The organism is Streptomyces ureilyticus, assembly GCF_011045025.1.
GTDB classification, from domain to species: Bacteria; Actinomycetota; Actinomycetes; order Streptomycetales; family Streptomycetaceae; genus Streptomyces; species Streptomyces ureilyticus.
The window spans coordinates 1-44,976 of sequence record NZ_JAAKZX010000064.1 but is presented as its reverse complement, the minus strand read 5'-3'; the positions used below and the strand labels follow the sequence as shown (position 1 = coordinate 44,976).

Sequence of the window (44,976 nt, the reverse complement as noted above, 5' to 3'; positions counted from 1 at the left end):
CCGCAGTGAACGTGTACGCGGTGAAGATGGTGCCGCCCAATAGCAGCCACGTCCAGAAAGTACCGAGCACGCGGTCGGAGAGCGCCCAGCGGTCGAGCGAGGTAGGGGCGGCGGGGGCGAAAAACCCTCCCCGGCGTCACCCGGCCAGGGCTACGCCAGCCCTCGGCGGGCAACCGCCGGCGGCCGGTGGCCGGCGATCGACGCGACCATGTCCAGGATCTGGCGGGTCTCCGCGACCTCGTGGACGCGGTACACCCGCGCTCCGAGCCACGCCGAGACCGCCGTCGTGGCGAGGGTCCCGAGGACCCGTTCCTTGACCGGCTTGTTCAAGGTCTCGCCGACGAAGTCCTTGTTGGAGAGGGAGACCAGCACGGGCCAGCCCGTGGCGACCATCTCACCGAGCCGCCGCGTGGCCTCCAGGCTGTGCCGAGTGTTCTTGCCGAAGTCGTGCCCGGGATCAATGAGCACGGACTCCCGCGGCACCCCGAGCGAGACCGCCCGCTCGGCCAGCCCGACGGTGACCCGCAAGATGTCGGCCATGACATCCGCGTACGCGACCCGATGCGGCCGCGTACGAGGCCGCGCACCCCCCGCGTGCGTACACACCAGCCCTACCCCGAACCGCCCGGCGACCTCCGCGAGCCGCGGATCGACCCCGCCCCACGCGTCGTTGAGCAGATCCGCGCCCGCCTCGCAGACCGCCTCACCGACCTCGTGCCGCCAGGTGTCGACGCTGATGATCACGTCGGGGAACCGACGCCGCACCTCGGCGACGAAACCCACCGTGCGTCGAGCCTCCTCCTCGGCGCTCACCTCCTCCCCGGGACCGGCCTTGACCCCACCGATGTCGATGATGGCAGCACCCTCTGACACGGCCTCTTCCACGCGCGCGAGCGCCGGTTCGTCGCGGAAGGTGGCCCCCTGGTCGTAGAAGGAGTCGGGGGTCCGGTTCACGATCGCCATGATCACCGGCTCCTGCGCGTCGAACTCGCGCCCGCCCAGCCTGAGCATCCCCTGTGACCTCTCCCCAGTCGTCCTCGCTGTTCGGCCACCCTCATCGGCCGCCTGCGACCCTAACTGTCAGAGTCGCATGGCACGATCGGAGCCTGACAGTTTCCGCGTCGACGCGTACCGCGTCGGCAACAGCCGGTGGCAGCCGGTGACAGAGCGTGGGGGACCGCAGCGATGTTCATGTTCTTGTTCCTGGTCGTCGCCCTCGTCGTGGTCGTCGGCGCGGTGACCCTCTCCGTGGTGGGCGGCGGCGACAGCACCGCCCTGCCCGAGGCTCCGCCCGAGCGCCTTGTGGACCCCCTGCCCCTGGACCGCCCGGTGCATCGCGGTGACGTGGAGCTGCTGCGCTTCCCGGTGTCCGTCCGCGGCTACCGCATGGCGGACGTCGACGACGCCCTCGGCCGCCTCGCCGCCGAACTGGCCGAGCGCGATGCCCGGATCGCCGACCTGGAGTCCGCGCTGGCCGGAGCGAGGGCGGCCCGGGACACCTCCCTGGAGCAGCACCCGGAGGACGACCACCGGTGAGCGAGGCACTGAAGGGACCCGACGGAGCGCTGCGCTGCCCCTGGGCCCTGTCGACCGACGACTACGTGACGTACCACGACCAGGAGTGGGGCCGCCCGGTCCACGGCGACGACGCGCTGTACGAGCGGCTGTGCCTGGAGGCCTTCCAGTCGGGCCTGTCCTGGATCACGATCCTGCGCCGCCGCGAGGGCTTCCGCGCGGCTTTCTCCGGGTTCAAGATCACCGACGTGGCGGCCTTCACGGACGAGGACAGGGAGCGCCTGCTCGCCGATCCGGGCATCATCCGCAACCGCGCCAAGATCGACGCGACACTCGCCAACGCGCGCGTGCTCGCCGACTGGCCCTCCGGGGAGCTGGACGCGCTGATCTGGTCGTACGCACCGGACCGCGCCTCACGTCCCGCTCCGAAGACCCTCGCCGACGTCCCGGCGGTCACCGACGAGTCGACGGCCCTCTCCAAGGCCCTCAAAAAGCGAGGCATACGCTTCGTGGGCCCGACGACGGCGTACGCCCTGATGCAGGCGTGCGGCTTGGTCGACGATCACCTGGAGGCGTGCGTCGCACGCCTCCAGTAGGCGGTGTCGGCGCAAGTCACCGCCCTACGTACGTCGGCTTCTCCTTGTTGACGAAGGCCTGCACCGCGATCGCGTGGTCCTCCGAGGAGCCCGCCCGCGTCTGCAACTCGTCCTCCTTGTCCAAGGTCTCCGCCAAGGAGTGCGTCAGCCCGTAGGCCACCGACTCCTTCAGCGCCGCGTATGCCACCGTCGGACCCTCGGCCAGCGCCCGCGCCACCTTCTCGGCCTCGGCACGCAGCTCGGCGGGCGGCACGAGCCGGTTCGCGATACCCAGCTCGTACGCCTCCTGGGCTTTGATGCTCCGCGGGAAGAGCAGCAGGTCGGCGGCGCGCCCGGGGCCCACGACCCGCGGCAGGGTCCACGAGATGCCGGAGTCCGCCGTCAGGGCCACCCCCGCGAACGACGAGTTGAAGGCCGCCGTGTCCGCCACGATCCGGTAGTCCGCCGCGAGCGCGAACCCGAAGCCCGCCCCGGCCGCCACCCCGTTCACCGCGGCGACCACGGGCTTCTGCGCCCCGGCAAGGGCTCGCACAATCGGGTTGTAGTGCTCCCGCACCGTGCTCATGGTGTGCCCCGATCCGGTCTCCCGGTCCGCGGCGAGCAGCCCGATGTGCTCCTTGAGGTCCTGCCCGACGCAGAACGCCCGGTCACCGGCGGCGGTCAGCAGCACGGCCCGTACGGCGTCGTCGGATGCCGCGGACTGGACCGCGTCCCGAAGGGCGATCTTGGTCTCGATGTTCAGCGCGTTCATCGCCTCGGGGCGGTTCAGCGTGATCGTCGCGAGTCCGTCGCTCACCTCGTAGAGCACGGTGTCGGCCATGGTGGGTCCCCTCCGGTGTCACGGCTTCGTCGTCGTCTTTGTAGTCGTCTTCACAGGCGTCTTCGTGGTCGTCCGAGGACAGCATGGCGGAGATCATGAGCAGTGGCTGCGTTCAGAGATGTGACCTGCGTCAAAGAATTCCGGCGCCCGAAAGTCGATGCGGTGGCGCAGTATCGCAGTCACATCGCCGAATTGAGTGGTTTTGCTCAAGCGCGTTGCGCAAGCGATGCCGACTGATGTTGGTCATCGGGTCCTGAGATGCGGGATAATGGCCTGGAAGCAATGTGTTCGATGCCGGTGACGCGTGTCCTGGAAGAAGGACGTGTGCCCTCGAAGGGGCCGTCGGCGACGATGAGCTGGTTTCAGGAAGGGGAACGAGCATGGCGGCCATGAAGCCGCGGACGGGTGATGGCCCGCTCGAGGTGACCAAGGAGGGGCGGGGCATCGTCATGCGCGTTCCGCTCGAAGGCGGCGGTCGGCTCGTCGTCGAGCTGACCCCTGACGAGGCCGACGCGCTCGGCGACGCCCTTAAGAAGGTCGTCGGCTGACGCGGGAGCGACAAGAAGGTTTTGAGCCGCCCCGGCGCCGTTTTGGTGCCGGGGCGCTGTCGTTCCAGGTCTACGACACGTAATCAGGTCTACGACACGTGACGGCTCAGCGCTTGACCGCGCACAGCAGGCCGTCGCCGACCGGCAGCAGCGAGGGCAACAGGTCCTGGTTCTCGCGGACCGTGCGCAGCAGCTCGCGCTGGCGCAGTACCTCTGTCGGCTGTGGGCCCGAGTCCACGGTCCGGCCGTTGGAGAAGACGCCCTCGAAACAGACAAGGCCGCCGGGGCGCAGCAGGCGCAACGATTCAGCGAGATAGTCGAGGTATTCCAGGCGATCCCCGTCGCAGAAGACGAGGTCGTATCCGGAGTCCGCGAGGCGGGGCAGAACATCCAGGGCGCGGCCCGGAATGATGCGCGCACGATTACTGGCGAAGCCGGCTGCGCGGAAGGCCTGCCGGGCGAACTGCTGGCGCTCCGGCTCCGTGTCGACGGTGGTCAGTACACCGTCCGGCCGCATGCCGTGCAGCAGATGAATTCCGGAGACTCCGGTTCCGGTTCCGATCTCCGCCACCGCTTTCGCGCCCACGGTGGCGGCGAGCAACCGCAGCGCGGCGCCGGTGCCGGGCGACACCGAGCGCAGCCCTGCCTCCCGGGCCCGGTCCCGGGCCCAGTGCAGCGCGTCGTCCTCGGCGACAAAGGCGTCGGCGAACGCCCAGCTCGTCTGCCGGTTGCCGCTAATGACCCTCTCCCGTCCCCGTGGTTGCCTGGGCGTGACTGTATCCGTTGCCGTCGGGAACCCGCAGATGGGACCGGGCGTTTAAAGGGGTGCGGAACGACGCGGGGGGTAGCCGATGGACAAGGACACCGAGCAAGTGCTGACGCAATCGCGGAAGCGCGTATCAATTTCTCGTAAAACCGCTTATCCGGAGCTAACGGGCGAGGTGGCTATGGTAGGGGCTCCACTGGACACCACCAGAGCCGACAGGGGAGGTGCGGCTGTGCCTGGGGATCGAGGAGGGGTGCTGAGGCGCCTGCTCAGATCCGCGGGTGAGCCGAAATCCGTGACCGACACCGCTGACAAGTACCGCGCTGCCGATTCCGCTCAGACCGCGACCTTCACGTCCGACGCGGACTCGCAGGCGTGGACTCCGCCCACCTGGGAGGAGATCGTCAGCATGCACAGTGGCCGGGTCTACCGGCTCGCTTACCGCCTGACGGGCAACCAGCACGATGCCGAGGACCTGACCCAGGAAGTCTTCGTCCGGGTCTTCCGCTCCCTGTCCACGTACACGCCCGGCACCTTCGAGGGCTGGCTGCACCGCATCACCACCAACCTCTTCCTGGACATGGTGCGCCGCAAGCAGCGCATCCGGTTCGACGCGCTCGGCGACGACGCGGCCGAGCGGCTGCCCAGCCGTGAGCCATCCCCGCAGCAGGTCTTCAACGACACGCACTTCGACGCGGACGTCCAGCAGGCGCTCGACACCCTCGCACCCGAATTCCGCGCCGCGGTCGTCCTGTGCGACATCGAGGGGCTTTCGTACGAGGAGATCGCCGCGACCCTGGGCGTCAAGCTCGGCACGGTCCGCAGCCGGATCCACCGCGGCCGCTCGCAGCTCCGCAAGGCCCTCGCCCACCGGTCGCCCGAGGCCCGCGCCGAGCGCCGTGGCCTGGTCGTCACCGGAGTGCCCGCTCTGGGAGGAGGGGGCGCGACCGCGTGAGTGGATCACGTCCTACGCCGGCAGAGCAGCACCTGGGAGACCGACTCTCCGCCCTGGTGGACGGAGAGCTCGGTCATGAGGCGCGTGAGCGCGTCCTGGCCCACCTCGCGACCTGCGCGAAGTGCAAGGCCGAGGCCGATGAGCAGCGACGACTGAAGAACGTATTCGCGGAAGCGGCTCCACCACCGCCCTCCGAGAGCTTCCTGGCACGCCTCCAGGGGCTGCCCGGGGGAAGTGACGGGGACGGGGGCGGCTCCCGGCTGGGCGGAGGATCCTTCGGGTCGTCCGGCGCCTTCGGTATGCGGCACGATTCGGGTTTCGGCGTGCGGCACGACCCGTTCGAGTATGTGCCGAACGGTCCGCATGCCGCGGTGCTGCCCTCGGAGCAGCGCGGGTTCCGTATCCATGACATCAGCAGGCGTGAGGCCGACCGCTCGGCCTCACGCGGGCTGCGCTTCGCGTTCGTGGCGGCCGGGGCCGTATCGCTGGCCGCGGTCGCGCTCGGCGGGGTGTCGACCGGTGTGCCCGACAGCACGGACGCACGGGCCGGGTCCGGCGCGGGCAGCAATGTGACCCCGGCGCGTACGCCGGGCACGGGCGCGGCGACCACTCCCGAGCAGCGCCGCCGTGGCTTCGCGCCGCTGCTCGCCCAGGGACAGCGTTCCTTCACCGCGGAGCAGGCCGCTCCGACCGCGGTGTCCGCGCCGCTGCTGCCGGGAATGCCCCCGCCTGCCGGGCAGCAGGACGCGCGTCCGCCGCATGCGCTCACCTCGCCGGTGGTGGGCGATGCAGCCGCTATGTCCCCGCTCATACGTCCCCTCGAGACGCACCCGCCGGTCACGCTGACCTCGTGGGCGACGACCTCTCAGTTCGCGACGCCCGGCCTGTCGGCCATCGTGCCGCTGCCCGAGTCGCCCGCCTCCCCCTCGCCTCCCACCGCTCGCTGAACCCGCCCTCTGCGCGGCGGCCGGTGAACCTGGTTGAATCCAGGGATGGGCCGCGCCCACCGGAGGGACCCGGGGCGCGGAGTCGACAATCCGCGGCGCAGCCGACGCGCCGTGCCGCGGGCCAGGCGACACCGACCCCGGACGGGTCGCCGCCGCGGCGCTGCGCGGCCGGTCCGCCCGCGCGGACGTGGCGGAGCTGCGCGAGTTGGCCACCGACGCGGCTGCGGGCCTGATCTCCGAGGACCCCGCCTATTCGACGCTGGCCGCCCGGCTGCTGGCCATCGGCATCGCGGCCGAGGCCGCCTCGCAGGGCGTACGGTCCTTCTCCGAGTCGGTCGCGGCCGGGCACCGCGAGGGCCTGATCGCCGACCGCACCGCCGAGTTCGTACGGATCCACACGGCTCGCCTCGACGCGCTCATCGACCCCGAAGGCGACGACCGCTTCGGCTACTTCGGGCTGCGTACGCTCCACAGCCGGTACCTGCTGCGGCACCCGGTCACCCGGAGCGTCATCGAGACGCCCCAGCACTTCATGCTGCGCGTGGCGAGCGGACTGGCCGAAGACGACAGCGGCCGGTCCGTCGACGAAGTCACCGCGCTTTACCGCCTGATGAGCCGCCTCGACTACCTGCCCTCCTCCCCCACCCTCTTCAACTCCGGTACGCGACACCCCCAGATGTCGTCCTGCTACCTCCTCGACTCCCCGAAGGACGAGCTGGACTCCATCTACGACCGCTACCACCAGGTCGCCCGGCTCTCGAAGCACGCGGGCGGCATCGGCATCGCGTACTCCCGTGTCCGTTCCCGCGGTGCGCTGATCCGCGGCACGAACGGGCACTCCAACGGCATCGTCCCGTTCCTGAAGACCCTCGACGCCTCGGTCGCCGCCGTGAACCAGGGCGGCCGGCGCAAGGGTGCCGCGGCCGTCTACCTGGAGACCTGGCACTCCGACATCGAGGAGTTCCTGGAGCTGCGCGACAACACCGGTGAGGACGCCCGGCGTACGCACAACCTGAACCTCGCGCACTGGATCCCGGACGAGTTCATGCGGCGGGTCGATGAGGACGGCACGTGGTCCCTGTTCTCGCCCTCCGACGTGCCCGAACTGGTCGACCTGTGGGGCGAGGAGTTCGACGCCGCCTATCGCAAGGCGGAGGCGGACGGTCTCGCCAGGAAGACCCTCCCGGCCCGCGAGCTGTACGGCCGCATGATGCGGACCCTCGCCCAGACCGGCAACGGCTGGATGACCTTCAAGGACACCGCCAACCGCACCGCCAACCAGACCGCCCTGCCCGGCCACACGGTCCACTCCTCCAACCTCTGCACGGAGATCCTGGAGGCGACGGACGACGGGGAGACGGCGGTCTGCAATCTGGGGTCCGTGAATCTGGGTTCCTTTGTCGACACATCGACCGGTGATCTCGACTGGGAACGGCTGGACGCCACCGTCCGCACCGCCGTCACCTTCCTCGACCGCGTCGTCGACATCAACTTCTACCCGACCGAGCAGGCAGGCCGGTCGAACGCGAAGTGGCGGCCGGTGGGCCTCGGCGCGATGGGCCTCCAAGACGTCTTCTTCAAGCTGCGCCTGCCCTTCGACTCCCCGGAGGCCAAGGCGCTCTCCACCCGCATCGCCGAGCGCATCATGCTCGCCGCGTACGAGGCCTCCGCCGACCTCGCCGAGCGCAGCGGCCCGCTCCCGGCCTGGGAGAAGACCCGTACGGCCCGGGGCGTACTGCACCCCGACCACTACGACGTCGAACTCACCTGGCCCGAGCGCTGGTCGGCCCTCCGCGAGCGCATCGCCGCCACCGGCCTGCGCAACTCCCTCCTCCTCGCCATCGCCCCCACCGCCACGATCGCCTCCATCGCGGGCGTCTACGAGTGCATCGAGCCGCAGGTCTCCAACCTCTTCAAGCGCGAGACCCTGTCGGGCGAGTTCCTCCAGGTCAACTCGTACCTCGTCAACGAGCTGAAGGCGCTGGGCGTTTGGGACGCCCGCACCCGCGAGGCCCTCCGCGAGGCGAACGGCTCGGTGCAGGACTTCACCTGGATCCCCGAGGACGCCCGACGGCTCTACCGCACGGCGTGGGAGATCCCGCAGCGCGGGCTGATCGACATGGCCGCCGCCCGTACCCCGTTCCTGGACCAGTCCCAGTCCGTGAACCTCTTCCTGGAGACGCCGACCATCGGCAAGCTCTCCTCGATGTACGCGTACGCCTGGAAGTCGGGCCTGAAGACGACGTACTACCTGCGCTCCCGCCCGGCGACCCGCATCGCCCGCGCGGCCGGTTCCTCCACGGCCGCGGCTGCCCCCGTCCCCGTCCCCGTACAGCAGGCCGATCCCGACGCGGTCGCCTGCTCCCTGGAAAACCCCGAGTCCTGCGAGGCCTGCCAGTAATCATGAGTGACAAGAACCTGCTCGACCCGGGCTTCGAGCTGACCCTCCGCCCCATGCGCTACCCCGACTTCTACGAGCGCTACCGGGACGCCATCAAGAACACCTGGACCGTGGAGGAGGTGGACCTCCACTCGGACGTGACAGATCTCGCGAAACTGTCACCCGGCGAGCAGCACCTCATCGGCCGTCTCGTCGCGTTCTTCGCGACCGGCGACTCGATCGTCGCGAACAACCTGGTGCTCACCCTCTACAAGCACATCAACTCCCCCGAGGCGAGGCTCTACTTGAGCCGTCAGCTCTTCGAGGAGGCCGTGCACGTCCAGTTCTATCTGACACTGCTCGACACCTACCTCCCCGACCCGGAGGACCGTGCTGCCGCATTCGACGCGGTGGAGAACATCCCGTCCATCCGCGCGAAGGCGGAGTTCTGCTTCAAGTGGATGGCTGCACTTGATGGAACAGACGGGGTGGAGAAGATCGACCGGCTGGAGAGCAAGGCCGACCGCCGCCGTTTCCTGCTCAATCTCATCTGCTTCGCCGCGTGCATCGAAGGGCTCTTCTTCTACGGTGCCTTCGCGTACGTCTACTGGTTCCGCAGCCGTGGCCTGCTGCATGGACTGGCGACCGGTACCAACTGGGTGTTCCGGGACGAGACGATGCACATGAACTTCGCCTTCGACGTGGTCGACACCGTCCGCAAGGAAGAGCCTGAACTCTTCGACGAGGAGTTGGAACGGCAGATCACCGGCATGATCCGGGAGGCCGTCGAGGCCGAGCTGCAGTTCGCGCGCGACCTGTGCGGTGACGGCCTCCCCGGCATGAACACCGACTCGATGCGCCAGTACTTGGAGTGCGTCGCCGACCAGCGACTCGTACGCCTCGGACTGGCGCCCGTCTACGGCTCCGAAAACCCCTTCTCCTTCATGGAGTTGCAGGGCGTTCAGGAGCTGACCAACTTCTTCGAGCGGCGGCCCTCGGCGTACCAGGTGGCGGTGGAGGGCACCGTCGGCTTCGACGAGGACTTCTGATCCTGGTGACCTCGTTGATCCAGGGCTGAAGCCTGCTCGGCCTCCCTGAGCTGACGGTCGATGCGCCGGTCGCGCATGACACCGATCACGGCAGGGAGGACGAGCAGGACCAGGATTCCGAGGACGGTGACCATTCCGATGAGTGCTTCCATGCGTGTCGTATCCATGGACACCACTGTCGCGCTTATTGCTCCTTACCGGCAGTGGCAGGACTGCCGCACACCCTCGATTTCCTGCCAGGCTTCGGCCATACTGGCAGCATGCTCAAGAACGTGGCCGCGGTCCTGCTCGACGGTGTGCACCCCTTCGAACTCGGCGTCGTCTGCGAGGTGTTCGGCCTCGACCGCAGCGACGAGGGCCTGCCCGTGTACGACTTCGCGGTCGTCTCGGCGGAGGGCCCGTCGCTGCGCACTCATGTCCCCGGCTTCACGGTCTCCACTCCGTACGGGCTCGACCGGCTCGAAGAGGCCGACCTGATCGCCGTACCGGCCGGAAGCGACTTCATGGATCGCGAGTACCCGCCCGAGCTGCTCGACGCCCTGCGCCGGGCTTGCGACCGCGGGGCGCGCGTGCTCAGCGTCTGCTCCGGTGTCTTCGTGCTGGGCGCGGCCGGGTTGCTCGACGGGCGGCGCTGCACGGTGCACTGGCGGCACGCGGACGAGCTCTCTCGCCGCTATCCGCGGTCGACCGTCGAACCCGATGTGCTGTACGTCGACGAGGACCCGGTGATCACCTCGGCCGGCACCGCCGCCGGTATCGACGCCTGTCTGCACATCGTCCGCAAGGAGCAGGGCACGGAGGTGGCGAACAAGATCGCCCGGCGGATGGTGGTGCCGCCGCACCGTGACGGCGGCCAGGCCCAGTTCGTGGAGCGCCCGCTGCCGGTGTCCCGGTGCGACACGGTCGGTGCGGTCCTGGTGTGGATGGAGCGCCACCTCGACGAGGAGATGACCGTCGAGCAGCTCGCCAGCCGTGCGCACATGTCCCCGCGCACTTTCGCGCGCCGTTTCCAGCAGGAGACCGGCACCACGCCGTACCGCTGGCTGCTGCGCCAACGGGTGCTGCTGGCCCAGCAGTTGCTGGAGGCGACGGACGAGACGATGGACGCGATCGCGGGTCGTACGGGGTTCGGGACCGCGGCCGCGCTGCGCCATCAGTTCGTACGGTCGCTGGGGACGACCCCACAGGCGTACCGGCGCACGTTCAGGGGCCCGCGGGACGAGCCCGCCGAGGTCGCCTGAACGTGCGCCCGCCGGTACGCGGGTTCAGCGCGGTACGGCCTTCATCAGCAGCCGCCTCGGCCGCAGCGTGATGCCCAACCGGGTCGAGCGGTCCGCCCCGGGCGCGTACTCCAAGCGCAACCTCGGGATCAACGTCGCCAGTACGATGGCGAGTTGGGCCATCGCGAAGTGGTCGCCCGGGCACTTGTGGTTGCCGACGCTGAACGGAGCCATCGCGTACTTCGGGACGTTTTTGGCGCGTTCCGGATGCCAGCGGTCGGGGTCGAACTCCAGATGGCGCTCGTACGACCTCGGATCGCGCTGGACGGCCAGCGGACTATAGACGACGTCCGCACCGGCCGGAATGCGGTACCCGCCGAGTTCGGTTTCGGTCTGTGCCCGGCGCATCAGAATCCAGACCGCGGGCCGCAGGCGAATCGCCTCGGTGATGACATTGTTCGTGTGGGTCAGCTTCCTGATATCGCCGAACGTGACCGTACGGTCACCCACGACGGATTTGACTTCTTCGCTCACTCGCTCCGCGTGTTCGGGATACTCGGCGAGCAAGTCCAAGATCCACGCCAACGTGGCCCCGGTCGTTTCCGTGCCCGCCACGAGAACCTGGACGGCTTGGTCGTGCACCTCCTGATCACTTATCGGGTCGCCATTCTCGTCCTTCGCCTCGAGCAGAGCCGTCAGCAAACAGTCGGGCCTGTCTACGGCGAGCCGGCGCTCGGCGACGACTTCGTCGGCGAGCCGGTGCATTTCGGCCAGCGCACGGTCGAATTCGCGGTGGGACGGAATCGGCAGCCGGTAGAACGGGCCGAACGAGAGGAACATCCGCCGGAACATGCCCTCGAAGATCGTGGCAAGCGCGGTGTGCACTCGCTCGGCCAGTTGGTCGGTCTCCTCGATCCGCAGCATGCAGCGGGCCATGACGCGGGCGGTGACGCGGAACGCCTCCGCCGTCATGTTGACCTTGTCACCTGGCCGCAGGCGTTCTGCGAGGGCGTGTGCCTCTTCGGCCATGACTTGCTCGTACCGGGGGATCGCATCCTTGCGGAACGACGGCTGGACCGTCTGGCGCTGGCGCCGGTGCAAGGCGCCGTCGGTGGTCGCGACCCCCTTGCCGAGCAGGACGTCCAGGGTGTCCCACAACGGCCCTCCGATCCCGAAGTCGGCGTTGAGCGCCAGGGCTCCGGTGAGCTCCGGGGTGGTGACTGCGTACAGCGCCTTCGGGCCCAGCCTGATCCGTACGACGTCGCCGTGGTCGCGCAGCCGGGTGAGGAACCCCAGCGGGTCGCGCACCATCTTCCAGCTGTGGCCGAGAACGGGGAGCCCGCCCCGGACGAGTGACGGTTCCAGCGGCTCACGCGCCTCAGCGGGCGCGGGTTTCACGGACTCGACAGTCATTTCTCACCTGCCGCTTCATTGTTGACGTAGGGCGGTGTGGAGCGGTCGTCCCAGCTGTCGACCGCGTACCGGCCGGACTCGTGGTGGAACCAGTACACGGAACTGAACCAGTTCCGCATATTGAACAGACACGCCCGTACGGCGGCCGCTAATGCGGCACCGCGCGCGGATCCGTTGTCGAGCCGGTCCGCGTACCGCAATACCTCCTTTTCCACCCGGAGGAATTCGGTGACGGTGCCCTGGACTCGCCGCCGTACTTCCGTGACGGCCTCGGTCAGTGTCAGCCCTTCATGGTGAATGAGGCTGATTCCGAGATTGTGGACCTCATCTCCCGCTATTTCCTTGGGGAGTGAGCACAGATCGTTGTACCAGGCGGCGAAATCCTGGCACAGCAAGGCCGCCCGCCGGTATGCGGGATTCCTCAGTACGGCGCTGGGTAGTTCGTACTCCGCGCTCGGTTCCAGCAGATCGAGCCAGATCCAGTGCGCGAAGGTCAGCCGCCGCAGTGCGAGATAGTCCTCGACTTTGGGGACGATTCCCGACGTACGGTTGTGGAATTCTCGGTCGTACGCCTCGATGACGGCGTGGAAATGCCGGGCGAAGCGGGCGTTCCACCTCCTGCTCAGGAACGAGTACAGCCGCACCATGCTGTCCGCGAACCCCGCGACCACGGGGTCCCGGTGGTGCAGATGGTCCTGGGGGGAGTCGAGGGCCGCGTGCAGCTGGTGTTTGAGGTGCCGCCAGGCCAGCGGCCTTTTGTGGATCACGTCACGGTCGTGCCGGTCGTCCCAGACGAAGAACCACGCGCTGTAGTCCGCGATCGCCTGGAGTACGTCGTCCGGCGCACCGATGTAGTAGCCGGCCATCAGGTCCGTGTAGCACAGCTCATCGGCGTAAGCCGCGACCTTGTCGGGCGACATCAGGCGCTTTTCCAGTAGCCAGGCCCGGGTGTTCTCCTGAAGCCTGGGCCAATACGGATGGAGTTGCCGGGGAAACTGGGCCTCGATCACCGGGAGATTGAGCGCCGGTGGAACCGCGACCCGGGTGTGCGTTGTTGCGGTGCTCTGTGAGAAAGCAGGCACGAACAAACCCCTCTCAGCCGCCTTTTGACATATGCCCCTTTCGCTGCGTTGGGCATGTGTCGTTTGCGCACCCCCGTCCTTCCATGAAGCACCACAACCGACAGTTAGGGAACAGATCTGCTCCCCTCACTACCCCATGGTGCCGAGAACGCCCTCTTGCGTGACTCATTTTGGTTCTATGGTGAACGAAAGAGATCGAACGTCCGACGGACACACGAACGAAGCCTGGCCGGAGAGACTTCCGACCAGGCATGGTTCGCAGGGATGCATGGGACGCGTGGGCCCCAACTGTCGTTTCCTGTCGCGGCCGTTCGGCCATCGTTCAGAAGGCGGCCGGCAGAGGACCGACGGCGGACGCGGAGGGTCAGTCGTTGGCCACGACCGGGTAGCGCGGCTCGTTCTCGGCCATCTGCCGCAGCGCGTCCTTGCGTTCACGCTTGGAGAGCCGGTCGATGTAGAGGTAGCCGTACAGGTGGTCCGTCTCGTGCTGCAGGCAGCGGGCGAAGTAGCCCGTGCCGCGCACCTTGATCGGGTTGCCCTTCTCGTCCTGCCCGGTGACCTCGGCGTAATCGGGGCGGGCGAGCGGCGCGTACGCGGTCGGCACGGACAGGCAGCCTTCGCTGCCGTCGTCGAGTCGGCGCTGGTCGGCGGGCAGCTCCACCAGCTTGGGGTTGCAGACCACGCCGACGTGGCGCTTGCCCTCGTCGTCCCCGCAGTCGTAGACGAAGACCTTCAGGTCGACGCCGATCTGGTTGGCGGCCAGGCCCACGCCCTCGGCGGTGCGCTGGCTGGCGAACATGTCGTCGACCAGCTTGGCCAGTTCGTCGCCGAAGTCGGTGACGTCCTTGCACTCCTTGTGCAGCACGGGGTTCCCGACGACCGTGATGGGCCGCGAGGTGCCGCGCTCGCGGTACGCCGCCTCGCGCTCCTCGCAGTCCTCGGTGTCGATGACGAAGCCGTCGTCGTCCACGGGGAGCACGCCCGCGTGCTGCTGATCGGTGTCCTGCTGCGCCATGACCGACGTTTGCCTTCCTGGGATCCTCAAGAAAAAGTTCGGGTACAGCCTACGGCGATGGCTGAGCGGCTTTCCGCGCCCCGCGAGGCCGCGCAGCCGTCCAGCCCCCGTAAGGCGCGCAGCCGTCTAACAGACCTCTTCCAGATCCCGCCAGTCACGGGTGTCCGGGCTGTCCGCGACCCAGCCGTCGAGCAGACCTCGCACCAGCGAGGCCGGCGCAGCCAACCCGCACTCCCGCTCGGGCATCCACAGCGACCCGTCGGTGCGATGGCCGAGGGGCCCGGGATGCCCGGGCTCGCTGTGGTCGTGCGGGTCGAGATGCTCGCCGTCGCCCTCGTCGGACGGCATGCGGGACTCCGAGCACATACGGCACAGCAACCGCACCGAGGACGACCAGTCCTCGGCGGCGAAGCCGGCGTCGGCCGCGAGCCGCTCCAGGGCGTCCCGGTCGTCCTCGGTCTCCGCTTCCAGCAGTACGACCCAGGTGGGGACCGGTGAGGGCGCCCACAGCTCGATCTCGTCGAACACGGGATACGCGTGCCCGGCGGCCGTGGTCCGCTCGCCGTGCGGTACGCCGTCGTGCAGGACGACCTCGCCCCAGCGCCGCCCGGAGGACGGCAGCGGAATGGACAGCACCTCGATCCGGGCCGGGTCCAGCCGGCGCCCCCACACGACCTCGGCCTCCCCCTCGGGCGACAGCCGTACGGCCGCGCTGCCCAGCTCCATCCCCACCGGTTCCCCGGAGGCGGTGACGCCTCCCCCGCCCTTCGGCCGGTAGGTGCCCCCGGGCACCTTCAGCCCGTACGCCTGCCAGGCCCGGCGGGCGAGGGGCCAGTCCTGCAGGGCCGTGGCCGCGATGCCCACGTTCCACCAGTCAGGCGCCCCGGTCGCCCGGTCGAGCAGCGCCACGGCCCTGAGGCCCGCGGCCCGCGCCTGCTCCCAGTCGTGCCGGAACTTGTGCAGCAGAGCGAGGTTGAACCAGGACTCGGACAGCCAGGGCTCCAGGTCCGCCGCACGCGTGAGCAGCGCTCCCGCGTCCTCGTACCGGCCGTCGCCTATCAGCGTGAACGCGCGGTCGGTGGCCTGCCGCCATGAGGCGGAGGGCCGGTGCCGTCCCTTGCCGAAGATCCTCATTCCCGCCTGCCAGTTCGTCGAAGAGCGTGCAGCCTCGGGCTGGACTGTGCCCCCTGTTGTCCTCTTCCTCGCATCCAACCACGTACGGCCGGACGGGCGCTCATTACCCAGGGGTTACCCAGCCTGGACCGGGGTCAGACCGCTCATCGCGCCACGTCGGAGGCGAGTGCCTTGGTCAGCTGTTCAACCGTGGCCGGAGACTCACGCTGGAACGCGGCGAGATCGAGGCCGTCGTCGCCCTTGACCGTGAGCAGGGCACGGTCGCCGACGGCGACGACGATGACGTGACCCGAACCGCAGCGGGCCACCACCTCGCGGAGCGCACCGACACCGGCGGTATCAGCCATGCGACGTCCCACTCCGAGGGTCGCGGCGGCGAGGGCGGCGACGGACTCGGGGTGGACGGTGTCGGTGTCCGCGACGACGAGCAGGCCGTCCACGGTGGACAGGACGCTCTCGGAGACCCCCATCACCCGTTCACGCAGCGAAGCCAGAATGCCGGTCAGGGAATCGGGCGGTGGGGTTTCGGTCATGGTTGGTGCTCCTTGGGTCCTGGCATATGCGGTGCTGATATGTTCGATGCGCGCTCGGCGGAGTCGGCCGGGGATTTCAGGCTGGCGATTTCAGTCGGTATCCGGGAGATCCCGCAGCGCCCGGCGGACGCGCCGCAACATGTCGACCGAGGGCGCCTCGGCGGCCAGTTCCTCGGCCGTGAGCGTCGACAGGAGAGCGGGCGCGGCCGGTGCGGCATCGCGTCGTGGCAGCGGTCGGCGTACGGGCAACGGTGGGGGTGCGAGTGAAGAACCGGCTTCGGCTTCCGGCGGAGGCCGGGCGTCCGTAATGGCGCTGCCTCGTTCGCGTTCTTGCTCCTGCTCTGGTTCTTGCTCCTGGTCCTGGTCTTGCTTCGGTTCTTGCTCTTGTTCCTGGTCCTGGTCTTGCTTCGGTTCTTGCTCTTGTTCCTGGTCCTGGTCTTGCTTCGGTTCTTGCTCTTGTTCCTGGTCTTGCTCTTGTTCCTGGTCTTGCTCTTGGTCTTGCTCTTGTTCCTGGTCTTGCTCTTGGTCTTGCTCTGGTTCCTGGTCTTGCTTCGGTTCTTGCTCTGGTTCCTGGTCTTGCTCTTGCTCTTGCTCTTGTCCGCGCTCGGGTTCTTGCTCGGGCGGGGGCGCGGCTGCGTCGCGTTCCCAGGGTTGTGCCGCTCGGTCGTCGTCGGTGCTCACTACCCTCCCTTCTTCTTCTGTCCGACGTCCTGTGCGGGGGACGCGCCGCCGGGTCTGCGCTTCGGCAGCGGCGCGGCCTCGGGGGGCCGTACAGCAGTGGTCCGTACGGCGGTGGTCGGCTCGGCCTGCGGCACACGAGGCGCGGTGCTCGGCCGGCCGTCGGCGGTGGTCCTGGTCTCCCACTGGACGAGGCGCAGGGCCTCCAGGCGGATCAGGTCCAGCATGACCGCGTACAGTCCGCGGCCCAGCGCGAAGGCGATGTCACGTGGCGTACGACGTCCGTTGACGCTGTCCAGCACATCCCGGTGCCGGCGCGCGAGCCACCCGTCGGAGCCACGGGGCGCGGCCTCGGCGACCCGAGCGGGCCGGACACGTGTCAGCTCGCCCGGCGGCCCCCACAGACGCGACAGCAGCGCCATGCGCCGGGAGGCCTCCTCGGTCAGCCGCCGCGGCTCGACGCCCGGCTCCGCGAGGAGTACGGGCTCCCGGTCGCTCAACTCCCAACTGCCCGGCGGACTCAGCGCCATGGCGAACGCCGCGTCGAACACGGCCGCGGTGCAGACGACTTCGAGTTCGGCGGCGCCGATCAGGCCCTCGGCCACCAGGTGTCCGCCCAGCCGGTCCGCGTCGGGCTCCGCGGCGCACGCGGCCAGCCAGTCCTCGTCACCGATCCGTCCCGCGGTGAGCAGCGCCGATGTCGCGGTCGGAGCCCCTGGCGTCTCGATCGCGCCCACCAGCCCGTTCCGCAGATGAATCGATCCTCCGGGTAAGCCGGAGACGCGCACCGTTCCGCTGAAGCCCTCTGTGCGAAGGCCCTGCAGCAGCGCGGGCACATTGCGTGCCGTGGGCGCTGTCACGCCAGTACCTCCGCGGCCCGGTCGCCCAGACTGCGCAGGGCCAGCGCCATATTGGCCCGGTCCCGGTCGAGGCCGGCCGCGAGGATCAGCGGATCACCCCCGGGTCGTACTACGGAGAAGAGCACCTGATGGCGTTTCGTGCTGGTGGTGACCACGCTCTCCAACTCCCCGTCGGCGCCTGCCGCGCCCAGCCGTTCGGCGATGAGGGCGGCGAACTCGGAGACCTCCGGCCCGTCGCCCGCCTCGGCGATGTCTCCCGCGGTGCAGTAGGTGAGGCCGGTGACCGCGTCGATGAGGGCGACGCCGTTGACTCCCGGGGAATCGAGGAGCCGGTCCAGGGAAGCCTGGAGCGCCGTACCTTTTTCCCCCATTCCCCCTCCACCTCCCTGGGCCGCACAGTACTTTGAACGTCAACTTGCATAACTCGCCGCAAAGTTGACCGCTTGCGACCCACAAGCGCTTGCATCCGATCGTAGATGGCCGGACATCGACCGGTCAGCAGCACCGAGGAATTGGGGCAAGACCATGAACATCGATACCGCGCTCAAGGAAGCCATGGCAGTGGAGGGCGCGATCGGCGTGGCCCTCGTCGACTACGAAAGCGGCATGTCACTCGGCACGCTGGGCGGCGGCCAAGGCCTCGACCTGGAGCTCGCGGCGGCCGGCAACACCGAAGTCGTACGCTCCAAGATGCGCACCCTGGCCTCACTGGCCATGGACGACGTGATTGAGGACATCCTGATCACGCTGGGCAGGCAGTACCACCTGATCCGGCCACTCACCAGCAGCAAGGGGACGCTCTTCCTCTACCTGGCGCTCGACCGGTCCCGCAGCAACCTGGCACTGGCCCGGCACGGCCTGAAGCGGATCGAGAGCGGCCTGGAACTCTGAACCGGCGGCTCGGCCGGACCCGCTGACGTACGTACACCGTGATCCTTCCAGGGTCACGGTGTACGCGTATGCACGTCACGCATGTGCGTCATGCATCACGCCAGGAGATCAGGACTCCTGCGGCGTCACCCGGGGCGCCGCCGTCACATCGTGGTCGGGCACGGTCTCGCCGCAGCGGATCATGTCGATCCGGCCCAAGACCTTCGACCGCAGATCGGTCGGCACGTCATCATGGCCGCAGCAACGCTTGACCAGCTTCTTCACGGCCTCTTCGAGCCCGTACTTCTCCAGGCACGGCGAGCACTCCTCGAAGTGCTGCTTGTACTTGTCGCGATCGGCGGGCGGAATCTCACTGTCGAGGAACTCGTAGAGATGATCGAGTACCTCACTGCAGTCCGTCTCGTGCGGGTCTCCGCAGCTCATGAGCCCGAGCCTTTCGCTTCGTTCGACTCTCCGACGCCGGCCGGGACCAGTCCGCGCTCACGCGCGTAGTCCTCGAGCATGCCGCGCAGTTGGCGGCGGCCCCGGTGCAGCCGGGACATCACCGTACCGATAGGTGTCCCCATGATGTCGGCGATCTCCTTGTACGCAAAGCCCTCAACGTCCGCCAGATAGACGGCGATGCGGAACTCCTCGGGGATCGCCTGGAGCGCTTCCTTCACGTCCGAGTCGGGCAGGTGGTCGAGCGCCTGCGACTCGGCGGAGCGCAGACCGGTCGACATGTGCGACTCGGCGCGTGCCAGCTGCCAGTCCTCGATCTCCTCGGCCGCACTGCGCTGGGGTTCGCGCTGCTTCTTGCGGTACGAGTTGATGAAGGTGTTCGTGAGGATCCGGTACAGCCAGGCCTTCAGGTTGGTGCCCTCGCGGAACTGGTGGAAGGACGCGTACGCCTTCGCGTACGTCTCCTGCACCAGGTCCTCGGCGTCGGCCGGGTTACGCGTCATACGCAGCGCGGCCGAGTACATCTGGTCGAGGAATTCCATGGCGTCCCGCTCGAAGCGCGCGTTGCGCTCGGCGGTCGACTCCGTACCGCTGCCCCGGCCCTCTGGCTGCTCCGCCTGGCCGTAGCCGGTCCCTGCGTCGGTCCCAGTGACCGGACCCACCTCCTCAAACGATGTCGTCGGACCGAAACCGGTCCCACTCGAATCGGAGGATAGACGACCTGCGGTCGGGGTGGCGCGCCGATTCGCTCCGCCCGCCGCCCGTACCGGGCCGGTCTTTGCCGCATGCAGGACGGACCAGTCCAGGTCAGTTGCACTGCTGCGGTTCGAATCAGACTCTGCCGGGCGCAGCTCGTCCACGGGGTGGTGGTGGGAGACGGGCGGGCAGATGGTCGAACCCATGCGGCGGACTTCCTCTCCTACGGACGGCAAGTACTCGGTGTGAGTACGTCTGCCGCTCTCAACAGAGGCCGCTACCGCATCATTCCCGCCCCATGACACGGGCCTATGCGAGTGACGAAAGCCACTTCACGACGCCCTCGGTGAGGATCCCCAGCGCCTGCTCCTGGCCGATGTCCGCCCGCTTGGGCACGGCGAAACCGTGATCGCCGTACGGCACCTCCACGAGGTCGTACGGGCCTTCCGGGAACTCCTCCGGCTTTCCGAACGGGTCGTTGCCGCCCTGGACGACGAGCGTGGGCACACCGGCCCCGAGCAGCTCGTCGGCGCGCGACTTCTCCGGCTTGCCCGGCGGGTGCAGCGGGAAGCTGAGGGCGAGCACTGCGGCGGCGCCCAGTTCCTTGGCCGTACGACAGGCCACGCGGGCGCCCGCGCTGCGACCGCCCGCCACGACCGGCAGACCGGGTCCGGCGAGCGTCGGCCAGATCCCGCGCCAGCCCACGTCGAGCGTCTTCGGCGCGGGCGCCAGCTTCTTGCCCGCCACCCGCCAGGGCTGCTCGACGAGGGCGACGGTCACACCGTGCGCGGGGAGCTCGGCGGCGAGGGCGCGCAGGTCCCGCGCCTCGATGCCGCCGCCGGCTCCGTGGCTCGCTGCGAGCACCAGCCGCGCCTGCTTCGCCCTGTGCCAGGTGACGCGGGCCGTACCCGCGTCCGTCTCCACAAGCTCTACGAGTTCGTTGCTCTGCGTCACATCAGAAGAGTGTGCCCTCTTCGGGCCCCTCCAGCTCTTTGAGCAGCTCGGGGCCGTTGTTGCGCACGTTGCTGACCGCCGTGGAGACGGGGTAGGCGCGCATCAGCCCCGGCGGGGGCGGCTCGAGCAGGGAGCGCAGGTCCTCGACGTCCGTACGGGACGGATCGAGCCAGGAGTCCCAGCGGTCGGGCGTGAGCATCAGGGGCATACGGGGATGGATGTCGGCCAGAACGTGCGGGCCGTCGGCCGGGGCCACCGCGAGGGGCGACTTCTCCGCCTCGGTCGTGATGACGGAGCAGGTCACCCACCAGGACTGCGGATGGTCGTCGGGCAGCGTCTTGTCCCGCCAGAACTCGTACAGCCCGGCCATCGCGAAGACGGAACCGTCGGCGGGCAGCACGAAGTACGGCTGCTTGCGCGGCCGTTTCTTCTTGCCCTCGGCCTCCAGGTCGCGCTCGGCCTTGCCGGTCACCCACTCGTAATAGCCGTCCGCGGGGATGATGCAGCGCCGGGAGGAGAAGGCCCGCCGGTACGAGGGCTTCTCGTGCACGGTCTCCGCGCGGGCGTTGATCATCCGGGCGCCGCCCTCGGGCGTCTTCGACCAGGACGGCACCAGCCCCCACTTGAGCCGGCGCAACTGGCGAACCGGCTTGGGGTCTTCGACGTCCTTAAGAGGACGGTCGAGTACCGCGTAGACGTCCTTGGTGGGGGCCACGTTGTAGTCGGCTTCGAACTGTTCCTCCGGCTCCCACTTCTCGACTTCAAAGATTCCTGCGAGATCCTCAGGCCTACGACTCGACGCATAACGTCCGCACATACGTGCCACACTGCCAGACTTGGCGCGACCACGAGGAGACTCCCGCACACAATGGAAGCCACCGCAGCCACCTCGCTGGCCACCCTCTGGGACGAGGTTTTCGGCAGCCAGCCCGACCCCGACATCTGGGTGGTCGTCGCCACCATGGCCGCCGCTCTCGCCGTGATCGTCCCGCACGGCCTGTGGCGGCTCTCGCGCAACGCCATCACCATCGCCCACGAGGGCGGCCACGGTCTGATCGCGCTGCTCACCGGCCGCAGCCTCAGCGGCATACGGCTGCACTCCGACACCAGCGGCCTCACGGTCAGTCGCGGCAAGCCGACCGGTCTCGGCATGATCCTCACCGCGGCGGCCGGCTACACCGCTCCCCCGTTGCTGGGCCTCGGCGGCGCCGCATTCCTCGCCGCGGGCCACATCACCGCGCTCCTGTGGCTGGCAACGCTGCTGCTCGTGGCGATGCTGGTGATGATCCGCAACGCGTACGGCGCCCTCACGGTGCTCCTCACCGGCGGCACGTTCGTGGTGGTGTCCTGGTTGACGGGCCCTCAGGTGCAGGCGGCGTTCGCGTACGCCGTGGTCTGGTTCCTGCTGCTTGGCGGCGTACGCCCGGCCTTCGAGCTGCAGGCGAAGCGAAGCCGAGGCGGCGCGGGCGACTCGGACGCGGACCAGCTGTCCCGGCTGACCCATGTCCCGGCCGGAATGTGGCTGTTCCTGTTCCACGCGGTGAGCCTGTGCTCGCTGATAGGCGGGGGCAGGTGGCTTCTGCAGGTCTGAAGCACGACGCGCCCTCCTCCATGGGGCGCGACCAGCCACAACGCTCCCGCACTCGAAGCACGGCCGACTACTAGAGTGGGGCCTATGGCCCCGAACCCCGCGAACACCGCCCTCTGGCCCGCCCCGCACGCGAGCGGAGCCGTCGACGCGACGGTCCACGTGCCCGGGTCCAAGTCGGTCACCAACCGGGCCCTGGTGCTGGCCGCCCTCGCGGCCGAGCCCGGCTGGCTGCGCCGCCCCCTGCGCTCCCGCGACACCGTGCTGATGGCCGACGCCCTGCGCGCCATGGGCGTCGGCATCGAGGAGGGCGTGGGCCCGGACGGCTCCGGCGAGGCCTGGCGTGTCATCCCCTCGGGCCTACAGGGCCCGGCCACCGTCGACGTCGGCAACGCCGGCACGGTGATGCGCTTCCTGCCGCCGGTCGCCACGCTCGCCGACGGCCCCATCCGCTTCGACGGCGACCCACGTTCGTACGAGCGTCCCCTGAACGGCGTGATCGACGCCCTGCGCACTCTCGGCGCCCGTATCGACGACGACGGCCGCGGCACGCTGCCGCTGACCGTGCACGGCGGCGGGGCCCTGGAGGGCGGCCCTGTGGAGATCGACGCGTCCTCGTCCAGCCAGTTCGTGAGCGCGCTGCTGCTGTCCGGGCCGCGCTTCAACCAGGGCGTCGAGGTACGGCACACCGGCTCGACACTGCCCTCCATGCCGCACATCCGGATGACCGTCGACATGCTGCGGTCGGTCGGCGCCCAGGTGGACACCCCGGAGTCGGGCGGTGAGCCGAACGTCTGGCGAGTCACCGCCGGCGCGCTGCTCGGCCGCGATCTGACGGTCGAGCCCGACCTGTCGAACGCCCAGCCGTTCCTGGCGGCGGCCCTGGTCACCGGCGGCCGGGTCGTCGTCCCCGACTGGCCCGCGCACACCACCCAGCCCGGCGACAGGCTGCGCGAGATCTTCACCGATATGGGCGGTTCCTGCGAACTGACCGACCGGGGCCTGGAGTTCACCGGCTCCGGCACGATCCACGGCATCGAGGTGGACCTCGGCGAGGTCGGCGAACTGACCCCCGGCATCGCGGCGGTGGCGGCCCTCGCCGACTCGCCCTCCACCCTCCGCGGCGTGGCCCATCTGCGCCTGCACGAGACGGACCGCCTCGCCGCGCTCACCAAGGAGATCAACGAGCTGGGCGGCGACGTCACCGAGAGCGCCGACGGACTGCACATCCGCCCGCGTCCGCTGCACGGCGGGGTCTTCCACACGTACGACGACCACCGCATGGCCACCGCGGGTGCGATCATCGGTCTCGCCGTGCCGGACGTACAGATCGAGAACGTGGCGACGACGGCGAAGACCCTGCCGGACTTCCCCGACCTGTGGACCGGAATGCTCGGGAACTGACGGGCGGACACGGACCATGCGCCGCTACGGCAAGCACACCGACGAAGACGACATCCGCACCCGCCCCGGCCGCAAGGGCAGCAGGCCGCGTACGAACATCCGGCCCAAGCACGAGGACGCCGCCGAGGGCATGGTCCTCACCGTCGACCGGGGCCGGCTGACATGCCTCGTCGAGGACCGCGTGGTGTACGCCATGAAGGCCCGCGAACTGGGCCGCAAGGCCGCGGTCGTCGGCGACCAGGTGGCCATCGTCGGCGACCTCACCGGCAAGAAGGACACCCTGGCCCGCATCGTCCGCATCGAGCCGCGCACCTCGGTCCTGCGGCGCACCGCCGACGACGACGATCCGTACGAGCGCGTCGTCGTCGCCAACGCCGACCAGCTGGCGATCGTCACCGCCCTCGCCGACCCGGAGCCGCGCCCACGCCTGATCGACCGCTGCCTGGTCGCCGCGTACGCCGGCGGACTCGACCCGCTCCTCGTGCTCACCAAGTCGGACCTCGCCCCGCCGGACGAACTCCTTGAGCTGTACGGGGCGTTGGGGGTTCCGTATGTCGTGACCAGGCGTGCGGAACTGGAGAGCGGGGAGGCGGTGGACCGGGTGCGCAAGCAGTTGGACGGCAAGATCACGGCGTTTGTCGGGCACTCGGGCGTCGGCAAGACGACACTGGTCAACGCGCTCGTGGCCAAGGAGCGGCGGCGTTCCACGGGCGTGGTCAACGCGGTGACGGGCCGCGGGCGCCACACGACGACGTCGGCGCTCGCGCTGCCGTTGCCGGATGACGAGGGGTGGCTGGTCGACACTCCGGGCGTACGGTCCTTCGGGCTGCACCACGTGGACCCCTCCCGGGTCATCCACGCGTTCCCCGACCTGGAGCCGGGAACCGAGGGCTGCCCGCGCGCGTGCAGCCACGACGAGCCGGACTGCGCGCTGGACGAGTGGGTGGCCGAGGGCCACGCGGACCCGGCCCGGCTCTACTCGCTGCGTCGGCTGCTCGCCACGCGTGAGCGGCGCGAGGGCGACTGATGGCGACAGACGGCGACTGATGGCAAGACTGATCGCCGGTGACCTCAGTTTTGTTTGCATCGCCGCCACGACGGTAAAGGCATAATCGCACCAAGCGGGACCTTAAGCCAGACGAAGCGGTCACGGAGCGTGGGAGGGCATCACATGGCGTGGCTGCTGGTTGTCGTCGCCGGTCTCTTGGAGACGGGCTTCGCCGTCTGCCTGAAACTCTCACACGGCTTCACGAGGCTCTGGCCGACGGTCGCCTTCGCCATCTTCGCCCTGGGCAGCTTCGGCCTCCTCACCCTCTCCCTGAGAAAACTCGACGTCGGCCCCGCGTACGCGGTCTGGACGGGCATCGGCGCGGCGGGCACCGCGATCTACGGCATGGTCTTCCTGGGGGACCTGGTCTCCACCTTGAAGATCGTCTCGATCACGCTGGTGATTGTGGGAGTGATCGGGCTGCAGCTGTCGGGCTCGTCGCACTGAGGGCCACTCAACTCACCACCCGCACAGTCGCCAACGCATCCCGCACCAGCCCTGCCGTACCCCCCTCCCCCGCGGGAGCCAGCACACAAGACAACCCCAGCCGAACCACCAGCTCACAGGCCCGCGCAAGCTCCACCGTCTCCGACTTCGTCGCCCCCACCGCGGTGATCGAGGCAACCGCCCGGTCCCGTACCACCTGCACGAAGTCCCCCGGCGACGGCAGCGGCCCGTCGGCCCGCCGCTGCGCCGGCACCGCGGAGGAGGACGGCACGGCGGACAACGTCGGCGACGGCAGCCGCTCACTCCAGCACCCGGTGAGCACGGCCCGCACCAGGGGGTTCCCGCGAGCCGCCGAAGCGGTCCACTCCGCGATCGCCGCCAGCCGCTCGCGCGGCTCGCCATGGCTCACAAGGGCGCGCTCCACGCCGGCGAGATAGGCGTCGGCTTCCCGTCGTACGAGGGCCCGGGCGAGCCCTTCCTTGCTGCCGAACTCGTTGTAGAGGGTCTGCCGGGAGACCCCCGCCACGGCGGCCACATCGACCATCCGCACCGCGGACCACGGACGGCGCGCGAGCGACGTATAGGCGGCGTCGAGGAGGGAATCCCGGGCTGCAGGCATCAGCGCCTCCCTGGGGCGATCGGCTCTGCCGCTCAGAGTTGACGCGGATGGGGGCACTGTCAAGGGTTCGCGACGGCATCAAGGGGCGTACGTCGACGTCATGCGCGGACGAGGTGATCACGACTTCGGCGGGGAGGTCCTGTAGCGACCACCCGGACGGTATGGCCCCGGGCCGAACGGGGCAGATACGGTGCGGGCATGCCCGACTATCGCGATGACCTGCGCCTCGCCCACGTCCTGGCGGACGCCGCCGACGCCGCGACCATGGACCGCTTCAAGGCGCTCGACCTCAAGGTCGACACCAAGCCGGACCTGACGCCGGTGAGCGAGGCCGACAAGTCCGCCGAGGAGCTGATCCGCGGCCACCTGCAGCGGGCCCGCCCGCGGGACGCGGTCCTCGGCGAGGAGTACGGCGTCGAGGGCACGGGCCCCCGCCGCTGGGTGATCGACCCGATCGACGGCACCAAGAACTACGTACGCGGGGTGCCGGTCTGGGCCACCCTTATCTCCCTGATGGAGGCGAGCGAGGGCGGCTACCAGCCCGTTGTCGGCGTCGTCTCCGCGCCCGCGCTGGGCCGCCGCTGGTGGGCCGCGAAGGGGCACGGCGCGTTCAGCGGGCGCAGCCTGTCCTCGGCGACCCGGCTGCACGTCTCGCGGGTCTCGCGCATGTCGGACGCCTCCTTCGCGTACTCCTCGCTGGGCGGCTGGGAGGAGCGGAGCCTGCTGGACGGCTTCCTGGACCTGACCCGCGAAGTGTGGCGCACGCGCGCGTACGGCGACTTCTGGCCGTACATGATGGTCGCCGAGGGCTCGGTCGACATCTGCGCGGAGCCCGAGCTGTCGCTGTGGGACATGGCGGCGAACGCGATCATCGTGACCGAGGCGGGCGGCAGCTTCACCGGCCTCGACGGCCGCCCGGGCCCGCACAGCGGGAACGCCGCCGCGTCGAACGGCCTCCTGCACGACGAGTTGCTGGGCTACTTGAACCACCGGTACTGAGCCCAATCCGGGACCAGACGAGGCCACCGGCGCTCACTGGAGGACAGCGCCCCCAAAAGCGCTCGTACACGCCCTCTTGTTGACTCCCCTTTTAACTGCGACTCTGAGAGTCCCCCCACTTGTGAACTTGTGAATCCGTTAACGAACGGATTCGTAGGAGGTGGCTCCGTCCATGCTCGTCCGTGACGCCATGAGCACGGTGGTCCTCACCATCGGACCCGATCACACCCTCCGGCAGGCCGCCGCGTTGATGTCCGCACGACGCGTCGGCGCAGCCGTGGTCCTCGACCCCGACGGCACCGGCCTCGGCATCCTCACCGAGCGCGACATCCTCAACTCCGTCGGCCTGGGCCAGAGCCCGGACGCCGAGCGGGCACACGCCCACACCACCACCGACGTCGTGTTCGCCGCGCCGTCCTGGACGCTGGAGGAGGCGGCGCACGCCATGGCGCACGGCGGCTTCCGGCATCTGATCGTCCTCGACCACGACGAGCCCATCGGCATCGTCTCGGTCCGCGACATCATCCGCTGCTGGGCCCCGCTACGGCAGCACGCACCGGCCTGAGCGGTAAAGCGGGCCGGAGCCCCGCCAGGGATCCGGCCCGCCCGCTCCGCCACTCTGGATAATGTCCAAGTCGAGTGGTGCTCCAAAATCACACCCGTTCGGGATTAGCTTCACCGGCTGTTAGACTGCGCTTTATGAGTGACCTGTTGGAACGACTGCGCGGACGTGGCTGGCGCATGACCGCACAGCGGCGCGTCGTGGCCGAGGTCCTCGACGGCGACCATGTCCACCTGACGGCCGACGAGGTCCATATGCGCGCAGTCGCCAAGCTGCCCGAGATCTCCCGCGCGACTGTCTACAACACGCTGGGTGAACTGGTCTCGCTCGGCGAGGTGATGGAAGTCGCCACGGACAAGCGCGCCAAGCGGTACGACCCGAACGCGCACCGTCCGCACCACCACCTGGTCTGCGCCCAGTGCGGCGCGATCCGGGACGTCCACCCGAGCGGCAACCCCCTCGCCGACCTCCCCGACTCCGAGCGCTTCGGCTTCTCGGTCTCGGCGGTCGAGGTGACGTACCGGGGCGTGTGCCCGAACTGCGCGGCGGCCTGATCCATACGGACGACTCGATCCTCACGGACGACTCCTCGAAGCCCCGGCACCCCATGGGAGCCGGGGCTTTCTGCTGCGCGCGGACTTCCCGAATCTGACGGGTCGTCATATCGTCGACGGCGCCCACCAGTCCGTACCGCACTCCGCGAGGAGACACCGTGGGAGAGCCGCACCCGAAACTCCAAGCCACTGATCTGAGCCGGACCTTCGGCCGGGGCCCTTCGGCCGTGGACGCCCTGGGCCCGCTGGACCTGACCGTCGCTCCCGGCGAGTTCGTCTGCATCGTCGGCCCGTCCGGCTGCGGAAAGTCCACGCTCCTGCGGATCGCCTCAGGCCTGTTGCGCCCCAGCACGGGCGAGTTGGCGATCCGCACCACCAGCCCCCGCCCAGCCGCCATGATCTTCCAGGACTACGGCATCTACGACTGGAAGACCGTCCTCGCGAACGTCCGCTTCGGCCTGGACATCCAGCGCGTCCCGCGCCGAGAGGCGAACGCCCGGGCCCGTGACTGGCTCGCGCGCCTGGGCCTCGCGGACTTCGCCTCCGCGTATCCCGCCACGCTCTCCGGCGGCATGCGCCAGCGCGTGGCGATCGCCCGCGCGCTGGCGGTGGAGCCCGAAATCCTGCTGATGGACGAGCCGTTCGCCGCGCTCGACGCCCAACTGCGCATGATCCTCCAGGACGAGCTCCTGGAGCTCACCCAGACCACCCGCACGACCACCCTCTTCATCACGCACAGCCTGGAGGAGGCGATCGTCCTCGGCGACCGCGTCCTGGTGATGTCCGCACGCCCGGGCCGGTTCATCGCCGAACGCCGCCCGCCGTTCCCGCGCCCACGCTCCGGCGAGGTCCGCTCGGCTCCCGAATTCACCGCCCTGAAGAGCGAGTTGTGGCAGCTGCTGCGCCCGGAGGCGGTGCCCGCATGAACACGGCCGTACGCAAGGAACGCACCGATGCGGCAGCCGTACTGGTCCGCCGCCCGGGCCCGCAGGAGCTGCACCCCGTACGCACCCATCGCAGGCGCCGCACCCTGGAACTCTCCCTCGCCCTCGCCGTGCCCCTGCTGCTGGTCCTGCTGTGGCAACTGGCCGCCGCCCAGGCCTGGATCGACGACCGCGTCTACCCGGCACCCACCACGATCCTGGCCGACGGCTGGGACCGCGCGGCGGCCGGTGACCTGTGGCCGGATGTGTGGGCCACCCTCAAGCGCGTACTCGCCGGGTACGCGATCGGCACAGCCTCGGGCTATGCGCTGGGCCTGCTGATGGGCTCGCTCTCCCTCGTACGCGCGGCACTTGAGCCGCTTCTGGACGCGCTGTACGTCGTACCGAAGCTGGCCCTGCTGCCGATCTTCCTGAACATGTTCGGGCTCGGCGAGGGCCCGCAGGTGGCGCTGGTGGCGGCCACCGTCTTCTTCTTCGTGTGGATCTCCACGATGTCGGCCGTGATGTCGATACCGGCCGGGTATCGCGACGCGGGACAGGTCTTCGGGGCTTCGTCCTGGCAGATGTTCCGGCATGTGCTGCTGCCTGCCTCGCTGCCCGCGGTCCTGGTGGGCGCCCGGATCGCGGCGGGGGTGGCGGTGCTGGTCATCGTCGCCTCGGAGCAGATCGCCGCGGCGAACGGCCTGGGCCATCTGATCTTCGACTCGCGGGCGCTCTTCCAGAACGACGTGATGTTCGTCGGGATCGTCTGCGTCGCCGTACTCGGCGTCGTGTTTTCCGAACTGGTGCGGATTCTGGGGCGGTTGCTCACTCCGTGGGCGCCGCGCGACCGGGGACGGGGGCAGTCATGAGGCGTTTCGCATGCGGTGCCGTGCTGGCTGCGGTTGCGCTGCTGGTTTCGGCGGGGTGTGCCGCTCAGGACTCCGGGGATGGTGCGGGGGCGTCCGAGCCGCGCACCATCAAGGCGGTGCCCGGCTGTGAGGAGGGGAGCTGGACGGATCCGGCCGACCTGGCGGCGGACCGCGCCCCCGCGCGCTGCGCCAAGGGCACACCGGCGCCAAAGCCCTTGAAGGAGCGCCGGAAGCTGACGATCGCGACGGGCACGCTCAGCGCGGAGTACGTGGCTCCGCTTCAAGTGGCCGTGGCGAAGGGCGAGTTCAAGAAGGAGGGCCTGGACGTCACGCTGAAGGTGCTGCCGACGCCGGACGCGCTGCCGCTGCTCGCGAAAGGCGACGTCGACGCCCAGTGGGCCGCTCCCGAGGCCGCCGTGATCAACGGCGTCAACAGCGGCTTCGACATCAAGTGGGTCGCCGGGAACTTCTCGCCCGACCCGGAGTCGAAGAGCGGCCTGTGGGTGCGGCTGAAGGACGGCGAGAGCGCGTCACGCGTCCCGATGGCCGACCGCAAGCTCGGCACGATGATCGGCAAGGGCTCGGTCATCGCGTATCCGATGAACCAGGCCCTGAAGAAGCACGGCGGCGGCCTCGACAAGGTCCAGTTCCAGGCGCTCGGCTCGGCCGACGTCCTCACCGCCCTGCAGAACGGAGGCGTCGACTCCGCCTGGCTCCTCGACCCGGTCTGGCGCAAGGTCGACGGTGACGGCCGTTACGCCTTCCTCGGCGGCCAGCCGGCCGGCGAGCCCCTGGGCGGCATGCTGTTCGGCCCGAATCTGCTGACGGACGACGTGGACGCGGGGGTCGCGCTGCTGCGGGCGTACATCCGCACGATCAACACGTACTTCGCCGACGACTACAAGAAAGACCCGGCCTTCGTGGCCGAGCTGGCCAGGCTCATGAGGACGGACCGTACGGTCCTGGAGTCGACGCCCTCCCTCCGCATGGACTGGGAGATCCGCGCGGGCACGACCAACCGCCTCCAGTCCGCGTACCGCGCGGCGGGCGTCTCGGAGGGCGACCCGCTCCCGGAGTCCCGCCTGGTCGACCGTGCGCTGTACGGGGAGGCGGTGGGCCACCGGCCGTGAGACGCGCCCGGTCGCAGACGCATCGAGTCGCCAACGCACCGGAGGGCCGGAACCCTTTCGGACTCCGGCCCTCCGGCCTTCAGTAGCGGGGACAGGATTTGAACCTGCGACCTCTGGGTTATGAGCCCAGCGAGCTACCGAGCTGCTCCACCCCGCGGCGATGAACTGAACACTACGTCAACACCGCCGACCAGCGCAAATCGCTTTGTGAACGGCTTACTGGCGGCCAGCGCGCCGGCCTGTGGGCAGGCGTTCCGCCCGTCTGTGGGCAGGCGTTCCGCAGGGCGGAACGGGTGGGCACAGACCACCCACCGAGCCGCACCCGCCCACGAAACCCAATGTCCAGCGCACCCAAGGCGAACAGTTCCTCCTGCGGAGCTCTATGCGGAGAGCTCCTCCTTCAGCGCATCCCGCAGCCGAGCAGCCCGCTCGGACACCTCGCCAGGCCCCAGGGCGACCGCCCGGTCCGCCCACCGCTGCCCCTCCGCAAGCTCTCCCCGACGCGCGTAGACGAGGGCAAGCCGCAAAGCCGCCCGCCCATGCCCCGCGTCAGCGGCCCGGGTCCACCACAGCGCGGCCTCCGGCTCGCTGCCCTCCCGGGCAAGCAACAGCCCAAGATTGAACGCCCCGTTCCGAGACCCGGCCTCGGCCGCCTCCCGATACCACCGGGCCGCCTCGACGACGTCCCCACGTGCGGACGCCAGCATGCCGACGCGCACCTGGGCCCGCCGGTGCCCCTGGGAGGCAGCCCGCTCGTACCACTCCTCGCACTCGCTCTTCTCGGTCGCCGGCTCCCCCAGCTCATGCGCGGACACGGGCGGGCGCCGGGCGTCGAGCACGGCGGCCAGCCGGTACGCCGCCTCCGCGCTGCCCCCGCCGGCAGCGCAGCGCAGATGCCGCTCGGCCTCCTGCTCGTCGCCGTCCCGCAGCCGCGCGATCCCGACCTGGAGCGCGGCCTCGGTGTGCCCGGCGGCAGCGGCCCGCTCGTACCACCTGAGCGCCGCGGCGTCCTCGCCCCGGCCCGCGTGCAGGATCCCGAGGTTGAACGCGGCGTCGACGCTGCCGGCCTCCGCGGCCTTGGAGAACCAGGGCTCGGCCCCGGCCGCGTCGCCGACCTGGAGCAGCAGGATCGCCAGCGCGTTGGCCGCCTCGCGGTGTCCCGCGTACGCCGCGCGCCGGTACCACTGCTCGGCCTGCCCGGTCCGTCCCTGCTCGGCGCAGAGCAGCGCGAGGTTGTACGCGCCGTTCACATCACCGGCGTCCATCGCGGCGCGGTACCAGCGCTCGGCGGTCTGCGTCTCGCCGCGCTCGGCGTGCAGCGCACCCAGGGCGTTGGCGGCGTTCCCGTCGCCGTCCTGGGCGGCGCGCAGCCACCACACGGCGGCGCTGTCGGTGTCGCCCGCGTCTCGCAGCAGGAACCCGAGCGCGCAGGCGGCGCGTGCCTCGCCGTCCTTGGCGGACGTCAGATACCAGCGTCCGGCCTCCTTCAGCTTCCCGCGCTTCTCCAGGATGACGCCGAGGTGCAGCGCGGCCCTGCGGTGTCCGCGCGCGGCGGCCTGCCGGTACCACTGCTCGGCCTCGGCCATCACGGACAGCCCGGCACTCTTGTCGGCCTTGTCAGCCTTGTCGGTCTTATTGGCCTTGTCGGTGCCGCTCTGTCCCGTGGAGTGTGCGGGCTCTGCGGGTTCGCCGGCGGCAGCCCGCCGGTCCAGGGCGCGGGCGAGCCGGTACGCCGCCTCGCGGTGACCCCGCTCGGCGGCGGCCCGCATCCACTTCTCCGCGGCGCCGTCACCGCGGTGCTCGAGGAGGTCGGCGAGCGCGTACGCACCGAGAGTGTGACCCTGCTCGGCGGACTGGCGCAGCCAGTACTCGGCGGCGGGCTCGTCCCCGCGCTCACGGTGGTGGCGGCCGAGTGCGTGCGCGGCGGCAGCCGATCCGGCGACGGCGGCGATCCGCCACCAGCCGGCGGCCTCGTCGGCGTATCCGCGCTGGTGCAGGAGGACACCCAGGTTGTTGGCGGCGGCGCGGTCACCGGCGGCGGTGGCAGCACGCAGCTGAGGCTCGGCTCCGTCGAGATCGCCGCGGCGCAGCAGCAGGCTTCCGAGGACGCTCATCGCTTCGACGTCGCCGGCTTCGGCGGCGAGCCGATGACGTGCCTCCTCCGCAGCCTCCCCGGTCTCGTCCCGGTCGGAGGGCTGCACAATACGCCCTGTCTCCAACAGAGTTGCCTTGTCCCCCATAACGTCCATCGTCGCACCACCTGCAACCTGGGTACACCTGGTATACCGCAGCCAGTGAGGTCACTTCAGCGTTTTGTCGACATGCCCACAGAGAGACAAGTCAAACACAGATTTCTCAAGTCTCCCCGCATGGAGCGCCCTTTGTTGGGGCAGTCTTGGTCGAATAGGCGAACACACACACGACCCACACATGGCGAAGGGCCCGAATCCCTTGAGGATTCGGGCCCTTCGTCTTCAGTAGCGGGGACAGGATTTGAACCTGCGACCTCTGGGTTATGAGCCCAGCGAGCTACCGAGCTGCTCCACCCCGCGCCGTTGTTCTGCAACCGTATCACGGCGCGGGGTGGGTCTTTCGCTCAGTCAACGGCGGCTGTCGGTCAGCCGCTTGCGCCACTCCCTTCAGTGTTGCCGCCGCCGTTGTCCGCGCCCTCACCACCGGTGTTGTCGGGCTGGGTCCGAGCCTCCGCGGCCCTTTGCAGAGCTTCCTCGAGGTCCTGCTGCGCCCGGCCGTACGCCTCCCAGTCGCCCTTCTTCAGGGCTTCCTGGCTGGCCTCGTATGCCTTCTGGGCGTCGGCGACCGCCTCTTGGACGGTCTGATCACCCTCCGCCGGTGGCGGCTCGGTGGTGTCCTCGCCCTCGTCCGGTGGCGGCTGCGGCGTCGTGTCCTGCACCCCGAAGACCTTGTCCAGCGCTTCGGCGAGGGTGTCCTCGAAGGCGGTGGTGCCTCCGTACGACACCGCGACCTTCTTCAACAGCGGATACTCGGCGCTGCTGCCCTGCACATAGATCGGTTCGACGTAGAGGAATCCTGCGTCCATGGGCACCGCGAGCAGATTGCCGAAGATCATGTTCGACTTCGACGTCTCCGCGTTCCGTGTGAACTCCTGGACCGCCGGGATCGAACTCAACTTGCTCTGCCATTGGACCGGTCCGTCCACCTCGGACTCGCCGGTGACTCTGAGCAGCCGCATTGTGCCGTACCCGCCGCTGCTCGCATCGGCGTCCACCGCCATGTACGCGGCCAGGTTCGGCCGTCCGCTCGGGGTGAAGGTGGTGGTCAGCGAGAACCGTTGCTGGTCGTCGCCGGGCATCTTCAGCGACAGGTAGTACGGCGGTACGGCGACGCTGTCCTGTCGGTTCGTCGGGTCGTTCGGCACCTGCCACACGTCACTCGCGTTGTAGAACTGGTCGGCGTTGGTGACGTGGTAGATGCCCAGTTGCTCACGCTGCACCTTGAACAAGTCCTGCGGGTAGCGCAGATGCTCCTTCAGCTCGGCCGGGATGTCGGCCTTCGCCTTCACCGTGTCCGGGAACGCCTTCTTCCACGTCTTCAGGACCGGGTCCTTCTCGTCCCACGTGTAGAGGTTGACCGATCCGTCGTACGCGTCGACGATCGCCTTCACGGAGTTGCGGATGTAGTTGACCTGGTTCTGCTGGGCGACCACCGCGCGCTGGCTGTCCTCGTTGGTCAGTGCGTCCGTGGTGGTGTCGCCGAGGGTCGTGCGCGAGGCGTACGGATAGCCGTTCGTGGTGGTGTACGCGTCGACCACCCATACGACCCGCTTGCCGATGACGGTCGGGTAGGCGTCGCCGTCGATGGTCAGCCAGGGCGCGACCGCCTCGACGCGCTCCTTGGGCGTGCGGTCGTAGAGGATCTTCGAACCCTCACCGATGGCACCGGAGTACAGCATCTGAGGCTCGCTGAACCGCGCAGCGTACGCTGCGCGGTTCAGCGGGTTCGACAGGTCGATGCCGCCGTTGCCCTTGTACTGGTACGTCTTCTGGCCGCCCGCCTCCTCGTAGTCGAGCTCCTTCTGGGGCCCGCCCACGATCGAGTACTGGGTGGTCTTCTCACCGAAGTAAATGCGCTGCTCGTAGCCCTTGTTGAAGGTGCCGGTGGTGGGCATGCCCTGCTCGGTGAAGTCCGGCGAGCCTTCGGAACCCGGCTTGATCTGTGTGCCCTTGGCGGCGATCGCGCCGTATCCGTGCGTGTAGATGAAGTGCTGGTTGATCCAGTTCTTCTTGTCCACGCGGCTGAGGTTCAGCTCACGGAGACCGATGATCGTGTCCTGGCCGTTGTACCGGTCCACGTCCAGCGTCTTCGGGAACTGGTAGTACTTCCGCTCCTGCTCCAGTTGCTGGAACGTCGGCGAGACCACGTTCGGGTCGTTCAGCCGGTAGCTCGCGACCGAATCGGCCTGAGTACGCTGCTGCTTGGCGTCACTGCCGGTGCCTGTGCCCGAGATGTCATCGATCTTCACGCCGTCGATGCCGTACGCCTTGCGTGTGGCCTCGATGTTCTTCTCGATGTACGAGGTCTCCTTGGCCTGCTCGTTCGGCTTGACCTGGAACTGCTGCACGATCGCCGGGTACAGCCCGCCGATCAGCACCGCAGAGAGAACCAGAAGACCGAAGCCGATCAGCGGCAGCTGCCAGGTGCGCCGCCACAGCGTGGCGAAGAACAGGAGCGCGCAGATCACGGCGATGCAGAACAGGATGGTCTTGGCCGGCAGGTACGCGTTGGCGTCGACGTACCTGAGGCCCGTCCAGTTGTCCGTGGCCTTGAAGTCGCTCGACTTCACGGCGAGTCCGTACCGGTCGAGCCAGTACGCGACCGCCTTCAGGGCGACGAACAGGCCGAGCAGCACGGAGAGATGACCGGTGGCCGCGGCAGTGGCACGCGCGCCGGGGCTGGTGACCCTGAGGCCGCCGTACAGGTAGTGGGTCAGCGCCGCGGCGATCACACCGAGGATCGTGGCGGCGAAGCCGAAGCCCAGCAGGAAGCGGTACCAGGGCAGGTCGAAGGCGTAGAAGGAGACGTCGAGGTGGAACTGGGGGTCCTTCTGATTGAAGGGCACTCCGTTCACCCACATCAGCCACGTACGCCACTGGCCTGACGCGGAGGCGCCCGCGATCAGCCCGACGAGGGCGGTGATCCCGAGCAGGATCCACTTCTTGTACGGGGCCACGCCCATGCGGTAGCGGTCCAGGCTCTGCTGCTCCATCGACATGGCGCTCAGCGGTGGCCTGAGCCGGTGGGCCAGCCAGATGTTCACGCCGACGGCCAGAGCCATCAGCAGACCGAAGACGAAGAACAGCCCGATCTTGGTCCACAGGGTGGTCGTGAAGACTGAGGAGTACTTGACCGACCGATACCAGAGCCAGTCCGTCCAGAACCCCGCGAACATGACGAACGCCATGGCCAGCACGGCCAGTACGCCCAGTGTCATGAGCAGCGTCCGGACGCGCCGGGACGGTCGGCCCACTCTGATCCGTGGCCCCGTCGGGCCTCCGCCGCGGTCCGGCATCTGGAAAGCCAAGGTGTGCACCTCGAAGTTCGGTCTTGGTCTTCGGGCCCTGCGAACACAGGGCCACATCTATGCAACTTACTGATGCTTTACTCGGTTCCCGGTTCGGGGTGCGAACGAGGCAGGATTGTGACCATGTCCAACACCGCCTCCACAGGCACCCCCATGGCGGCCGGCCCGCTGACCCGTGCCGTCCTCGAAATCGACGAGTACGTCTCCGGGCTCGGCTGGGACCAGCCAGCACGGCTCTTCGCGCTGGTCGACACCGCTCAGCTGCGCTCCGAGGAACCGGGTCTCGCGGCGCGTCTCGGTCTCCCCGATGACGCACCCGACGGCGCTCTTACCCCCATCGAACAGGAGGAACTCCCCGCGGGCAGCCCGCTGGACGAGTTTCTCGGCACCATCGCATGGCCGGACGCGGTGGCCGGCTGTGCGCTGTCCGTGGAGCGGCTGATGCTGCCACCGTCCGCGGAGGCGTCCGTTCCGGACGGTCTCGACGAGAAGCGTCTGGCGAAGTGGGTCGCCGAGCATCCCGAGCGCCAGGAGGTCCGGATGACCGTCGGGGTGCTGCGCGGCGGGAAGCGCGAGTCGGCGCTGAGGCTGCGCGAGAAGGACACGGCGACCGAGGTCCTCACCGGCTCCGACCTGGTGCCGGGGCTGGCGGAGGCGCTGGCGGCGACGTTCGCCGAGTAGCACTCGTAGCGCTTGGCGTCGTACTTCATGAGCCGGCTCAGCTCTTCGTGCACTGGGGCAGGTTGTCGGTGTCGCCGCCGCGGATGTCCTCGAGGGCGTTCATCGCGTCGTCAAGGGTGTCGACCTTGATGAGGGTGAGCCCGTCGGGGATGTCCCGGGCGGCTGCCGCGCAGTTGTCCTTGGGCGTCAGGAAGTACGCGGCGCCCTGGGCGCGGGCGCCGACCGTCTTCATTTCGATGCCGCCGATGGGGCCGACCTTGCCGTCGTCGTCGATGGTGCCGGTGCCGGCCACGAACGTGCCGCCGGTGAGGTCGCCCGGGGTGAGTTTGTCGACGATGCCGAGGGCGAACATCAGGCCGGCGCTCGGGCCGCCGACGTCGGCCAGCTTGATGTCGATGGTGAACGGGAAGGTGTGATCGGTCCCGGCCGCGATGCCGACGATCGCGCGCTTCTCGCCCTCGTCGTCCGACTTCGTCGTGGTGATGGTGATGTCCTCGGTCTTCGTCGCCGTCCGCTTCTCCTTCTCGGCGGCGGCCTGCTCCTTGGCGGGCACGACGGTGAAGACGACCTTCTCGCCCGGCTTGTGCTTGGTGACCAGCTTCGCCACCTCGTCGTACGCCTTGACCGGCGTACCGTCCACGGCCTTGATCACATCGCCCGCGTGCAGCTTGCCCTCGGCGGGGCTGTCCTTGAGCACGGAGGAGACGATGGTCCAGGACTTCACCGGGATGTCCCGCTCCTTGAGGGCCGCGACCTTGGCGCTCTCCTGGGACTGGCTGAACTCCTCGGCGTTCTCCTGCGTCGACTGCTCCTCGGTCTTGCCGTCCGGGTAGAGGGTGTCGTGCGGGACCACCTTGTTGTCGTGTGCCAGCCAGCCGTACACGGCCTCGACGAGATTCATCTTGTAGTCGGCGCTCGTGACGCGGACCGTCGTCATGTTGAGGTTGCCGTCCGCCGGGTAGGTCTTGCGGCCGGAGATCTGGAGCACCGGCTCGCCGTCGTGCTCGCCGAGCGTGTTCACCGTCGGACCGGGTGACATCTCCGAGTACGGCACATTGATGAAGACCCCTGCGCACAGGAGCGCGATCAGCATCAGGGTGGAGGCGAGCATCGTCGCGGTGCGGCGTGGCATGGAACGACAGTACGGGACCACCCTGTCAGTGCCCCGTCGGGGCCGCCCGTACGGGACCTCAAGGGGGCCGGGGCGCGAACGCCCCAGGCTGCCCTCGGTGCAGGTGGTCAGGCGTCCGTGGGCGAGTTCTCCATGTGCTGCTCCTCCACGGGCTGCTTCGCCCGCTGCGGCTTCTCCATGGCCTCGCGAAAGCGCATGTAGCCCGCGAGCTCGACGCCGTCCCCAATGGTCCTGCGGTTACGACCGACCCATGTGCCCCACAGTCCGGCACCAATCGCGGCCAAAAGCGGAATCAGCAACCAGGCGAGCGCCGCCATGCCGACCTCCCAACCCCATGAAGCAACCGCAACTGACTGATCAGCAGATTAACCATGCCCGTGTTCAACGCTCATGGCGGGGGTGCGGTTACGCAACCGGAACGCGCGCGCTCACACGGTCAGCAAGCGCCCACCCATTCTTCTGTGCCGTCCGAGAATTTCTGGTGCTTCCAGATGGGCACTTCGTGCTTCAGGTCGTCGATCAGCTTGCGGCAGGCCTCGAAGGCCTCGCCGCGATGGGGGCAGGAGACGGCGACTACGACGGCGAGGTCCCCGACCCTGAGGTCTCCCACCCGGTGAACGGCCGCAAGCGCCCGCACCGGATACTCGGCGACCACCTTCTCGGCTATGCGCCGCATCTCCGCCTCGGCACTGGGATGGCAGGAGTACCCGAGCGCGTCGACGTCCGCTCCCCCGTCGTGGTTCCTGACGGTCCCGACGAACAGCGCGGTCCCACCGGAGGCGTCGTCCCCGACGGCTCGGAAGACCTCGTCCACGGAGAGGGCGGTTTCCCGGATCGCCAACAGCTTGACGGGATCCTGCGCCCCCTGCTCACCGGGGTGATCACTCATAGTTGCCATACGCCCATCGTGCACCACGCCACTGACAACGCGGAACGCAGTTCCTCCGGGCATACGGCCTTGGGACGTGTACGTGCGTCAGATGCGCCGTCGGGCCTTCCGCACCCGGCGGACCACAGCGGCCGTACCGAGCAGTGCGACCGTCGCGCCCGCGGCTCCGGCGGCGGTGGCGTCCTTGCGGCCGAGGCGACGTCCGGCCACCGTGTGCCGCCCGGCGACCTCCTCCAGGAGTTCGGCGAGGACCTCCTCGTTGGTCCACTGCGGGCGCCATCCGGCGTCATGGAGCCGGCTCCCGCTGACCACCCAGGGGTACATCGTGTAGGCGAGGTCTCCGGCCGGCGAGGGTGTGAGCCCGATCCGGTGGAGCCGGGCGGCGGCGCCCAGGGCGACGGCCGAGGGCAGTTCCATCCGGCGGATCCCGCTGAGTTCCTCGACCTCCTCCTGCTCCAGCCAGCCGTCGCAGCCCACGGCCAGCTCCCCGTCGACCTTCTCCAGGACGGCGTACTCCAGGGCACTGCACAGGTCCTCGACGTGGCAGAACTGCCAGGCGGGCCGGGACCCGGCGACGACGAGCAGCCGGGGCGACTCGAAGTAGCGCGTGAGGGCGGTGTCGGTGCCTCCGACGAGCACGGCGGGCCGTACGACGGTGACGTTGAGCCCGGGATGCGCGCGGGGCGCCCGCTTCGCGAGCCGCTCGACCTCCAGGAGGTCGCCGACTCCTGTGGCCTCCGCGGTGGCGCGCAGTTCTGCGTCTTCGGAGAGGGGCAGTTCGTTGTCGGGCAGCGCTCCGTAGACCATCGCCGAGGTGCACAGCACCACCCGGTGCACCCCGGCCGCCGCCGCGGCGGTGAGCACGGTCTGGGTGCCCCGCACGTTGTACGCGGTGCGCGCCGCCGGGTCGGTCTCCAGGTCGAGATCGAGCGCCAGATGGACCACGACGTCCGCGCCGCGCAGCTTTTCGGCGATCACCGGGTCGCGTACGTCAAGGATGTGCCACTGGGCGTCCGCGCACTCACCGCGCCGCTCGTCGATGGCGATGACCTGCTTGATCTCGTCGCTGGCGGCGAGCCGCTCGGTGAGCAGGGCGCCGATACCGTCGGCGGCACCGGTGACCGCGACTACGGGACCGCGTACGGTCGGACTGGTTGAGGGGTTTCGCGCTGCGCGAACCTGTGGATCTGGGGAACTCACCGGGCGTCTCCAGCGGTTGTCTTCAGTAAGGACGCGCGTGACGCGTACGAACCAGGTGGCATCCATCCTGCCGCAGCCCAGGAGTCGGCGAAGCATCGAGGCCCGAACCGGCCGCGGTGTCTACGCTGGGTGGTGTTGTCGGGCAGCCGTGCCGTCGGAGAGAACCGGCGGCCTTAACAGCCGAGGAATCCCGTGAGTGACACCCCATTCGGATTCGGCCTTCCGCCGGAGGAGCCGGACGACGGCGACGAGGGCAAGAAGAAGGACCAGCAGAGCGGTGGTGGCCAGGGACCGGCCAACCCGTTCGGTTTCGGGTTCCCCGGAGCCGGCGGACCCGGCGCCGACAACCCGCTCGCCGCGATGTTCGGTTCCATGAACCCCAATGATCTGGGCGCCGCGTTCCAGCAGCTGGGCCAGATGCTCTCGTACGAGGGCGGCCCGGTGAACTGGGACATGGCCAAGCAGATCGCCCGTCAGACGGTGTCCCAGGGCGCCCCTGACGGCAGCAAGGACTCCAGTGTCGGCCCCGCCGAGCGCTCCGGAGTCGAGGAGGCGGTGCGCCTGGCCGACCTGTGGCTGGACAACGCGACGTCCCTGCCGTCCGGCGCCGGCTCCGCGGTGGCGTGGAGCCGCGCGGAGTGGGTCGAGGCGACCCTTCCGGTGTGGAAGGAGCTCGTCGACCCGGTCGCCGAGCGCGTCGGCGCGGCCATGGGCGATGTGCTTCCCGAGGAGATGCAGGCCATGGCGGGCCCGCTCATCGGGATGATGCGCTCCATGGGCGGCGCCATGTTCGGTACGCAGATCGGGCAGGCCGTCGGCGTGCTCGCGGGCGAGGTGTTCGGCTCGACCGACATCGGCCTGCCGCTCGGCCCGGCCGGCCGGGCCGCGCTGCTTCCGGTGAACATCGAGGCGTTCGGCAAGGACCTCGGCGTGCCGAAGGAGGAGGTGCGGCTGTACCTCGCCCTGCGCGAGGCCGCCCACCAGCGTCTGTTCGCGCATGTGCCATGGCTGCGTTCGCACCTGTTCGGGGCGGTCGAGGGTTACGCGCGCGGGATCAAGGTCGACACGGCCAAGCTGGAGGACGTGGTCGGCCAGCTCGACCCGTCGAACCCGGAGCAGCTTCAGGACGCGCTCCAGCAGGGCATGTTCCAGCCGGAGGACACGCCTGCCCAGAAGGTGGCGCTGGCCCGTCTGGAGACGGCGCTGGCGCTCGTCGAGGGCTGGGTGGACGCGGTCGTGCACGCGGCGGCGAAGCCGCGTCTGTCGTCCGCGGACGCGCTGCGTGAGACGCTGCGGCGCCGCCGTGCGTCGGGCGGTCCTGCCGAGCAGACCTTCGCCACGCTGATCGGTCTGGAGCTGCGCCCGCGCCGGCTGCGGGACGCCTCGCGGCTGTGGGCCTCGCTCACGGACGCGCGCGGTGTCGACGGCCGGGACGCCCTGTGGGCGCACCCGGACATGCTGCCGACCGCCTCCGATCTGGACGACCCGGACGGCTTCGTGCACCGCGAGCAGCTGGACTTCTCCGAGCTGGACAAGATGCTCGGGGAGGCCGCGGGCGGTTCCGCCCAGAAGCCGGACCTCAAGAAGGGCGAGGCCGAGCACGACGACAAGAAGGACGACGACAAGGGCGACGGCGCCGAGTGAGCCTCCATGACGACGCGGTCCTCGTACTGAAGGGCTACGAGGGCCAGGAAGAGCTGCGCCAGGCCTATCTGGATCATCTTCAGGCTCATCCGGACGGCATGTGGAAGGCCTGCGGGGCCGGGCACATCACGGCGAGTGCCCTGGTCATCGATCCGGAGCAGGGGCGTGTGCTGCTGACGCTGCACAAGAAGCTGCGCATGTGGCTGCAGATGGGCGGCCATTGCGAGCCTCAGGACGCGACTCTGGAGGCTGCGGCCCGACGTGAGGCCAAGGAGGAGTCGGGCATCCCTGGTCTGACGCTGCTCCCGGGCGGGCCGGTACGGCTCGACCGGCACCCGATCCCGCCGCCGTGCCACTGTCACTTCGACGTGCAGTACGCGGTGCTGGCGCCGGTCGCCGCGGTCCAGGAGATCAGCGACGAATCGCTCGACCTGCGCTGGTTCGCTTACGACGAGGTGGCGGACGTGGCGGACGACTCCGTGGTGCGACTGCTCGAGGCCACGCGGTCCAGGCTCTGAACCGGTAAGGGGCGGCCGCAATGGCGGCCGCCCCTTACACACGCCTCCTAGGAGACTCAACTCCAGACGTTGCCCTGGTTCTGCCCCCGGGCTCCCTGCTGGCCCACCCCGTACTGGGCGGCGACGCCGGAGCCGATCGTCGCGTTCTGCGGCGGCAGCAGCTCGCTGGGCTGGACGAGCACGTAGCCCTGGCCCATGAAACTGAGCTCCCAGCCCTCACCGGTGTTGCCGCGGCGCCGGAACACTCCGGAGGAGTGTGTCTGGGCCTGCATCTGTACCCGCAGACTCGTCGACCAGGCGACGATCGCGTCGGCGTCGCAGTTCACGAACCGGTCAGGGGTGACCTGCATCATCAGCGGCATCCCCGAGGTCATCAGGGCGGCCTTGCCCCGCCCGGAGATGTTGAGCTGGTACTTGCCGGAGCCGGAGATGCCGTACTGGCTGTCCACGGCGATCACCTCGTGGTGCAGCGAGGAGTCCATGGCAAGGACGTAGCTGCTGTCCACAGTGAGGCCGTCCTGGTCCACGTCCACCACATGGATGTGCTGGGCGAGGTTGGCCAGATAGACGGTGCCCTGTCCATGGCAGCGCATCAGGTCGAGGCCCTCTCCCGTCTGTGCGCGGGAGCGTCGCTGGCCGGAACTCTGGAACTCGGCGTCGAACTCCACCAGCCCCTGGTAGGCGACCATGGTGCCCTTGCGGGCGAGCACGTCGTCGTGGCCCTCCAGGGCGACGCGCAGCATCTGCTTGTTCTGCAGGCTGTAGCGCTCCTGGGACTGCTGCTCGTTGTAGGCGAAAAGCGGGCTCTGCATGATGTGTGGCTCCCCCTCAGCCCCGGACTCGGAGGCGGTCGGTGCTGTCCTCGCTGGGCTGGACGACGACGATGCCCTGTCCGGAGAAGGCCATCTGGAACGCCTCTCCGCTCCCCCGCCCGATCAGCGACCCCGCCTTGAAGGTGCGCTTGCCCTTCACCTTGAGGTTCGGGGACCAGGCGACGAGCGCGTCCGGGTCGACGTACGTCTCGTCCTCACCGCCGCCGCAGTCGACGACGATGGGCTTGCCCCGGGAGGTCAGCGCGACCCAGCCCTGCCCGGAGATCTTGGTGTTCCACATGCCCTGTCCAGCGAATTTCGCCAGTCCCTTGACGCGTTCGACACCCCATTGGAGGTGTGCGTCGAAAGCGAGCAGGTTGGTGGCGTTGACGGAGATTCCGTCGCCGTTGAGGTTGATGACGACCACGTTCGCTCCGTAGTCGGCCAGATAGAGCAGTCCGTCTCCGGAGCACTTCATGAGGGGCGCGCCCTCGCCCGTGGCCCAGTCGCGTGCGATCTGGCGCACAGCGGGCGGATTCGGCTCGTACTGGACGAAACCTTCGTAGGCGACCATCGACCCCACGCGCGCGAGGAGGTCGCTCCCGCTCTGCATGGCGACCTTGAGCATGTGGTTGCCGTGGTTCTCCATGCGTGCGGCAACGGGTGCCGGGGCGAAGCCCGCGAGCTGCTGGTTCATATGACGGGCTCCCTCAGACCTCGTACGGCTGGATGACGATGAAATTGCCGGGCGCGCCGCGGAATTGGAGGTTCACGCTCTCTCCGGTGTCGCCCGGGTAGGCGTTGCGGCGCATCCGCACCTGGCTGGAGACGATCACCTGGGACGCGGCGGACCAGGCGACGACGGCGTTGCAGTCGGCGAACGTCGTCGGCGTGACCGGCAGCACCACAGGCGCTCCCTGCGTCTTGACGATGATCGTGCCGGTCCCCTGGAACTGCATCGTGAACAGCGCGCCTCCGGGGATGCCGTGTCCTTCGATGCGGCGGACCTCGTACTGGAGTGTCTCGTCGAACGCGAGGACGTTCTCCGCGGAGACGCAGATGGCGTCCCCTTGCAGTTCGATGGGGTGCAGCATGGCGGACTTCTCGGCGAGGAACACCTGGCCCTTGCCCGAACAGCGCATCAGCTGCATCTCCTGGCCGGTCGCGTTGCCCACGATCCGGCCGGAGAACCCGGCGCTCTTGTAGCTGAAGTCGACCTTGCCCTGGTAGAGCACCATGCTGCCCTGGCGGGCGAGCACGGGCTGGTCGCCGCCCATGCCGAGGTCGACCCGGACCATCTTCTTGTTCTGCTGGGTCCAGCGCTGGCCGGTGGGCGCCTCCTTGTACGGCTGGAGCGCCGCGGCGACACCGGCACCACCCTGGGGAGCGCCCTGCGGTACCGCGTACCCGGCAGGCGCGCCCGGAGCACCCGGCGCACCGGGCTGTCCCGGGACCTGGCCGAACGGCGGCTGCTGGCCGTACCCCGGAGGCGGGGTCGGCTGGCCATAGCCGGGCGGCGGGGCCGGAGCCTGAGGTGCTTGAGGCTGTCCGTAGCCGGGCGGCAGAGGCGCGCTCGGGGCGGGGGGCTGGCCGTACGGAGGCTGCTGCTGGTCCGGCGGCTGCCCGTAGGGCGCGGGAGCGGGCGCCGGGGGCGGTACGGGAGCGCCGCCGGGCGGGGTCATGGGCGCGGCGATGGTCGGCGCGGCGTGCCGACGCCGCCGTGTGCGGCAGCAGAGCCGACATGAAGTCGTCCCACACCGGTCTCGGCAGGTCATGTCCGGCCCCCTTCGTGAATCCAGCCGGCATGCACGGCTTTGTCGAACTCGCGAGTGAAGTGCGACGGAACACGATCCCGTGCGCGCTGCTGCTGCACGGCCATCCCGGGCTCGAGACGGAGATGC

47 protein-coding genes, 2 tRNA genes and 1 pseudogene are annotated in these 44,976 nt (G+C 69.2%); 22 read left to right on the top strand and 28 right to left on the bottom strand.

The window, feature by feature from the left end; genetic code table 11:
• Positions 1-150: 150 nt before the first annotated feature.
• Positions 151-1,011 (bottom strand): dihydropteroate synthase, encoded by an 861-nt coding sequence (gene folP / locus G6048_RS21145; protein WP_165341138.1) that lies wholly within the window; start codon positions 1,009-1,011, stop codon positions 151-153.
• A gap of 174 nt (positions 1,012-1,185) precedes the next feature.
• Here folP and G6048_RS21140 point away from each other — a divergent pair, with 174 nt between their 5' ends.
• Together G6048_RS21140 and G6048_RS21135 are read left to right on the top strand one after the other, a co-directional pair.
• Positions 1,186-1,536 carry a DivIVA domain-containing protein gene (locus tag G6048_RS21140; RefSeq protein WP_165341137.1) on the top strand — a complete coding sequence of 117 codons (351 nt, stop codon included), beginning with the start codon at positions 1,186-1,188 and terminating at the stop codon, positions 1,534-1,536.
• Entirely contained in the window at positions 1,533-2,111 is a 579-nt protein-coding gene (locus G6048_RS21135; protein ID WP_165341136.1) for a DNA-3-methyladenine glycosylase I, read from the top strand. The genes G6048_RS21140 and G6048_RS21135 overlap by 4 nt, the downstream gene beginning before the upstream one ends.
• Positions 2,112-2,127: 16 nt before the next feature.
• Here the strand turns inward: G6048_RS21135 and chcB are convergent, their stop codons facing one another.
• Positions 2,128-2,931, bottom strand: coding sequence for a 2-cyclohexenylcarbonyl CoA isomerase (gene chcB, locus G6048_RS21130; protein ID WP_165341135.1), 804 nt, complete (start codon positions 2,929-2,931; stop codon positions 2,128-2,130).
• Between the two features lie 380 nt (positions 2,932-3,311).
• Here chcB and G6048_RS21125 point away from each other — a divergent pair, with 380 nt between their 5' ends.
• Positions 3,312-3,479, top strand: a complete 168-nt coding sequence (locus G6048_RS21125) for a DUF3117 domain-containing protein (RefSeq protein WP_003966491.1) — start codon at positions 3,312-3,314, stop codon at positions 3,477-3,479.
• A gap of 106 nt (positions 3,480-3,585) precedes the next feature.
• On the opposite strand, the gene G6048_RS21120 is transcribed toward G6048_RS21125, so the two are convergent.
• The gene (locus G6048_RS21120) at positions 3,586-4,284 is read right to left on the bottom strand and encodes an O-methyltransferase (protein ID WP_165341143.1); all 699 of its coding nucleotides are present in this window, start codon (positions 4,282-4,284) and stop codon (positions 3,586-3,588) included.
• A gap of 214 nt (positions 4,285-4,498) precedes the next feature.
• On the opposite strand from G6048_RS21120, the gene sigE reads away from it, so the two are divergent.
• The 4 genes from sigE (at position 4,499) to G6048_RS21100 (ending at position 9,576) form a co-directional block, all read left to right on the top strand.
• A complete protein-coding gene (gene sigE / locus G6048_RS21115; protein ID WP_165341134.1) occupies positions 4,499-5,200 on the top strand; it encodes an RNA polymerase sigma factor SigE in 702 nt (233 codons plus the stop codon).
• On the top strand, positions 5,197-6,147 hold the full coding sequence (locus tag G6048_RS21110) for an anti-sigma factor family protein (RefSeq protein ID WP_165341133.1): 951 nt from the start codon (positions 5,197-5,199) through the stop codon (positions 6,145-6,147). Before sigE ends, G6048_RS21110 begins: the two co-directional genes overlap by 4 nt.
• Positions 6,148-6,235: 88 nt before the next feature.
• Positions 6,236-8,548 (top strand): ribonucleoside-diphosphate reductase subunit alpha, encoded by a 2,313-nt coding sequence (locus G6048_RS21105; protein ID WP_328826551.1) that lies wholly within the window; start codon positions 6,236-6,238, stop codon positions 8,546-8,548.
• Positions 8,549-8,550: 2 nt separating this feature from the next.
• Positions 8,551-9,576 (top strand): ribonucleotide-diphosphate reductase subunit beta, encoded by a 1,026-nt coding sequence (locus tag G6048_RS21100; protein ID WP_165341132.1) that lies wholly within the window; start codon positions 8,551-8,553, stop codon positions 9,574-9,576.
• Here the strand turns inward: G6048_RS21100 and G6048_RS21095 are convergent.
• Positions 9,489-9,743, bottom strand: a complete 255-nt coding sequence (locus G6048_RS21095; RefSeq protein ID WP_165341131.1) for a hypothetical protein — start codon at positions 9,741-9,743, stop codon at positions 9,489-9,491. The two genes, G6048_RS21100 and G6048_RS21095, sit on opposite strands and share 88 nt — an antisense overlap.
• A gap of 93 nt (positions 9,744-9,836) precedes the next feature.
• On the opposite strand from G6048_RS21095, the gene G6048_RS21090 reads away from it, so the two are divergent.
• The gene (locus G6048_RS21090; protein ID WP_165341130.1) at positions 9,837-10,817 is read left to right on the top strand and encodes a helix-turn-helix domain-containing protein; all 981 of its coding nucleotides are present in this window, start codon (positions 9,837-9,839) and stop codon (positions 10,815-10,817) included.
• A 24-nt stretch (positions 10,818-10,841) separates the two neighbouring features.
• On the opposite strand, the gene G6048_RS21085 is transcribed toward G6048_RS21090, so the two are convergent.
• The 8 genes from G6048_RS21085 to G6048_RS21050 all read right to left on the bottom strand — a co-directional run bounded on the left by G6048_RS21085 (position 10,842) and on the right by G6048_RS21050 (position 17,882).
• Positions 10,842-12,209, bottom strand: a complete 1,368-nt coding sequence (locus G6048_RS21085; protein WP_165341129.1) for a bifunctional albaflavenone monooxygenase/terpene synthase — start codon at positions 12,207-12,209, stop codon at positions 10,842-10,844.
• Entirely contained in the window at positions 12,206-13,291 is a 1,086-nt protein-coding gene (gene cyc1 / locus G6048_RS21080; RefSeq protein WP_328826545.1) for an epi-isozizaene synthase, read from the bottom strand. The genes G6048_RS21085 and cyc1 overlap by 4 nt, the downstream gene beginning before the upstream one ends.
• Before the next feature lie 364 nt (positions 13,292-13,655).
• Complete coding sequence (def, locus tag G6048_RS21075) at positions 13,656-14,306, bottom strand: peptide deformylase (RefSeq protein ID WP_165341127.1); 651 nt, start codon at positions 14,304-14,306, stop codon at positions 13,656-13,658.
• A 126-nt stretch (positions 14,307-14,432) separates the two neighbouring features.
• On the bottom strand, positions 14,433-15,440 hold the full coding sequence (locus G6048_RS21070; protein ID WP_165341126.1) for a tetratricopeptide repeat protein: 1,008 nt from the start codon (positions 15,438-15,440) through the stop codon (positions 14,433-14,435).
• A gap of 143 nt (positions 15,441-15,583) precedes the next feature.
• Positions 15,584-15,973, bottom strand: coding sequence for a roadblock/LC7 domain-containing protein (locus tag G6048_RS21065; protein ID WP_165341125.1), 390 nt, complete (start codon positions 15,971-15,973; stop codon positions 15,584-15,586).
• 90 nt (positions 15,974-16,063) lie between these two features.
• On the bottom strand, positions 16,064-16,654 hold the full coding sequence (locus G6048_RS21060) for a hypothetical protein (protein WP_165341124.1): 591 nt from the start codon (positions 16,652-16,654) through the stop codon (positions 16,064-16,066).
• Positions 16,654-17,511: a DUF4388 domain-containing protein gene (locus G6048_RS21055; protein WP_165341123.1), complete on the bottom strand. Its 858-nt coding sequence runs from the start codon at positions 17,509-17,511 to the stop codon at positions 16,654-16,656. The genes G6048_RS21060 and G6048_RS21055 overlap by 1 nt, the downstream gene beginning before the upstream one ends.
• The gene (locus G6048_RS21050; RefSeq protein ID WP_235990117.1) at positions 17,508-17,882 is read right to left on the bottom strand and encodes a hypothetical protein; all 375 of its coding nucleotides are present in this window, start codon (positions 17,880-17,882) and stop codon (positions 17,508-17,510) included. Before G6048_RS21050 ends, G6048_RS21055 begins: the two co-directional genes overlap by 4 nt.
• Positions 17,883-18,036: 154 nt before the next feature.
• Here G6048_RS21050 and G6048_RS21045 point away from each other — a divergent pair, with 154 nt between their 5' ends.
• Positions 18,037-18,402, top strand: coding sequence for a hypothetical protein (locus G6048_RS21045; protein ID WP_165341122.1), 366 nt, complete (start codon positions 18,037-18,039; stop codon positions 18,400-18,402).
• Between the two features lie 108 nt (positions 18,403-18,510).
• Here G6048_RS21045 and rsrA read toward each other — a convergent pair whose 3' ends face one another.
• The 4 genes from rsrA to G6048_RS21025 all read right to left on the bottom strand — a co-directional run bounded on the left by rsrA (position 18,511) and on the right by G6048_RS21025 (position 21,310).
• Entirely contained in the window at positions 18,511-18,825 is a 315-nt protein-coding gene (gene rsrA / locus G6048_RS21040) for a mycothiol system anti-sigma-R factor (RefSeq protein WP_165341121.1), read from the bottom strand.
• The gene (gene sigR, locus G6048_RS21035; RefSeq protein ID WP_328826539.1) at positions 18,822-19,505 is read right to left on the bottom strand and encodes an RNA polymerase sigma factor SigR; all 684 of its coding nucleotides are present in this window, start codon (positions 19,503-19,505) and stop codon (positions 18,822-18,824) included. The genes rsrA and sigR overlap by 4 nt, the downstream gene beginning before the upstream one ends.
• 343 nt (positions 19,506-19,848) lie before the next feature.
• A complete protein-coding gene (locus tag G6048_RS21030) occupies positions 19,849-20,493 on the bottom strand; it encodes an alpha/beta hydrolase family protein (protein ID WP_165341120.1) in 645 nt (214 codons plus the stop codon).
• Position 20,494: 1 nt separating this feature from the next.
• Positions 20,495-21,310 carry an SOS response-associated peptidase gene (locus G6048_RS21025; RefSeq protein WP_165341119.1) on the bottom strand — a complete coding sequence of 272 codons (816 nt, stop codon included), beginning with the start codon at positions 21,308-21,310 and terminating at the stop codon, positions 20,495-20,497.
• 51 nt (positions 21,311-21,361) lie between these two features.
• Between G6048_RS21025 and G6048_RS21020 the strand changes: the two genes are divergently transcribed.
• The 4 genes from G6048_RS21020 (at position 21,362) to G6048_RS21005 (ending at position 24,980) form a co-directional block, all read left to right on the top strand.
• On the top strand, positions 21,362-22,084 hold the full coding sequence (locus G6048_RS21020) for a M50 family metallopeptidase (protein ID WP_165341118.1): 723 nt from the start codon (positions 21,362-21,364) through the stop codon (positions 22,082-22,084).
• An 84-nt stretch (positions 22,085-22,168) separates the two neighbouring features.
• Entirely contained in the window at positions 22,169-23,485 is a 1,317-nt protein-coding gene (gene aroA, locus G6048_RS21015; protein WP_165341117.1) for a 3-phosphoshikimate 1-carboxyvinyltransferase, read from the top strand.
• 16 nt (positions 23,486-23,501) lie between these two features.
• Positions 23,502-24,512 carry a ribosome small subunit-dependent GTPase A gene (gene rsgA, locus G6048_RS21010; RefSeq protein WP_165341116.1) on the top strand — a complete coding sequence of 337 codons (1,011 nt, stop codon included), beginning with the start codon at positions 23,502-23,504 and terminating at the stop codon, positions 24,510-24,512.
• A 144-nt stretch (positions 24,513-24,656) separates the two neighbouring features.
• Positions 24,657-24,980: a DMT family transporter gene (locus G6048_RS21005; RefSeq protein WP_165341115.1), complete on the top strand. Its 324-nt coding sequence runs from the start codon at positions 24,657-24,659 to the stop codon at positions 24,978-24,980.
• Positions 24,981-24,987: 7 nt separating this feature from the next.
• Here G6048_RS21005 and G6048_RS21000 read toward each other — a convergent pair whose 3' ends face one another.
• On the bottom strand, positions 24,988-25,599 hold the full coding sequence (locus G6048_RS21000; protein WP_206341858.1) for a TetR/AcrR family transcriptional regulator: 612 nt from the start codon (positions 25,597-25,599) through the stop codon (positions 24,988-24,990).
• A 198-nt stretch (positions 25,600-25,797) separates the two neighbouring features.
• Here G6048_RS21000 and hisN point away from each other — a divergent pair, with 198 nt between their 5' ends.
• The 6 genes from hisN (at position 25,798) to G6048_RS20970 (ending at position 30,639) form a co-directional block, all read left to right on the top strand.
• A complete protein-coding gene (gene hisN, locus G6048_RS20995; protein WP_165341114.1) occupies positions 25,798-26,598 on the top strand; it encodes a histidinol-phosphatase in 801 nt (266 codons plus the stop codon).
• Positions 26,599-26,770: 172 nt separating this feature from the next.
• Positions 26,771-27,163, top strand: a complete 393-nt coding sequence (locus G6048_RS20990; RefSeq protein ID WP_165341113.1) for a CBS domain-containing protein — start codon at positions 26,771-26,773, stop codon at positions 27,161-27,163.
• Between the two features lie 134 nt (positions 27,164-27,297).
• The gene (locus G6048_RS20985) at positions 27,298-27,714 is read left to right on the top strand and encodes a Fur family transcriptional regulator (RefSeq protein WP_165341112.1); all 417 of its coding nucleotides are present in this window, start codon (positions 27,298-27,300) and stop codon (positions 27,712-27,714) included.
• A gap of 158 nt (positions 27,715-27,872) precedes the next feature.
• Positions 27,873-28,640 carry an ABC transporter ATP-binding protein gene (locus G6048_RS20980; protein ID WP_165341111.1) on the top strand — a complete coding sequence of 256 codons (768 nt, stop codon included), beginning with the start codon at positions 27,873-27,875 and terminating at the stop codon, positions 28,638-28,640.
• Entirely contained in the window at positions 28,637-29,509 is an 873-nt protein-coding gene (locus tag G6048_RS20975; RefSeq protein ID WP_165341110.1) for an ABC transporter permease, read from the top strand. Before G6048_RS20980 ends, G6048_RS20975 begins: the two co-directional genes overlap by 4 nt.
• A complete protein-coding gene (locus tag G6048_RS20970; RefSeq protein ID WP_165341109.1) occupies positions 29,506-30,639 on the top strand; it encodes an ABC transporter substrate-binding protein in 1,134 nt (377 codons plus the stop codon). The genes G6048_RS20975 and G6048_RS20970 overlap by 4 nt, the downstream gene beginning before the upstream one ends.
• 83 nt (positions 30,640-30,722) lie before the next feature.
• Here the strand turns inward: G6048_RS20970 and G6048_RS20965 are convergent.
• The 4 genes from G6048_RS20965 to G6048_RS20950 form a co-directional block, all read right to left on the bottom strand.
• A tRNA-Met gene (locus G6048_RS20965) sits at positions 30,723-30,796 on the bottom strand.
• A gap of 223 nt (positions 30,797-31,019) precedes the next feature.
• Entirely contained in the window at positions 31,020-32,888 is a 1,869-nt protein-coding gene (locus tag G6048_RS20960) for a tetratricopeptide repeat protein (RefSeq protein WP_165341108.1), read from the bottom strand.
• 229 nt (positions 32,889-33,117) lie between these two features.
• A tRNA-Met gene (locus G6048_RS20955) sits at positions 33,118-33,191 on the bottom strand.
• A 65-nt stretch (positions 33,192-33,256) separates the two neighbouring features.
• Positions 33,257-36,187 (bottom strand): UPF0182 family membrane protein, encoded by a 2,931-nt coding sequence (locus tag G6048_RS20950; protein WP_165341139.1) that lies wholly within the window; start codon positions 36,185-36,187, stop codon positions 33,257-33,259.
• Between the two features lie 135 nt (positions 36,188-36,322).
• On the opposite strand from G6048_RS20950, the gene G6048_RS20945 reads away from it, so the two are divergent.
• Positions 36,323-36,880, top strand: a complete 558-nt coding sequence (locus tag G6048_RS20945) for a PPA1309 family protein (RefSeq protein ID WP_165341107.1) — start codon at positions 36,323-36,325, stop codon at positions 36,878-36,880.
• 37 nt (positions 36,881-36,917) lie between these two features.
• On the opposite strand, the gene G6048_RS20940 is transcribed toward G6048_RS20945, so the two are convergent.
• From G6048_RS20940 to G6048_RS20925, 4 genes are all read right to left on the bottom strand, one after another.
• A complete protein-coding gene (locus G6048_RS20940) occupies positions 36,918-38,012 on the bottom strand; it encodes a YlbL family protein (protein WP_165341106.1) in 1,095 nt (364 codons plus the stop codon).
• 107 nt (positions 38,013-38,119) lie between these two features.
• Complete coding sequence (locus tag G6048_RS20935; protein ID WP_165341105.1) at positions 38,120-38,329, bottom strand: hypothetical protein; 210 nt, start codon at positions 38,327-38,329, stop codon at positions 38,120-38,122.
• A gap of 119 nt (positions 38,330-38,448) precedes the next feature.
• Positions 38,449-38,910, bottom strand: a complete 462-nt coding sequence (locus G6048_RS20930) for a molybdenum cofactor biosynthesis protein MoaE (protein WP_165341104.1) — start codon at positions 38,908-38,910, stop codon at positions 38,449-38,451.
• Positions 38,911-38,988: 78 nt separating this feature from the next.
• Positions 38,989-40,101: an SDR family oxidoreductase gene (locus G6048_RS20925; protein ID WP_165341103.1), complete on the bottom strand. Its 1,113-nt coding sequence runs from the start codon at positions 40,099-40,101 to the stop codon at positions 38,989-38,991.
• A gap of 192 nt (positions 40,102-40,293) precedes the next feature.
• Between G6048_RS20925 and G6048_RS20920 the strand changes: the two genes are divergently transcribed.
• Together G6048_RS20920 and G6048_RS20915 are read left to right on the top strand one after the other, a co-directional pair.
• Positions 40,294-41,745 carry a zinc-dependent metalloprotease gene (locus tag G6048_RS20920; protein ID WP_165341102.1) on the top strand — a complete coding sequence of 484 codons (1,452 nt, stop codon included), beginning with the start codon at positions 40,294-40,296 and terminating at the stop codon, positions 41,743-41,745.
• A complete protein-coding gene (locus G6048_RS20915) occupies positions 41,742-42,263 on the top strand; it encodes an NUDIX hydrolase (RefSeq protein ID WP_165341101.1) in 522 nt (173 codons plus the stop codon). Before G6048_RS20920 ends, G6048_RS20915 begins: the two co-directional genes overlap by 4 nt.
• A 56-nt stretch (positions 42,264-42,319) precedes the next feature.
• Here G6048_RS20915 and G6048_RS20910 read toward each other — a convergent pair whose 3' ends face one another.
• The 3 genes and pseudogenes from G6048_RS20910 to G6048_RS20900 all read right to left on the bottom strand — a co-directional run.
• On the bottom strand, positions 42,320-43,075 hold the full coding sequence (locus tag G6048_RS20910) for an AIM24 family protein (protein ID WP_165341100.1): 756 nt from the start codon (positions 43,073-43,075) through the stop codon (positions 42,320-42,322).
• A 16-nt stretch (positions 43,076-43,091) separates the two neighbouring features.
• On the bottom strand, positions 43,092-43,772 hold the full coding sequence (locus G6048_RS20905; protein ID WP_165341099.1) for an AIM24 family protein: 681 nt from the start codon (positions 43,770-43,772) through the stop codon (positions 43,092-43,094).
• 13 nt (positions 43,773-43,785) lie between these two features.
• Positions 43,786-44,784 (bottom strand): annotated as a pseudogene (locus G6048_RS20900) (AIM24 family protein); the annotation flags it as partial.
• Positions 44,785-44,976 lie beyond the last annotated feature (192 nt).

Coding starts and splice junctions, on each gene's coding strand:
- folP (WP_165341138.1), bottom strand. CDS start 1,011: ATGCTCAGGCTGGGCGGGCGCGAGTTCGACGCGCAGGAGCCGGTGATC.
- G6048_RS21140 (WP_165341137.1), top strand. CDS start 1,186: ATGTTCATGTTCTTGTTCCTGGTCGTCGCCCTCGTCGTGGTCGTCGGC.
- chcB (WP_165341135.1), bottom strand. CDS start 2,931: ATGGCCGACACCGTGCTCTACGAGGTGAGCGACGGACTCGCGACGATC.
- G6048_RS21125 (WP_003966491.1), top strand. CDS start 3,312: ATGGCGGCCATGAAGCCGCGGACGGGTGATGGCCCGCTCGAGGTGACC.
- G6048_RS21100 (WP_165341132.1), top strand. CDS start 8,551: ATGAGTGACAAGAACCTGCTCGACCCGGGCTTCGAGCTGACCCTCCGC.
- G6048_RS21095 (WP_165341131.1), bottom strand. CDS start 9,743: ATGGATACGACACGCATGGAAGCACTCATCGGAATGGTCACCGTCCTC.
- G6048_RS21090 (WP_165341130.1), top strand. CDS start 9,837: ATGCTCAAGAACGTGGCCGCGGTCCTGCTCGACGGTGTGCACCCCTTC.
- G6048_RS21085 (WP_165341129.1), bottom strand. CDS start 12,209: ATGACTGTCGAGTCCGTGAAACCCGCGCCCGCTGAGGCGCGTGAGCCG.
- def (WP_165341127.1), bottom strand. CDS start 14,306: ATGGCGCAGCAGGACACCGATCAGCAGCACGCGGGCGTGCTCCCCGTG.
- G6048_RS21070 (WP_165341126.1), bottom strand. CDS start 15,440: ATGAGGATCTTCGGCAAGGGACGGCACCGGCCCTCCGCCTCATGGCGG.
- G6048_RS21065 (WP_165341125.1), bottom strand. CDS start 15,973: ATGACCGAAACCCCACCGCCCGATTCCCTGACCGGCATTCTGGCTTCG.
- G6048_RS21050 (WP_235990117.1), bottom strand. CDS start 17,882: ATGGGGGAAAAAGGTACGGCGCTCCAGGCTTCCCTGGACCGGCTCCTC.
- G6048_RS21045 (WP_165341122.1), top strand. CDS start 18,037: ATGAACATCGATACCGCGCTCAAGGAAGCCATGGCAGTGGAGGGCGCG.
- rsrA (WP_165341121.1), bottom strand. CDS start 18,825: ATGAGCTGCGGAGACCCGCACGAGACGGACTGCAGTGAGGTACTCGAT.
- G6048_RS21025 (WP_165341119.1), bottom strand. CDS start 21,310: ATGTGCGGACGTTATGCGTCGAGTCGTAGGCCTGAGGATCTCGCAGGA.
- G6048_RS21020 (WP_165341118.1), top strand. CDS start 21,362: ATGGAAGCCACCGCAGCCACCTCGCTGGCCACCCTCTGGGACGAGGTT.
- aroA (WP_165341117.1), top strand. CDS start 22,169: ATGGCCCCGAACCCCGCGAACACCGCCCTCTGGCCCGCCCCGCACGCG.
- rsgA (WP_165341116.1), top strand. CDS start 23,502: ATGCGCCGCTACGGCAAGCACACCGACGAAGACGACATCCGCACCCGC.
- G6048_RS21005 (WP_165341115.1), top strand. CDS start 24,657: ATGGCGTGGCTGCTGGTTGTCGTCGCCGGTCTCTTGGAGACGGGCTTC.
- G6048_RS21000 (WP_206341858.1), bottom strand. CDS start 25,599: ATGCCTGCAGCCCGGGATTCCCTCCTCGACGCCGCCTATACGTCGCTC.
- hisN (WP_165341114.1), top strand. CDS start 25,798: ATGCCCGACTATCGCGATGACCTGCGCCTCGCCCACGTCCTGGCGGAC.
- G6048_RS20990 (WP_165341113.1), top strand. CDS start 26,771: ATGCTCGTCCGTGACGCCATGAGCACGGTGGTCCTCACCATCGGACCC.
- G6048_RS20985 (WP_165341112.1), top strand. CDS start 27,298: ATGAGTGACCTGTTGGAACGACTGCGCGGACGTGGCTGGCGCATGACC.
- G6048_RS20975 (WP_165341110.1), top strand. CDS start 28,637: ATGAACACGGCCGTACGCAAGGAACGCACCGATGCGGCAGCCGTACTG.
- G6048_RS20970 (WP_165341109.1), top strand. CDS start 29,506: ATGAGGCGTTTCGCATGCGGTGCCGTGCTGGCTGCGGTTGCGCTGCTG.
- G6048_RS20960 (WP_165341108.1), bottom strand. CDS start 32,888: ATGGACGTTATGGGGGACAAGGCAACTCTGTTGGAGACAGGGCGTATT.
- G6048_RS20950 (WP_165341139.1), bottom strand. CDS start 36,187: ATGCCGGACCGCGGCGGAGGCCCGACGGGGCCACGGATCAGAGTGGGC.
- G6048_RS20945 (WP_165341107.1), top strand. CDS start 36,323: ATGTCCAACACCGCCTCCACAGGCACCCCCATGGCGGCCGGCCCGCTG.
- G6048_RS20940 (WP_165341106.1), bottom strand. CDS start 38,012: ATGCCACGCCGCACCGCGACGATGCTCGCCTCCACCCTGATGCTGATC.
- G6048_RS20935 (WP_165341105.1), bottom strand. CDS start 38,329: ATGGCGGCGCTCGCCTGGTTGCTGATTCCGCTTTTGGCCGCGATTGGT.
- G6048_RS20930 (WP_165341104.1), bottom strand. CDS start 38,910: ATGGCAACTATGAGTGATCACCCCGGTGAGCAGGGGGCGCAGGATCCC.
- G6048_RS20910 (WP_165341100.1), bottom strand. CDS start 43,075: ATGCAGAGCCCGCTTTTCGCCTACAACGAGCAGCAGTCCCAGGAGCGC.
- G6048_RS20905 (WP_165341099.1), bottom strand. CDS start 43,772: ATGAACCAGCAGCTCGCGGGCTTCGCCCCGGCACCCGTTGCCGCACGC.